This is a genomic window from Vibrio sp. 10N.286.49.C3 (assembly GCF_041469545.1).
Classification (GTDB): Bacteria; Pseudomonadota; Gammaproteobacteria; order Enterobacterales; family Vibrionaceae; genus Vibrio; species Vibrio tasmaniensis_A.
In genome coordinates this window covers 323,965-373,835 of sequence record NZ_JBFRKT010000008.1, presented here as the reverse complement: position 1 = coordinate 373,835, position 49,871 = coordinate 323,965, and the positions used below count along the sequence as shown (strand labels likewise).

Genomic DNA, 49,871 nt, shown 5'->3' with positions numbered 1-49,871 from the left:
TGAATTACGCAACAAAGCCCCTCAATCCATTAGAGAATTAATGGCGACAAAGTGGCGGTAGACACTGTAAACGACCGTTATTTAGCTGTTTTATTCGTAAAAAAGGCGACAATTTTCACTGTCGCCTTTTGCTATTTAGAGCCTAATTTTTCTATTCCCAATCAAGGAAAACCTTGCCAGAAAGCCCCCTACGTATAGCATCGAAGCCAGCTTGGAAATCATCAATTTTAAAGTGATGAGGTAATGATTGGTGATAGGTCTAACCCTGATTGAATCAAACTTGCCACTATATGCGAAATAAAAAATAACCAATAAATATCAATTAGTTAAATTATTTATAAATTAAATATGGCTACAGAGTGGCGATAAAAAAGGCAACAGTTTTACCTGTTGCCTTCTAACATTCAAAACTGGTAGTAACCTACTCCCAGTCTAAAATTACTTTACCTGACATACCAGAGCGCATCATGTCGAAGCCTTTCTGGAAGTCGTCCACTTTGTAGTGGTGAGTAATGATTGGTGTTAGATCTAGGCCTGATTGAATCAAAGAAGCCATCTTGTACCAAGTTTCGAACATCTCACGCCCATAGATACCTTTAATAACCAAACCTTTAAAGATTACTTGGTTCCAATCTACTGCCATGTCTGATGGTGGAATACCTAGTAGAGAGATCTTACCGCCGTGGTTCATGTTAGTCAGCATGCTGTTGAACGCAGATGGGTTACCAGACATTTCTAGGCCTACATCGAAGCCTTCAGTCATGCCAAGATCAGACATTACGTCTTCAAGCTTCTCTTCCATTACGTTTACTGCGCGAGTTACACCCATTTGACGAGCAAGGTCTAGGCGGTATTCGTTTACGTCAGTGATTACAACGTGACGAGCACCAACGTGCTTAGCAACAGCAGCAGCCATGATACCGATTGGACCAGCACCAGTGATTAGCACGTCTTCGCCTACTAGGTCGAAAGAAAGCGCTGTGTGTACTGCGTTACCAAACGGGTCAAAGATTGATGCTAGATCGTCAGAGATTTCTGCAGGGATCTTAAATGCGTTGAACGCAGGGATCACAAGGAACTCAGAGAACGCACCAGTGCGGTTTACACCAACACCTGTAGTGTTACGACAAAGGTGAGTACGGCCGCCACGACAGTTACGACAGTGACCACATGTGATGTGGCCTTCACCAGATACACGGTCGCCGATTTCAAAACCACGGACTTCTTGGCCAATGCCAACAACTTCACCCACGTATTCGTGACCTACTACCATAGGTACTGGGATTGTGTTTTGTGACCACTCATCCCAGTTGTAGATATGTACGTCAGTACCACAAATTGCGGTTTTCTTAATACGGATAAGAAGATCATTATGACCCATTTCAGGTTTTTCAACCTCGGTCATCCAGATGCCTTCTTCAGGCTTAAGCTTAGAAAGTGCTTTAATTTTCATAATGTTATCCAGTTCATCTCGCCTAACTGTAAGGCGAGAATCAAAAATCTATATGTTCTATTGGGTGTTATTCTATCTAATCAAAGGATGCACAAGGCACCCCTTTAAAATTAGATGATAGCCATGTCTTTACCAACTTGGATGAACGCATCGATTGCACGATCCAGTTGCTCACGAGAGTGTGCAGCAGACATTTGCGTACGGATTCGAGCTTGGCCTTTTGGTACAACTGGGAAAGAGAAACCTACCACGTAGATGCCTTTCTCTAGTGCGCGCTCTGCGAATTCAGCCGCTACTTTTGCATCACCCAGCATGATTGGGATGATTGCGTGGTCAGCACCGCCCATGGTGAAACCAGCTGCTTCCATGCGAGTACGGAAGTGAGCAGAGTTTTCCCATAGTTGAGTACGTAGGTCGCCAGATTCCGCTAGAAGATCTAGAACACGGATAGACGCAGATACGATTGCAGGTGCAACAGAGTTAGAGAATAGGTATGGACGAGAACGCTGACGTAGCCAGTCGATCACTTCTTTCTTACCAGAAGTGTAACCGCCTGAAGCACCACCCATTGCTTTACCAAGCGTACCTGTGATGATATCGATACGGTCAACAACATTGTGGAACTCGTGAGTACCCGCACCGTTTTCACCCATGAAGCCAACTGCGTGAGAGTCATCAACCATCACTAGTGCGCCATACTTGTCAGCAAGGTCACAGATAGCAGGAAGGTTAGCGACTACGCCGTCCATTGAGAACACACCGTCAGTTACGATAAGCGTGTGACGAGCACCCGCTTCTTTAGCTGCGATAAGTTGTTGCTCTAGCTCTTCCACGTTGTTGTTCGAGTAACGGAAGCGCATTGCTTTACATAGACGAACACCATCAATGATAGATGCGTGGTTTAGAGCATCAGAAATAATTGCGTCTTCTTTGCCTAGGATCGTTTCGAATAGGCCAGCGTTTGCATCAAAACAAGATGTGTAAAGGATAGTGTCTTCTTTACCAAGGAACGTAGATAACTTTTGCTCTAGTTCTTTGTGAGAGTCTTGAGTACCACAGATGAAACGAACAGAAGCCATACCAAAACCGTGTTGATCCATGCCGTCTTTAGCAGCTTCGATAAGGTCAGGGTGGTTAGCAAGGCCTAAGTAGTTGTTTGCACAGAAGTTTAGTACTTCTTCACCAGTCGAGATAGAAACCGCTGCTTTTTGAGCAGAAGTGATAATGCGCTCAGACTTGTAAAGACCTTCTTCTTTAACTTCTTCGATTTGAGTTTGAATCTGTTGGTAAAATGCAGAAGACATTGTCTATTCCTTCCTAATTATTATTCAGCAGCATCGCGCGCCGCATTATGTAGGGGATGTAAACGATTTCAATTCGATCATTTACACTGTAAAACTTATACCCCTATTCTAGTTGAACATCCCCTTCTCGATTATCCCTTTAGTTGGAAAAACATTAATGAATCGCAGGCACGAATAATGGTTCATCCCAGTGACACAGGGCACATAAACGCGTCTTACCTGCTCTTTTTAACGTCAAATCCCCTTCCGTTTGTGTCTAATTTCACTTTCATATCAGATCTCTATTTTTCATCTCAGAACGATATGGTGATGATTATCCGCTTCTCTTAGAATGTGCATCAGCAACTCCGCTATACAGATGAAAATCGATGAGATGAAAAGCAAAACACGCCAAGCAATCAGAGCAATCACGCCAAGTGATTGATGAAATTGATTCACAAATCAGAAGAGATCACTCACAATTGTCAATAAGCTCACCGTTGCAACTAGCCCTACTGGACACTTATGATTAACCCAAAACTCATCGCCCTACTTCCCGATCTCGCCTCGTTTATCTTAGTTGTGAATGAAGGTAGCTTTACCGCTGCAGCAAAGCAGTTAGGGGTGACACCCTCAGCGTTGAGTAAATTGATCACACGTCTAGAAAAAGCGCTCTCAGTAAAGCTGTTCGAGCGAACCACTCGTACATTGATCATCACACAAGCAGGCCAGTTGGTATACGATCAAAGCGTGGTCATGATTAATGCGGCACAACAAGCGGTTGAGCTGTCTACCTCTGACCATACTGAACCTGCAGGCTCTATAACAGTAGCGGCGCCAGAGGCGTTCTTGAACTCCGTGCTGCAGCCTTTCGTTGTTCCATTCTTAAATCAGTACCCTGAGATTCAACTCAAGTTAAGAGCCGCCGATGGCGACATCGACATATTGCGCCAAGGCATCGATATTGCCTTTCGCCTTACCGACAAACCTGACGAGAGTTTGGTATTGAAAGAACTCGGAAAAACAAACCTCGTGTTATGTGCGAGCCCCGACTATTTAGATGCAAAAGGAATCCCTCACCACCCTACCGAGCTTTCTGAGCACGACTGCTTATACCTTGCAGAAACAGATAAAGACCACATTTGGGACTTCCTTAAAGATGATGAGTTTTATACAGTCCCCGTCAGCGGACGTTACGCTGTGAACCACTCTCAGATGCGATTGAAAGGTGTTAAAGAAGGGCTTGGCGTGGGTATTTTCCATGACTTCGTGATTCAAGATGCATTGGCTGAAGGTTCTGTAGTGCAAGTACTGGAAGATTGGACCATCAAGAGTAATTACCATGGCGCTATCGCGATGCAGTTTGCTCAAACCAAGTACATGCCTGCTCGACTGCGTGTATTCATTGATTACGCGATGGAGCACTTGGGTGACAAGCTGGCAGGAGAAATAAACTGATGCTGAAAGGAATACACCACGCCGCCATTATTTGCTCAGACTACGAAGTCTCTAAGCGTTTTTATACGGAAGTTTTAAAGCTTGAAGTGATTGCGGAGAATTATCGTGAAGCACGTCAGTCGTATAAGCTCGACTTGGCACTGCCTAATGGCGCTCAAATAGAATTATTCAGCTTCCCTGACGCACCTGAAAGACCAAGCTTTCCGGAAGCTCAAGGGCTGAGACATTTGGCCTTTTGTGTTGATGACATTCAACATGTCAAAAGCTACTTGGAAGAACAAGGCATTGAAGTCGAACCGATTCGAGTTGATGAATTTACGGGGAAATCATTTACGTTTTTCGCAGACCCAGACGGCCTGCCGCTTGAGCTTTATCAGATCTAAAGCTGTATCAGATCTAAAGCTTTATCAGATCTAGAGCAGTATCTAGTCTAAAGTCTTCCTCACAGAAGAAGAGCTCATCTGATTAATAAAACGGACCTTCTCAAGTCGAGAAAGTCCGTTTGCATGTCAATTAACTCAACGCGGTCTTGAATTTCTCAACTCGTGAAAACAGTAACCAATCCAATAGCATTGCAGTCACAATCGTCGCACCCGCGAGTGGAAACAATATCGAAATAACAACCACAGTCACCAAGCCTGCTTTCCATAAGCCTGCATCACCAAACTTCGGTGGCGTTCCCAGCTTTCTTTGGCCTGAAGGTCTGCGCATCCACCACATGATTCCACCAGTCACCGACACCACAATGAATGACAAACAGAACGACGTGTTTATAAGCTTGTTGATGATGCTGATGTCACCTTGGTGTAGAGAAATACCAACAGCTAAAGTTTTGGCGAATAAATTGTAATCTTGCCACGTCACCTCTCCTAGAATGCGCCCTGAATATTGGTCGAGGTGAGTTGTGCGATCTTGGGTTGGGTCGATGATATCGCCTCCCATAGTATTGGCGGCCACGGTGTAAACACCCGTTTCTGAACGCGGGAAATTGACTTTATATTGCGTAAAACCAAGAGATTGAGCTTTTGCTATCACATCATCAATCGAGAAATCACTCGTAGATAATACATGCTGAGAATGATCCTCACCCATCTTAGAATGATCATGAGCTTCAGACGCTTCTTCTACTTGGTGGACGTGTTCGGCTGGCTTATCTTGAGACAAAGGCAGTGGAGTTTGCTCTAGGTTCCAAGGCATTTCTTCTTCAGACCCGTGATTTAAAGAAGCATGCGTTTCGTTAGACAGAGGAATGTCGTCCCACATTTGAGCAGGAAACGTACTCCATGCTTGCACTAGCTTACCGCCCCAAAAACCTGTCCATGATAATCCCGATAGAATAAATAACAGAAGAATGAATGACAGTGTTCCACCGATATTCGCATGCAGATCACGCATTAAAATACGCGTTCCTGAACCAAATCGAAGCTTAAGAAAACCAGCGCGGCTCGCGTTATCTCGAGGAAGCCATAAGTAAATGCCACTGATGAGTAACAGAATAGACAAGCTTATTGCGACTTCAATTAGGTAATCCCCCCAATCACCAATCAACAAAGTGCCGTGAATGTCATTCGCCAGTTGATACAGACTGTCGCTGCGGGGGATTTCTCCTACCACTTCGCCAGTATATTGATTCACCGTGGCGAAAACGGACGTGCCATCTTCAAGTGATACAGAAAATCGGTTCGCAAGATCAGGGACTTTACTCGGTACAAATTGTGTCACCGTACCTTGTGGGTATTGATTTTGTACCGCAGCTAATTGTTGTGACACCTTGATCGGTTCGCCCGATGCAACAATTTCAATCGCGTCTTGATGGAAAGCAAGTTCGATTTCATCGTCAAACAGCATCACCAAACCAGTCATACTCAACATCAACATAAATGGGATAACGAATAGCCCGGCATAGAAGTGCCAGCGCCAAGTGAGGAAGTAGAGAGTTTTATTGCGGTCTTTGTTTTTTATATTGGTTTTCGAACCGGTTGTTGCACTGCTTGTATACTGCGAAGTCGCTTGTGCTTTCGCGAAGCTTTGAGATTCATTTCTCAACATTATTATTTCCTTTGACACACGCAAACATACCTTCTGAAAAATCAGAAAGTAATCTGAGCATGTTTAACTTTACTTAATACTTTATTTTTTAATTATTTTAGAGGGTTAGGTTTAAGTAATATCAAAGGGAGGGCCGCGCGGGGCTTGCCTCGTGTAGCGTTCGCTTAGAGCCAAAAAAGCGTAGCTGTCTGAGACAATAGAACTCAATCGAGTTGTCAGTAGTGTTGTTGGAAGTTCGTCTTGGTGGAACGTGGAAAAATGGCTAAAGGGACACGGCTTTCCTTTATGAGTACTAGGTTCACCTTCTTCAATTTGAACCAGTTCAAAGCCATTGATCGTACATAACGACGCCCATACTCCCGCACTATTACCATGAGCATTGATAACAGGCATTAATGTCACTAGCGCCCAGCTTAATGCTGTAGCAAGTAACATGGAGAAGTTGAACGAGGTTCGGCGCATTATTCCAAATCTTTATAAATTTCCCTTATTATGAGGGACTTGGAATATAGGTAAACGTAAAGATTAACAGCAAGTTAAAAAATTGAAGCTAACGCACACTCTTTTTAGTTAAAAACTGGTTACAACCAAAGAGCCAAAAGAATGTTACGCGTCTATTAGCAGTAAAATGTCTAGAAAAATAGCAGTAAACTGTTTAGAGAAACGACAATAAAAAACGCCGCCTTACACCTTCCCCTAAAGAGGGTTATGTAAGACAGCGTTTTAGAAATCGAATCTTGAGGTTTTGCTCTTTGTTACGTATCTAGCAAACTCAATTGATTGGCAAATTAACCGAAGATCTTGCTCCAAATGCTTGGATTACGCTTCTCATGGTACTCTTCACGAAGGCCGTCAATAGTACGAAGTTCCTGCTGTGCCGACTCTAAGTCACCTTGGTCTAGCTTCTGCTCAATGCTATCCAATGATGCACTGATCTTTTTGAACCCTTCCATGAAGTTGTCTTCTTTCTCGACTGGGTAAACACCCGTTTTCAGCTCTGCCACTAGCGTATCTAAACGAACGATAGGCTTTTGCATCTCTTCAATGCTTTGAGCTTCTGCCGCTTGTTTGAACGCAAGCTTCATTTCTTGCATGTTTTTCTTAAGGTCTACATTAGCAAAAGCGTTGCCAGACAATAGTGAAGCAGCGATTAAGCCAGATAAAAGGATTGAGCGAGTTTTCATTGTTTCTCCAGGTGAAGCGATGTCTTTGAAGATAGCGCCATCGTTATTGTGGCACTTCGACTTTATTATTTTCGGCTAGTGTATACAAAAATCCGTCGGGCACAAAAATTGATTGTGTCGAAATGCAAACTAGCTAGCTAATTACTGACAAGTACCGGGCAAACCATCACTCAAATACCGAAAACTCGGTAATCGATTGACGACCACGTAATGCCAAAAAGGCTAAGAATTGCTGTGGTGAATGAGTGACCACTTTATTCGAATCCACACCTACTTTGTCTAACAATGCAGCGACTAAGTCCAAGCCACCGACATCTACGCAGAAATGCGCATCGCTACCTGTGGTAATAAACGCACCTTTCGCTTTCGCTATTCTTGCAATCTCATAACAGCGGTCAACACTGCCAACTCGGCTATTGCCTTTGAGTGTGGTGTTGTTGATTTCAATCGCTACGTTATGTTCCGCCGCACATTGAATCACAGCTTCAAAATCGAAATCAAAATTAGGGTTTCCTAAGTGACCAAGTGCATCAATTCGACCACCTTTAATCACATTCAACAATGCTTCTGTATGGGTAGTGACATCCGATGGGCGAAATACTGGCTCATGAAAACTCGCGATCACCCAATCCAAGTTCTTATCCACACTCGGATGAATGTCGATTTCACCCTGTGTGTTCATGATGTTTGACTCGACACCTCGAATAATTGCGACATCTTCAATAAAACGAGGGAGCACACGCTGATTGCTGAAGAACCAATAATGTGGCGCGCCCGGCATTGATTCTGAATGGTCAGTAGTACAAAACATGGCTAAACCGTTTTGCTTCGCCGATTTCGCGTTTTCGATCAGCGTGCTGTAAGCATGGCCACTTGCGTATGTGTGGGTGTGGGTATCTACTTTGAGTTCCATGAATCAATGCTCTCTTCGCTTGGTCAAAAAACGTTTTTCAGAAAGTAACTCTGAGCCTCTTTCTGGAAAGAAGTGCCTGCACCTTTTTCTGAAAAGGAGTGCTTCTGAAAAGGAATGCTTAATGGCAACAATTCGACCAGTTTATCAGCTGAAAGTGACAATTAGCACCTAAACATAAGGGTTTATTGTGAGTTCATTTACACAGCACGATAATACGTGGCTAACCAGACGACACTAACGCTTTTCTTATCTAAGTAAAATCGAACATACTCGGTAATTACGCCAATTTTTTGCAACCTACCCAAGTTCGTCAATACTTAAACCAGTCTACAAACTGGAGTGTTAGATGAGAAGAAGACGATATCCGCTGAGTATCCACATCACTAGCCTTTTCTTAATTTTGACCACTCTTGTCGGTACCGTACTGATTTCGATAAGTTATCGGCACTCTCAAGAACTGCTTTTAGGCACCGTGCGCGAAGTCAGTAATGAGCATCGCGATAAGCTGGAATCGGTATTTAAACAAGCTATTGCCCCAGTCATCACAACCTTAAACGTGATGGCAGTGAGCCCGTTTGTTGCTCATCAAACCTCCTCCGTCGAAAAAGAATCTTGGCTTGCTTCGGTCGATATCATCTTCAAACAAAATACCAATTTAGTCGCTCTGTTCTATGGCTCTGAAGATGGCGATTTCCGAATCTTTCGTCCTCTGAGTTCCATTAAACAGAGAGCCGATAACAACGCTCCCGCCAAAGCGACCATGATGGTCAGCAGCACCAATCTAGATGGTGAAAACTTTATTACCTTTCTCGATGGCGCACACCAAGTGATCAGTACCCGACAAGCCGAGAGTAAGTTCAACCCCACTACTCGACCTTGGTTTCGTAACGCAAAGCCTGACGGCTCAATACAACTCTCAGAGCCCTACCTGTTCTATTTCTTGCAAACCAATGGCATTACGCTTTCTAGACGTTCATTGGATGGCAAGCATGTCGTTGGTGCCGACTTCACGTTGAAATCTCTCTCTTCCCAGATCAGTGAATTGGCCTACTCTCCGCAAACCCGGCTCGCCTTGTTCGATCAACATTTCAATCTTCTCGGCCAACATCAACTTGATCTATCGATTCCCAAGCTTACCTCCCAGCCTAACAACACAAGTAAAACTGAGAAAACGAATAACCAAACGACGGGGAAACTCTCTGGCAGTGAGCAAGACCAAAGCTTCTTTAATGTGCCCAAACGTGAACAGTTGGAAGCATTGAAAGCATCCGTCATAGCACCACTTATCTCCGACGAGGAGAAATTAAACCTCAACCTAAAAAACGTTGAATACAACCTAAACACGTGGGCATTAACACTAACGCCTGTTGAGCTCACTCAGAATGTCACTTTATATTTGGCAGAGGCTACGCCACACAATGAGTTGCTCTCTGATCTTATCTCGATGCGTGACAAGCAAGTCGCCGTCGCGATTGGGATGTTGTTCATCTGCTTCGCTATCGTATGGTTTGTCGCCAATCGTTTGTCTCAGCCGCTTAATACGCTGATGCAACTCACCGACAACATCGCACGATTTGACTTCAGGCGAACTCATTATCCCAAAAGCATGATTCAAGAAGTGGCTAACCTCGCCCACTCAATTGAGCTGATGGAACACACACTTCATGATCTTATTACGCTACTTCGCGACACGGCAGGTAATCAGGAGTTTTCGATCTTAGCTAAGAATATTGCTCATCAAAGCTATTTAATTACCAAAGCAGAAACCATCGTCCTCTTCACTCAATCAAAAGAGAAAGATGTGTTTGATACGGCCGCGAACCTCGCTATTTTGCCCTTTAAGGCCGACATCAACGACTTCATCAAGCACACCCCTTGGTTGCTGTGCCAGCTTAAATCTGGAGAAACCATCCACTTAAACCGAGAAGACAATGTTCTCAACTATTACCAAGATTCGATCTTCAATTCAGATCTGTACCTGTTTCCACTATTAAACCGTGAGAAGTTGTTGGTGGGTATCGTCGCAATTGGCTATGAAAGACCGATTACCAAGATGCAGGCAGACAAGCACGCCTTCTTACGAGAACTGCTCAGTTTTGCGGAAATAGCCAAAGACAACATCGACCAAATGCAGCAACAGAAAGACATGCTTAATGCCTTTATCGAGTTGATTGCATCAGCGATTGATACCAAATCACCTTACACGGGCGGGCACTGCCAACGAGTACCTGAACTCACCAAATGGCTCACCCAAGCAACCATTGATGATGACCGTTATTACCCGCAATTCTCATTGGATAGTAAACAGTGGGAAGAGTTAATGCTCGCCGCTTGGCTTCATGACTGCGGCAAGGTAACCACACCTGAGTATGTCGTAGACAAAGCGACAAAACTTGAAACCATTTACGACCGAATCCACGAAGTGCGAATGCGTTTCGAACTGTTAAAACAACAGGCTGAAACCGACTACTGGAAAGCCATAGCGAACGGAGCGCTTCAAGAGGATCAGCTTAAGATCCTCGAACAAAGCTTGTCAGAGTTGGATGAAGAATTTACCTTCGTTGCTGAGTGCAACCTTGGTGGAGAGTCGATGACGGACGAACAACTAGAACGCTTAGACCGAATAGCCAAGCGCCAGTGGAAACGAACACTCGACGATCAGCTAGGGTTATCTTGGTCTGAAAAAGCGAGATTTAACACGCAGCAAGATCCGGCTGAAAAAGATGAAATTGAGCCAAGAATCAAAGACCAAACGCTGCCCGTGATGGAGCCACTACTTGCTGATAAACCCGAACATAAAATACCTTGGGATAATGGCTTTAACCCAGCCAACGTGTGGCAAGAAGCGTTTGTACTCAAACCTGGTGAAGTCAAGTACAACCAAGGTGAATTGCACAATTTGAAAGTACGTCGCGGTACCTTAAACGACGAAGAACGCTTCATGATAAACGACCATATCATTCAAACCTTCACCATGCTCAACAAGCTCCCTTACCCATCTTATCTCAAGAACATTCCTGACATTGCCAGCGGACACCACGAACGTATCGATGGCAAGGGTTACCCGAGAGGCTTAAACGAAGACCAGTTACCTTTACCGTCTAGAGCGATGGCAATAGCCGATGTATTCGAAGCGCTCACCTCCAGTGATCGCCCGTATAAGAAAGGAAAACTCCTAAGCGAATCACTCAACATCATGACCGACATGGCCACCAGCGGTCATATCGATCCAAAACTGTATTTGCTGTTTTTAGAAAACAAAATCTATGACAAATACGCTGAGCGATTCCTAGAGACTAAACAGCGTTGCGAGATTGAACCAAACGAACACATCGACCGAGTAAAAGAGTACATTCGTTCAATGTTCTAGGCTTTTGTCTGTAACCTTCAGCCACAATGTTTAGCTTTTAACGGCAGAGTCCAAAACCGCAGCATCTGCTGCAGTCGCAAAAGCCACAGCAGCTCGAGGTGTTTGCTTGGCTTTTGCTTTGCTGTGTCTTTTAGCCAATAGAGTATTGGTTATGCTCGCCACGACGATCAAATTGATGCCGATTAACTGCTGAGTTGAAAACACATCATCAAAGAACAAGCTCTGCCATAACGCGCTGAACAACATATTAGTAAAAATTAGCGGTGCCAACTGAGAACCGCTGTCTGCCAACTTGTACGCTTTCGAGCGGAAGATTTGCGTGTTAATAGTAAATAGAGCCAATCCAAAAGCGCCAAGCCCAATCCAGCGTAAGCCTTCAAAAGATAGCAGAGCCGAAAAGGTTCCATTGCCTGCAGCACTCTCAAGCATATCTGGATCCGCAGATACTGAAGTAAACACAACCATTGGTATCACAAAGATTGCCGCGACCAAGAACGTCCACGCGTTAAGCTCTGCGGGTGTCAGGCTAGTCTTGGATGCTCGATACAAACTCACTTGTGAACCTGAATTAAACACACCCGCCAATAACCCTAGCAATAGCGCAGGTCTAAAGAACTCCGAACCAAACTCAAACTGCGACCAATCCCCAGCCATCATCACTACGCCGACAAAGGTGACAACTAAACAAATCACTGTGGTTGTATGAATCTTGGTTCCAAACATTAATTTTTCTAACAAAGGAATAAACAGAGGGCCTGTACTAAACAACACCACACCTTCAACCAGCGTTAGCGTTTGCAAAGACGTAAGAAAACACCACTGGCATGCCACCATAAAAATCGCACGCATCACTAAAGGTTTCCACATATCGAGTGAAGGTTTCGTGATTTTGTAAAACATCAAAAATAAGAATAAAAACAGGCTGGGTAACAAAAATCGCACAAAACTCAAAAATGAAACGGGCATTGATACCGATAGATACTTGGCCATTAAGCCACTTAAAGACAAACTGAACGTCGACAACAACATGAAAGCCGTCGCCTTGGTAATATCAGACATAATTATCACCTCCTATGACACCTATTTTAGAGGCGTGACGTGATGAAAAATAGCGAGTATTATTAACCACAACTGTAAGGAAAGCTTACCAATGAAGAAACTCGTTCCACTTAAATCCGTTTATGCTTTCATTGCTGTCGCCGAAACAGGCAGCATGACCGAAGCCGCTCGCGTGTTGTACGTCAGTCATTCAGCGGTAAGCCAAGCGATAAAATCATTGGAGCAACTTGTCAACAAACCGCTGTTCCAACGTGTAGGCCGTCGTGTTGTGCTGAATGCCGCAGGTAAGCGATATTATCGAAAAGTCGCGCCCGCACTGGAGCAGGTAATAGAAGCCACCGAAGAACTCGCCAAAACGCCTAACGACCACCGCATCACTCTCAACATGGTGAACTCACTCGCCATGCACTGGTGGATCCCGCGAGTCTCGGAATTCCAAAGCTTTGCTCCCTCTCTTGATATTCGCATATCCACGTTAACGGGCACTTTCGACATAGAGCAGGAAGGTGTCGACATCGCGCTCGTGCACGGCAAACCGAGCGAGTGGGACCGATATTACAGCGAAAAACTCGGTGACGATGATCTGGTATTGGTGTGCAGCCCTGCACTATTGAAAAACCAAATGGGATTGAGCGTTGAACAACTGGTGAAACAAAATCCAACCATTGGTGTCTTCAACCCAAGAAGACAGCATGACTGGCAAGTGTGGTGCGATCATTACCAAATACCCATGCCGACGTTCCACAGTAACTTGACGTTCGATGTCTCGATTCAAGCCGTACAAGCTGCCATTCGTTCGCTTGGTGTATTAGTCACTCACCGCTTGTTTGTGAAAGATGACATCAGCCATGGCATGTTGGTCGAAATTAGTGAGCCAGTGGCTAACCCCCATCAAGATTTCTATTTCGTTTGTCCAAAAAACAAATTAAAACAAGAAAGTGTGCTAAAACTGAGAACATGGTTGAGGCATGAATTCACTCGCTCAGAGACAAAACTCAGCAAGTAACTAATCATCAAATAACTAATCAACTAGTAACAACTCATCTAGTAACAACTCATCTAGTAACCAATCATCTAGTAACAACTTATCTAACTTACAGAGGCCACTATGATTATTACCACCACACAATCTGTCGAAGGCAAACGCATTGTCGATTACAAAGGGGTTATCGCCGGAGAAGCCATTCTAGGGGTTAACGTATTCAAGGATATGTTTTCAGGTATTCGAGACTTCGTCGGTGGACGTTCTGGCACCTATGAAAAGGAACTGGAGAAAGCACGTAACTACGCATTCAAAGAGCTAGAGCAGAAAGCGATTGAAGCGGGTGCAAACGCAGTTGTTGGTGTCGATATCGATTATGAAGTCTTAGGAACAGGTAATGGCATGTTGATGGTATCAGCCAGCGGAACAGCGGTTGTCGTCGCTTAATCGAATCTGAAATCATGTGATTCAATAAATGCTTATTCCAACGTTCGGTTTGTTTATCACCAGAAGGTTGGAATAAGGATAAGCCGTGGCTGAAGTGAATTTAACTCGTTCTGCCTTCTTGCTCAGAGATGATCTCATCAAAAGAGGCAATTCGAGCGAGGAACGTCCCCTTGTCTTTCGGTAATATAGAGCTTGCCAAAGGCAGGTCAGCCTTCATCGCGTCGACCGCCCTTCCACGTACCAACACTTCAAAATGTAAGTGAGGCCCTGTTAAACGGCCTGTTGCACCCGACAACGCAATTTCCTGCCCACGCTTAATCTGTTGCCCTTTCTTAACCAAGAATCGACTCAAATGCAGATAACGAGTTTTGTAAACACTGTTATGTTCTATCACTATGTATTTCCCTGCGTATGGATGGTCACGAAGTGCCACAACCCTACCGTCTCCCGTTGAATAAACGGGTGAACCCACAGGTGTGGCGAAATCAGTACCATTATGCGGCGATACACGTCCAGTCACAGGATGCTTTCGGAATGGGTTGAATGATGAAGTGATTCTTCGGAATTGTTTGTCTATTGGGTATCGATTGAAAGCTTGCTCAAGGCTATTCCCTTCTCGGTCATAGAAACGTCCATCCGCAGCAAGAAAAGCCGCCACTTCCCTATTTCGTAGCTTGATAGAGACCCCTTGCACTTCAGTCTTACCCGTTAAGTGATCTTCCATGTATTGCTCTTTAACCAAAACATTAAAGCTGTCGCCAGCTCTGAGATCTTTGGAGAAGTTAATTTTATCTTTCAGCGTTCGAGTGATATTGGCTATCTGGGCACTGGTTAAACCGGCCTTGTAAGCTGACGTGGAAAAACTACCCTGCACCGCACCTGCGTACAGCTTTTCTTTCCATTCCCCAGGAGTCTCGATGAACTGATAACTAAAACTACCGTCATCATTTTCTGTGTAAACAGCCTGCTCAACCAAGCTCTCATGGTAAATCAATTCGACTAGCTGCTTAGAGTCACTATCCAACAACAACTCTAGATGATCACCAGGCTTGATCGTGTCCAGTTTCAGTGATTCTAGATCGGCCTCAAGTATCTTTTGAGCCGTTCCGTAAGGGAGTTTCCAAGAGGTAAATACATTACTGAGTGTATCCCCAACTTTGACAAAATAATGAACTCTTACCAGAGAACTTGACTCAACGTCTGAACTCGATGGCTTCTCATCAGCCGAAACCACACCTTGGTAAGGTGTAATTTTGATAGCGATGTCTTCTGGTGGTTCAGGAGAAAGAGAAAGATATAAAGCAAGTGAAAATGCGCTGATAGCAGTAACAATCAGGCCAGTGCGGAGGAACTTCATAAAAATACTTAACGGTTATCACAATGAACTTTTCAAATGTTATAACATAACAATTGATTCAGTGAAATAAGCGAAATGTAAGAAACCGTTCCGTAAAAGTTGCCAAAATATGGTGGGCGTGTGAAGCCCACCACCTTAAATGACATTACTCTTCACAAAGCGCTTCAAAACGATCTAAGCCGCGCAGCATCTCAAAGTCTGGCTCTTCAGCTAGCAACTCTCTCATTGAACCACTCGCTTCAATAGAACGCTCTAAGTCATCGATCGCTTGGCCTTCAGCACCTAACCTTGCGTAAGCACAAGCACGTTGGTACAAGGCGTGAGCGTTTTGATCGTCCACTTCCAACACGCGATTACATAAGCTCATCGCCCAGTGGTATTCCTGCATGTCCATTGCGGCATCAGCTTTGTAAGTTAGTGCTTCCAAATCACCTGGGCGGACTTTTAAGATCTCATCGTAGATTTCAATTTTTTGCTCGGCAGTTTGAACATTCTGAGCCCTCAACCACAAGTTGTGAATCTCATTGATGATTTCGATTTCTCGGTTGTTCTCTGAGATGATTCGAGTCTTGCGCTTAAGATCCCTTTCAAGAAGGTTAAACTTCTTCTCATAGTCTTGAGCAATCGAATTCAATCGCTGGTCAGCCATTTCCTTGGTGGTGTGTTTGAGATCTTTCAGTGATTGCCAACCCACCAGTGCAATTAGGGAGGCAACACCGGCAATAATGTAGAAGAAGTAGGTTACGGTTACATTGGCGTAATTCAGAGACTTGTCTGCCACAGTCAGTTCCCGGTCGGTCATCTGAATAGTCAAACGTCTTTCAAGATCTTGTTGGTCCATTCTTAGCTGCTTCAATTCATCCAAGATATAGCGTTCCATCAACGGTCGATCTAAATAGTCCAATTCTGAGTACTCAACCTCTTCGCTTGCAAAACTCATCGTGCTGAACACCGAGATAACTGCAATCAATAAGATTCGAAGCATTATACATTCCTTATATGTTTCATCTTTAGGCTAACTGTATCTTGTAATAGTCATACAAGCTAGGAAGTCGACAAGTTTGGCTTATTCGTATTAGTTAATAGTTATTTATAGCTCGATAGTCACTCACTTCTACAATCGACTCTTTCTACAATCGATTCCTCCAACCACCGACTCTTCCAACAATCCTGCATAAATTCCATTGTGTGCTATCAGCTGTCGATGGTTACCTTGTTCAACAATTTCACCCTTTTCCAACACAAGAATCGTGTCTGAGTGACGAACGGTACTCAAACGGTGTGCAATCGCAATCACGGTTTTTTCCTTAAACAGACGCTGCATTGCTTTTTGAATCAGGTCTTCGGTGATTGAATCCACCGAGCTAGTTGCTTCATCAAGCATCATCAGTTGTCCACCTTGTGCAACCGCTCTAGCGAACGAAATAAGCTGCGTTTGCCCCACAGACAAGTTGGAGCCGTTCTTTTCCAAATAGAAGTCATAGCTTTGTGGCAATTGTTCAATGAACTTATCGGCGTACACATAGCGTGCTGCTTGTTCAACCTCAGTTCTAGATAGATGCGTTTTGCCCAGCGCGATATTGAATTGGATTGTCTCTTCAAACAAGTGCACATCTTGCATCATCATTGAGAACAAGTGAGCAGAGTCTTCGCTTGAGATCTGAGACAGCTCTAATCCATTCAACAAAATGCTGCCTTCATAGTCTTGGTAGGTTTTAGAGATTAGACGCAGAATCGTCGACTTACCCGAACCCGTCGAACCCACAAGGGCGATTTGATGCCCTTTCTCCAATACAAACGAGACATTCTTTAGAACATATGGAGAGCCGTCTTTGTAACGGAAGCTCACGTTCTTGAACTCTAGACTCACAAATTGTTCGAGCTGTTTTTCAACCTTGTTAGATGGCAGCAGGTTGCGTCCTTCCTCTTCAGTCGGCTCAACAAACAGCTCTTCAATATGGTCAAACGCTGCAAATGAACTCTGAATCGAAGCGATCTGCGAAGTAAAGTCACGGATCGGAACAAACACTTTCTCTAAGGTGTTGATGAACGCAATCAGCACACCCAAGGTGAGAGCCCCTTCTATCACTTGCTCCGAGCCATACCAGATCATAATTGCGATGGTGATAGAGGTGATGCCGGAGATAAACGAGAACAAAATCGCATCGTATTTATTTATCTTTTTCTGCGCTCTTAAAAACTCATCGGTATAGCCTTGGTAACGCTGTTCTACTTGATCTTCCGCTCGGTACATCTGAACGGTTTTCATACCAAATAAGACTTCTTGTAAAAAGCCAATACCACGAGCGAGCGAAGAACGAGTCACCTTGTACAGTTCACGAAGTCGGTTTCTCACATACACCGTCAAATACATCACCGGTGGCATAATGATCAATACAATCATCGTTAACTGCCAATCAATGAAGAACATCATCACCAACAGAGCAATGGTATTGATACTGTCTTTAACTAGCCCCACAACCGACTGAACAAACGTCTCGCCAATGGTTTCCAAGTCACTGGTTAATCGTGAGAGCGTTACCCCAATCGGTGTGTTATCAAAATAGCTGCACGGCAGTTTAAGCACACGAGCAAACAACACTGAGCGCATGTCGGTTATCGTGTACTGCCCCGTTTTACGTAGGTTGTACGAATAGGTGGTATCCACCACATAGCTCGCCACCAGCACGGCAACGAGATAGAAGACATATTCGAGCAGTCCATCCATATCACCATGACCTAAATGAACATCGATCACTTGAATGATCAGCCAAGGAAACAATAGGCTTGTAATGACAGAGAGCGGAAGCATAGCAATGCCCAGAATCGCAGAGCGTTTGTATTTCTTAGCAAACTTAAAAAAGTGCTTGAGGTACTTGAGATCAACACCTTTTAACATGCTGCTGCCTCCGTTTCATTCTGCTGTAACTGCCATGTATCGTAATAGTAATCGCACGTTTTCAATAACGTCGCGTGGTCGCCCTTCGCAATCACCTTACCTTCGTTCAACACGATGATTTCATCCATATATTCAAGGGCATTAACACGGTGTGAAACCACAAGTACCGATTGATTTTCCAAGCGCTTAAACAAGCCCTCTAAAATCTTACGTTCTGTTTCATAGTCGACAGCCGATAGAACGTTGTCCATGATGATCAGGTCGGTGGGTTGCAATAAAGATCGAGCAATGCTCAAGCGCTGTTTCTGACCACCCGACAACATGATCCCTTTCTCACCGACTAAGGTTTGGTCGCCATGCTCAAAACGTGTAACGTCATTGGCTAACTGACTCAGTTCTAAAACCTCATCAACCTGACTCTTTGCCAAGTCAGTATCTAAGCTACCGAAGCGGATATTGTCTTCGACGGTTGCAGAAAACAGATAAGGGTCTTGCGTCACGGTTTTCACGTAACGGCGCAAATCACTGCGTGAGAAGCTAGTGACATCTCTTTCGCCTAGGAAAACTGAATCTTCTGGTACATCCAAGTGATGGTTCAAGCAATTCACTAATGTCGTTTTACCCGCTCCGATTCCGCCTAGCACACCCACTTTCTTACCTGCTGGAATGTCAAAGCTGATGTCATCGAGAATCAGACGCTCTTCACCTGAATAGCTGAAGCTGAGGTTGCGAATAGAAAACGTTTTTCCCTTCAACGATTCAACATCTAACTCAGTGAGCTTATCTTCATCAAGGTCTGGAATTTTTGCATTAAGAATGGTTTGTACACTTTGAATGCCGACCATGCCACGCTGATAAATGGTCGCGATTCTGCCAAGCTGCATCAATGGCATTGCGAGCAAAACCGAGTAAGTCAGAAAGGCAGTAATCTCACCAAGTGTGAGTTCCTGTCTCATTAACATGTAGCCACCGAGCCCAAGAATGATGATTTTCATCAGGTCATTGGCGTAGTCGAGTACTGGCATAAAGAAGACTTGAATACGTGTAATTTTAAGGCGGCATTCAAGTAATAACTGATTCAGCTTTTCAGTTTCAGCTTTCACCCAAGGTGACATCTGCTGGCTCTTAATCAAATCAATCCCAGACAGGTAACTCATTAGCTGAGCAGACAAGTTTTGCAGACGTTTCATGTGCTCTAAATGCAGCGTTTTCATACGCTTGAAGCCCACCCGAAAAATCACAAAAGCGATTGAGATAGGAATAATCGAATACAGTGTGAGTTCTGGCGATATACGCCACATATAAAGAGGTGTCAGCGATAGCGCGAGTAACGCGTTGAAGAACTGAAGAAACCCCACACCAAACATCAGTCGGATGCCGCTAAGGTCATTATTCATGATTGAAATGAGCCGACCAGATGCAAAGCGTTCATGAAAGCTGCTCGGTAAGCGATTCAGCTTTTGTAGAAGTGTACTCTTTAGTGCTGCTTCTGTAATTCGCCCCGGATTAAGCGCATAGATACGAGACAGAATTCTCACCACCACCATGGCAACCGACATGCCGACCACGATCCAAACATAGGTTTGAAGCTGCTGATGGCCCGTTGTTGAAGCATCCTCAATAAGATCGATGGCAAGTTGGATATAACGAGGGATCTCTACCTGTAACCAGTTAACGAGAAAAATGAACACAATCGCCAGTAAGTACGAGGTGCGATTCATGCGCAAATAGTGGGCAACAAACTGTCTTTTATTCATAGTCTTCTTTATTTAGGGCAGGCTCACCGAGTTTTGGTGATTTCGTAAAGCTAGAAACGAGCGTCACTTAAGTAAAGATACACCTAAAACACCAGATTGATAATATCACTCCATTCATTTTATACAGGTTATCTCAGGTCTCGATGTTAGAAAAATTCACAACAAAAGCACCTAAAACAACGTTACCGCCGAAATAGCGGTAACGTTGTTTGGTAGAAGATAAAGATTAAAGAATCACGTCTACATTATCGTCCTCAATGTTTACAAGGAGTTTCACTTCGCTTCCCATTGCCGACGGATACCAGACTTCAACCCACACTTTATCAACATGATTGGGCAAAAGGAGAGTTGTAGAGAACTCAATATCTTGATTGATTGGGCTCCTCAGCACTTGTGAGGTGTAATCGACAACATCACCATTGAATTCTGTATAAATACTCATAAAACCTCGAGAACTTTGCGAGCTTGCTACGTCAACGTTTACAGACACTTCTCTCTCCGTAGAAAAATCAAAACCTTCCGGTATAGATAACTCAGATGATTTAATAGACTGCGGTATCACTACTGGAGCAGGTGTCACCACGTTATTGCTACCAACGGTCGAATTACTCGGAGGAGTGACGGGGACCGGAGCCGTAGTATTGCTCGGAGGAGCGACAGCACTTGGAGATGAAGCGGTACTATCACCTCCACCTCCGCCGCCACAAGCTGAAAGGAATACAAAGCCTACACCACTCAAAATTAGTTTGATTGTTTTCATAAATCCTCCTGATTAATCTTCCGTTGACCAAGTTTTGTTGGCGTTAGGGTTTTGGTACCACGTTGGTTTTGAAGCACCGCCTGATGTAGCCCACTCAGCAAATTCGGGGTACACCTCACTAACATCAATGTATTCTGATGGATGATTCCAAGGTGATGAAATTAAGATACCCCAAGGCATGTTTTGTGTCGTTCGGTAATATTTATCACTAGACGGGTCTGAATCATCTTGTGCAATACCATAGAAATCACTCACTAACGTGCCACGCGACGTTGGTGGGAAGTCCGCAGTATGGATTTCTAAGTCTTTCCCTGGCGATGTAGAGAAACTGTCACCATGGTAATAACCCGCTCCCGCACCAAAGATGAATGGGTCGAAGCCACTTAATGGCATCAGTGAACTCGCTGTGGGCTCGTTTCCAGAAGCAAACGGCAGAGAAATACTGAACGTCATTTGGTCAGCTTCTAAAGTCGGACTACAAGAAGGGTTAGTGCGGTGGAACATACACTCACCGTTAATCGGCAGATCATTTTTTAGGTTCAACGACGCGACAACAACGAGGTCTCCTCCTGGCGATGCAACACTTTTGTCTTCACCCGTAAACGGCGAAATATTTACCCGAGTCGCGCCATTCTTTTGCACTCGAGCCGTTTGAAGATCGACATCTGACTCATCGAAGCCATCAAGCTTCCATCCCAGTCCATTACCATAAGAAGCACCGTAGGCCATTATGGTTCCCGTAATATCCATTCGAAGCACTGCGTCCTCTTTACTTAAAATGGTGGTGCGGTAGTAAACCACAACGTCATTTAAGTCGAAGTCACCAACTTCTGGCCAATTATCTTCGAAGGCCGCTGTATAGTAATTCGAATGTTGAACCGTTGTGCCAGGATCCGTAACGTTAAACACGTAGTCCTCAACTTCACCATCACCAACATAACCGTCACTCGGAATGTTAGGGCTACTCGCTAAACGGAATCGAGTTTGTACGCTCCCAACGACAGCATCATCACCCACTCGAATAGGGACGACTTGGCTTCCATCTACAACAGAATGATTTTTTAATATCTGCTCGTCATCCTCAAAAGATCCATTCATATCCCAGTCAGCCCAAGCTTGCAGATAACCACTCCCCACAACGTTGACATTAATTAAACTGTCTAAGCCGACTTCAAGATTCGTCAACAGTGCAATTCCGTCATCATCATTTCCGCCAACATCCAAATCATCGCCGTTGGATGATGCACCAGGTTGGCCATCTGTATCGGCATCAACACTAGCACCTAAGTACAGTGTGGAAGATATCGCATGCTCAGCACCGTTACTCGCCTGCAACGTTCCATAACTATCAGGAGCGTCACCAAAATCAGATTCATCTGAACTTTCTATTGGCGTAGTAAATCCAGATAAGTCCCAGTTACCGTCAAATGCCGAGAAAATCGGGTTGGGGAAACTACTGCTACTGCTCGTAACCGTTTCAAATTGTAGAGTTACAATCGAGGTATTCTTGTAGGTGAATTTTACAGCACCGGAAGTGTCGGTTTCCGAATAGTTCGTACCTGGCCCGGTGAATAGAACCGACGTTCCATCGGCACTCTCTTCCGCCGTCAAACTCGCGCTAGCACTACCAAGTTGATAACTGTAGAAACCTTCACTTTTAAACACTCTTACTTGCTCCGACTGCACGGGTTCGCCATCAATGTCATAGCCAATCATGTCAAATTCGGGAAGTGTATAAGGCACTGAGAACGTACCTGAGAGTCCATCCGTACCATCATAAAATTCAAAGGTATAGGTTAGACCTGCAGAGCCCGCAGAGTTAGTTTGATAGAGAAAACCAATATCTCCTGAGGGTTGTGTTGCACCAACTTTGTAGTTAGGAGCATGAAACAAAAATGTCGCATCACCGAACACACTACTAGACACTTTGGCATCTATTGTTTTTCCATCATGTGTACCAACGTTGAGGAAGTGCATCGAAGATCCATCATAGGTTGGCCCAGCCCAGGAACTGCTGCCGTTCGTCGCCTCTACATGATTTGAAAAGTCCAAATCTACCGTCGTTGCATAGACAGGGGCACTGGCAACGGCCGTCATAAGATAAATAACTTGCTTGTATTTCATAGTAAACCTCGACTTCTTCTTCGCATGAGCGATTTCCTTGAAAAGTGTGTGAACTCTGAACGGCAAGTTAAAGAAGCGTCTCAGTTAACTCTGAAACAAACTATTCGCATCTTTGTTTATTATGTTGGTGCCGATAAAGCGAGCTGCTTAATACAAATAAGCAAAAGAGAAGCCAAGTTTCCGATCGTTTCAAAATCACCGTATAACATTGAAAAATAATACTTATTTTTCCACATTGAAATTACAGTCAGAATGAAACGGTCTTTTCTTCAAAATAAGAATCAATTTGATGAGAGGTTAGTCAACTTGAAAGTCTGTTAGATAAAGAAACGTTCTATGCTGGTTGGAAACGGATAGGTTGTTTACGGACTGGAGGCGTTTTGCTTAAAACTCAAATTACGATGGGTTAGCTCAACTAAAGGAGGGAGGAATTATTGTTGGTTCATGGTGAACAAAACTGTTTAAAACATTCTACTTTTAAACAGTTTTGATTTATCAAAAGGGTTACAGCATTTCCTTTGCGATTAGATGCAGCAAAAAGGTTTCACGTTCAATGCTCATGCCTTTTTTAGGGCTCTCAGCCATGGTCTTTTCGTTGTGAGCGATCGCTTCATGGATATTCATCCACACCGGTTTCATCCCGTTTTTCACTTCGTAGTCTTCGTAAGCTGTTTCGCCAAGCTCACGATCAATCTTGCATGAGTAGCAGTAAGAAATCATGTGCATTATATCTGCATCATCTTTATACCAAGGACGAAACTCTTCAAAAATACCGAACGGTTTAATACTGTGAATGTTCTTCGCACCCGTTTCTTCTTCAAGCTCACGGACCATACCTGCGATCACATCTTCACCGTCATCCAAACCACCACCAGGAATGGTGTAGTCGTGATAACGCTCTGTATAAAGCATCAAAATGTCTTCGCCATCTAACACAATCGCACGTGCAGCATTGCGCTTATATACCGTCTTATTGTCTAGGTGATCGATATCAGGGTGAATAGTGGTTTTTAGGTGTCTCATGATTCTGACTGCTCTACTGAATTTGGCGGCATCATATCATAATCATCAATAGATTCGACGTTCTCCGTCCCCTGAAAGAACACATAACCTCTGCTTTTGATCGCTGTTCCCCCACTGCTATCTAGTAGAAATAACCATCAAGTAGCACTTTATTGACAGAGACCGTTCCTGTTAGAGCACCAGCTATGCCAGCATGATCAAACACTCAAAAAGCAGTTAAAAATAGCGAAATATCAACCTATTTCAATATCTTGACCAAATTAGAACAACCTTTTCTGAAATCTAAAATATACTAGTTTCATAGAGCTTCTAATCTGGTTCTGTAGAACTTAACGCATTCGATTATAGAGTTATCACGTAGGAGATAAACATGAAGAAAATTGGTTTGATGGCTGTATTTGCCGTTGTGTTGGGCGGTTGTGCAAACGACTATGCAGAATATAGCGAAGGCCAACGTGTTTCAGTGGCTAACCCAGCTGCGGTTTATTGTGTTCAACAAGATGGTGAATTAGACACCGTAACTGAAAACAATCAACGCACTACTTATTGTGTATTTGATGACGGTGAACGTATCGAACAGTGGGAATACTACCGCAACAACCATGAGCAAAAAGAAGAAAGCTAAGCTGCGACATCGTGAACTGTTGACGTCACACCTATACACGACGTTGACCCTTCACTAATGCCACCCTGTCAAATGACATGACATTAGGTAAACTGTTCGCTATCGAGCGGTCGGTTTACCTTACTATACACATCAACTTTGTACACACATCACCCTCATACACAAAGCACCTTTTGGCTACCTACCTGTATTACTAATATTGGTGTTTTCGCTATCTCCACCAGCGATGTGTGTGATCTGATTCTGGATCTAAATAACGATTCAATAAAGTCAGGTTAGTATCGAGCAATGCTAGGTACTCCTTAACTATTTCTATGTCGATTCCGACTGGGGTATTTTGGATGCAGGTCTCCAACACTGGAAGCAAGCTTTCTACGATATCAAAATGAGATGAACGCCCGACTAACTCCTTTGCCGCTAACAAGGCTTCCAAAGACAACCTTTCTGGCTCTCGTCTTACTGAATCCAAATCCCTCTTAAATGCACCCACAGAGACACCTTCAAGATAGACTCGGTAGGTCGTCAGAGCATCCATTAACAGAAACAATTGCCCTTGCTCTGTTTGATGAGGGTATGGCACTGCGACATGAGCCTCTCGCTGAGGATCTATTTGTAGTTCCACCCCAAGTGCAGAGCACTTCTCGACCAAAACCTTAAGCAAACCTTGCTCGTCCATCAGCGATTGAATCTCGAAGATACGTTGTAAGTGGTAGTCATTAGAAACGAACGTCACCGTCACACTCTGCCCGCGTGTAAACAGCCCACTTTCAATCATCTCTGAGGCCAAGTTTTGAATGTTCTCAACCGTATTTGTCGAATGCTGCTCAAGTAAAACCGCCCCTATGGGAAACGGATACTCACGTTGATTTTCAAGCTCTCGAAAATACTCGTGCATCATATCGGCTTCAGAAACGGTTTGGCCTTGTGTCACCCCACCACAGAACGCCACAGCCGTTTGCTGGTTCGACTCTTCAGCCAAAGGCCCAGCCAGATACTCAACTAAAGCATCAACTCGACTGATTCCTTCATTAGTCAATTTATTCTCATTAAGTCGCTTACCTAGCACAATAAGGAGGTGAATAATGCTCATTTTATGTTCAAGTCTCGTTTTAGTGATTAGATGGAGTGAATTATGTATACAATACTTATTAACAAAAGTATTTTGAAATTCTTACATGTTGCTCTCAATAATGCTCACTATTGATAGCAACATCTCGGGTCATACAAGAATAGACGTGTCGCTTTAAAGCAAACATAGCACGCTCTTGTATTTCATCGCTCTATGCTTGTTAACACGAGTTTCAATAAAAGAGACCTTTAAAGCAAAGAACCAGCTCAATCGAAGTACTGTTTCAGCCAAAGAGCTGTTTCAGCCAAAGAACTGCTTCACCCAAAGAAGTGGAACTAACGAAATACAAATTTTACACAGAGTTCGTTCATCGAACCGTCTTCACAGGAAGTTACTATGCTGTCTATTTTTGATATCTACAAAATTGGGGTTGGACCGTCCAGCTCCCACACAAATGGACCAATGATCGCTGGGTTTAACTTTACCCAAAAAATTGATGCTCAGCTTACACAAGTAGAGCGTATTCAAATCGACTTATACGGCTCGTTGTCATTAACGGGTATTGGTCACCATACAGACAGAGCGACCTTATTAGGTTTACTCGGCAACCGCCCCGACACCATTAAAATTACCAGTGCTAACAAAGCAATGCGTAAAGCAATTGAAGATAAGTCTCTACTGGTTAGCGGTAACCATGAAATTCACTTCGACGTAGAAAGCGACTTGCTGTTCCATAAAACCAACCTTCCGCTGCATGAAAATGGCATGACCATCTCTGCTTTTGACGCAAGCGGTAGTCTTTTAGAGATGGAAACATATTACTCAATTGGTGGTGGCTTTATTGCAACCGCTGATGAGCTACAAAACGGCAAGCAAGAAGCAGAAACACAAGTTGAGTTCCCTTTTTCTTCTGCCGACCAACTACTTGAATTGTCAGAGCAGCAAGGGCTTAGCCTTGGTGGCTTAATCCTGCGCAATGAAGTGTCTTTTCAAGGCATGGACGTGATTGACCAAAAAGCTGACCAAATTTGGAAGGTGATGTCTCTGTGCATGCAGCGTGGCTTTGACACCGAAGGTATTCTTGATGGCGGTTTAGAAGTGACACGTCGAGCGCCAGCTCTTTTGAAAAAGCTTGAGGCGAATGCTTCGATTGAAAACGATCCAATGGAGATCATGGATTGGATTAACCTATTTGCCTTTGCTGTGAGTGAAGAAAACGCAGCGGGTGGCCAAGTGGTAACATCTCCAACCAATGGTGCGGCTGGCGTTATTCCTGCGGTATTAATGTACTACCATCGTTTCATTAAAGAACTAGACACCAAGCAGCTGAAAGACTTTTTAGCAGTCTCTGGCGCTATTGGCATCTTGTACAAAACCAACGCTTCGATTTCTGGTGCAGAAGTGGGTTGTCAGGGCGAAGTTGGCGTATCTTCATCAATGGCGGCAGCAGGCTTAACCGCCCTACGCGGTGGTAGCAACGAACAAATCTGCATAGCAGCTGAAATCGCTATGGAACACTCACTAGGCATGACATGTGATCCAATCGGTGGTCTTGTTCAGGTGCCATGTATCGAGCGTAATGCAATGGGCGCAATGAAAGCCATCAACGCATCACGTATGGCGCTGAAACGTACCAGCAAGTGTCTTATCTCGTTAGACAAAGTTATCGCAACCATGTACCAAACAGGTAAAGACATGAACAAGAAGTACCGTGAAACGTCCTTAGGTGGCTTGGCCGTGATCCACATGGCTCCTCCTTGTGAATAACCGCTAAGAACACGAGTCGAGAAAGCCGCTGTAGAGACGGCATTCTCGTAAACGTCGTTTTCGATACCCAAACATAGCCAGCCACCAAGCTGGCTTTTTTATTGGCTAAAATCCAACAGCTAATTGAAAGTGATACTCACTTGAATATTTTACAAGATTACCACCTGTAACTTTCCGTTCTTGGCTCGCGAATTAGCAACAAATAAATCTGACCGACATTTACATAACCATCCACTAGCAAAATCTAATATTGCACATTTAATGCATGAGAAAAATGAATCGCCCGATAAGAAAAGATATAGAGAGCAAAGTAACGAACACAGCAAATGTTTCATTTTATGTATTGCTATTAATGATATTATAATTGGGTAATTACACTACATATCAACACAAATGTGAGAATAAAATAACGTGGAATAGATTAAACAAATCAATGATGTTCTGCCAAATGATGTTCGGACTTTCGTTCTATGGCGTCATGGTGATCTTGACTCGCTTCTTCCTTGAAGATCTGAACTACAACGAAGCCGACACCATGATGGTTGTTGGTGCTTTCTCTGCAATCGGACCGCTATTTGCTATCGCAGGCGGTTTCATCGCCGACAAATTTTTAGGCGCATACCGATCATTGACCATTGCCTTTCTCGGATTCGCAAGTGGTTATGGTCTACTGGTACTCGGTGCCGCAGCGACTAATGTTCCAATGGCTTTATGTGGTATTGCTTTAGCGAGTTATGCGCGTGGTTTGATGTCCCCTTCTTACCCAAGTCTTTACAAACGCACGTTCAAAACTCAAGAAGATTTCGAAAATTGCTACCCAATCAACTACTCAGTAAACAATATTGGTGCTCTATTAGGTCAATACCTGTTCCCAATGCTAGTGCTAGTTGTCGGTTTCCACGGTGGCTTCCTTCTCTCAGGTGTTCTAGCCGGTGCTGCACTTCTGATGATGCTCTTTGTTCGCAAAGGCCTTGTTGAAGCAAGTGCTGAAATCGACCAAAAACCAGTTAGCACGAAAAACTGGGCTGCGTTCCTCGGTCTTTCTGCTGCAATGATTGGCTTGGTATTTTTCATGTTCTCTAACATGGATATCGGCCAGAACATTGTGTACGCAATTGGTGGTGCAGCGATCATCTACTTTGTCTCTTTGATGATGAAATCGAAGAAATCAGACATGCTGAAAATGGGTACTATCTTAATCATCACATTCCTGACGACATGCTTCTTCGTGTACTACGGCCAAATGATGACGTCGATGACAATGGTAGCGATCAACACAATGCGTGGCGATCTACTCGGCTTCATCCCTGTAGCCCCAGAAGCTTCAATGGCAATGAACCCACTTTGGTGTATGGTTGCAGGCCCTATTATTACGGGTATCTTCTCTAAGCTAGAAAAGAAAAACATTCACTTCTCTACCGCAACCAAAGTAGGTTTCTCTTTCATTCTGACGGCGATCGCTTTCGGTATCTTAACGATGGCAGTAACGACCGTAGGTGAGGATATTCTGATTCGCCCTGAAGTGTTCTTAGCAATCCACTTCTTCCTGGCATTTGGTGAAGTTATTGTTGGTTCTATGGTTGTAGCCTTCATTCTGTCTGTTGCACCTAAGCACATCGAGAACTTCTCAGTAAGCTTATTCTCTGTAGCAATCGCAATGGCAGCATCGTTCATTATTCGTAAGATGCTAGACGCAGCGAAAGCCGCAGATGAGACGATTGAACTAGAGCAAGCAAACAGCTAATTCTGCTCACGTTAAATAGCGCTAACGCTTCAAGCCCTTTAGTTTTCTAAAGGGCTTTTTTGTCGGTATGGATGCCAGGGTAAATAGATAGGTGATTCAAATTACGTTGCTCTGTGTAAATCAAAGTAAATGATAACTATTAGTATTGAGTGTTTTTTAGTTCAGGATTATGATGTCGGAATCAAAATCTAAGAGAGCCTTATATGAGCAAGCCTAGCCCTATCACATTAACTGTTACTCAAACCTCAACCATTACACCGAACATGCAGCGTATAACGCTTAGCGGTGAAGGATTAAGTAAGTATCCAACCGAATGTGCCGGCGGCTACATCAAGCTTTTATTCTCGCCATTGGGCACAACCGATTTAAGCCAACTGAATGATGGTGAGCGCCCAACCATGCGCACTTACACCATTCGTCAGTACAACCCTGTAGAAAACTGGATTGAGGTTGATTTCGTTCGCCACATCACCACAGATTTACAGTGTGGTTTTGCAGCAAGGTGGGCAATGAACGCGAAAGTGGGTGACACAGTTTCAGTGGCTGGCCCAGGTTTAATTCAAGGACTTAACCTAGAGTCAGACTGGTTCTTCTTAGTTGCAGATATGACATCCCTACCTGCGCTTTCTGCAAAAGTAAAATCGCTTCCAGAGCACGCCGTAGGGCACGCCGTCATCCAGATCAATTCAGCAACAGATAAACAAACGCTTGAAGCACCTCAAGGTATAAAAGTCACTTGGTTAATTGAAGATGAAACTGAAGAAACACTTTCACAAACGGTTCGCAATTTAGAATGGTTAGACGGTCAGGTTTCGATTTGGACAGCGTGTGAATTTGAAAGCATGCGCGAGCTGAGACAATACTTCCGAAACGAAAAAGAAGTCGCGAAAGAGAACATCTACATTAGCAGTTATTGGAAGCGTGGCGTCACTGAAGATGGCCACAAAGTGTTGAAGCAACAAGATGCTCAAGCTTTAGCGGGTTAAGTCTGTTACTACATACATCTTTTGCCAGATAAATAAAAAACGCCCTTAGCGAAGTTCGTCTCGTTAAGGGCGTTTTAGTTTGAATCCAATGAAGAGCAAAGCCGAAGTGTAAGATTAAATACTCTCTCCCACTTCAATCTCGTAACCGAGATCCAGCTTCGCCACCCATTCTTTGTTGCCTTGTAGACGCGCTACAACTTGCTGTGCAGCGACTTTACCGATCTGCTCCCTTGGTGTTACTACAGTCGCTAAACGCGGCGTCATCGCCACTGTGATGTCGTGTCCGTGGAAACCCGCAATCGCCATCTTCTCGGGTACTTGAATACCACGTCGTACGCATTCGTAAAAAGCACCAATGGCCAAATCATCGTTAGTACAGAAAATACCATTCACTTCAGGATGCTTATCAAGTAACTCACCAATCAGTTTTGCGCCTAAAGTAAACGAGGACGCGTCTTCCGTTTGCAGCGTTACTGGCGTTTTGTCGGCTTCTTGCATCGCATGCTCATATCCCGCCATTTTCAAGCGAGTACGTTCATCCATTCGAGCAGCCAAATAAGCGATATTGGTACGCCCTCGATCGAGCATGGTTTTAGTCATCGCTCTAGCCGCTTCAAAGTTATCAAAGCCCACTGCTTGTTCAATACGGGGAGACACCGAATCCATAATTTCAATCACAGGGATAGAAACAGTCTGCAGCATTTTACGCGCTCTATCAGTGTGCACATTTTCTGAAAGGATAATCGCATCAACGTTGTAAGAAAGCAGTGAAGCGATGCTCTGCTCTTCCAGTTCAGCGCTATAGCCATAGTGGGCAATCATGGTTTGGTAGCCTGCGGGCGCTGTGACTTGTTCAATGCCACGGATAACTTCAGCAAAAACTTGGTTGGTTAACGAGGGAACCAAAACACCAATCGCATTGCTTTTTGCATTGGAAAGAATGTCTGGCGCACGATTAGGAATATAACCTAGCTCGTCTACTGCAGCGCTGATCTTATCGCGCAGAGCTTCTGATACCTGTGAAGAGTCTCTTAGGCAGCGACTGACGGTCATTTTGGTGACACCAACTAGGTTGGCAACATCTTGTAATGTGGGACGTTTTTTCTTACTTAGCATACTGACAGCATCATGGTTACGATTAATGTTACTGGTAACATAGTAACGAATTTCGACTACTTTAGAAGAACTAAACACCTAAAACTTGATATCAGATCATAAACACACACGTCGCTTTGCCACCAATAAAACTAACAATTCTTATTTTCGAAGACGATGGTCAATAAGTTCTCAACTTACACTTGATGTGTATATTACGTATTAAAAACCCCAACCTTGGATGATCAAGATTGGGGTTTCGTATAACCCATTGCAATTGCGTACATAGCCAACCCCTATTAAGAGGCAGTAGCCTGTCTCTATTCGTTACCTAGCAACCGATGTCCATCAAGAATGCAAGATCGCTGTCCGCCGTGAACGTTTCAGCAAGTTGACCATGCTTAAAGAGCTTCATTGGCTTGCCTGTCGCGGTGTGGTACGTTAATTTTCCTTCACACACTTGCAGCATCGTCCCTTCAGGGATACCAACAACGACTTCACTTGGGTTCATGCACAAGAACTCTTCAATACGTTCATCACGTGTTTCGCCCATATGCCCAGAAATGGATGCTTCTATATAGTGAGGGTTAATCTGAAATGGCACAAAATTAAGCGCAGGCAAGATAGCAGCACTGACAATTGGCATATCATTAGTAGTACGGATCGTTGGGGTTGCGACATTTGTTCCCGCACTCCAACCAATAAACAGCTTACCTTTGTTGATCACAGCATCACGCATCGGTGTTACCAAGCCTAGGTCGTGAAGCATACGGTTAAGTACCCACGTATTACCGCCACTAATGATGATACCATCAACCTCTTTCAAGGCTTGCACTGGGTCTTCGGCTTCATGAATACTCACCACTTCGCAATCATATTCATCGAACACTTGCTGTAATTGCTGCGTGCGATCCGAGTATTGCCCTCGAATCATTGCGAATGGAATAAACAACATTTTTTTAGGCTGAGTCTTTTCCATCATTGGACGAATCCACTCTTTACCATACTCCAAAAGTGATGTGTCACCTGGTAACTTACCGTTACTAAATAGCATTACATTCATTACAACCTCACTACAATTTGCAAATTTACTATATATTATTTTGATATTCTCTTGAACTACAGCACTTGCCGCTTTCAAAGACTCTACGGGTAAGTATTCATAAATTGAGGGGAAGTAATGTGCGCCAGTAAACAAGTTCGGAAAAGGAATGACCTTTTGAGATAAAACAGTTCCGTCATAACCATAACGCGAAGGAAGTGTACGCATTTCTATTCCAGTATTATTGGAATAATCGAAATCATTAAACATCTTTTCAATTTGGGGAAAACTTTTCTAAAACAGCCATGAAGTAATCAAGGGAATCTATTATCCCCACAACCAAAGGTGCGCAACCTATGATAGTCATGTTGAGATGATGGTCATACGTTATGGTGGCGTCAGTAGTTAATAGATTTATTCAACACTGTTGACATGTTTGTTTTGGTTTAAAATGAATAAAAATAACGCCCTCTTATTTGAGGGCGTTATTGATTGTTTAAGCGTTCACTTTTACTTCAGTTCTTGGAGACTGACTCCAAGTCACGTGAAACTTTTCAGCTTCATCTCTATCGACTCGCGAATAAGTATGAGAACCAAAATAGTCACGTTGCGCTTGCAGCAGATTTGCAGGCAACACCTCACAACGTAATGAGTCGAAGTAACTCAGAGCAGAGCTGATTCCCGGCATCGGCACACCATACAGAGCTGAGTTCGCTACCGCGATGCGCCAAGCAAGCTCGCGCTCTTTCACTTGTTTGATGAAAGCCTCATCAAACAACAGGTTCGCTAGCTCACTATTTTGTTGGTAAGCCGATGTGATACTTTGCAAGAAAGCGGCACGAATAATACAACCAGCTCGCCAAATCTTAGCTATTTGAGTGAAATCGAGATTCCATCCCTCTTTGTCTGACGCTGTTTTCAGTAAATCAAAACCTTGCGCGTAAACAGACAACTTGGCGCAATATAGAGCATCGTGAAGCTCAGAAATAGCCTCTGTTTTATCCAGCTGACTGGCATCAGCAATACTGCCTTTTAGAAGCTGACTACCTTGAATACGTTGTGATTTTTGACCGCTCATCGCACGTGCATAAACCGCCTGTGCAATGGTTGGCGTTGGACAACCTTCTTGCAGGCTGTTAACTGCTGTCCACAAACCCGTGCCTTTCTGCCCTGCTTTATCAAGCACAACCTCAACGAACGGCTTACCCGTTACAACATCTTCTTGTTGAAGAATATCGGCACTGATTTCCATCAGGTAACTATTAAGTACACCGTTGTTCCATTGTTCAAAGACTTGTCCAATCTCTTGAGCTGGCATTTCAAGCACATCACGCATGAACTGGTACACTTCGCAAATAAGCTGCATGTCGGCATATTCAATACCATTATGTACCATTTTCACATAGTGCCCTGTACCAGAAGGACCAACATACGCAGCGCATGCTTCACCCGCTTCAAACTGACCAACCGGTAGCCCATTAGCATCCACTTTTGCAGCAATCGCTTCCCACATCGGTTTCACATATTGCCAAGCCGACTGGTCACCACTCGCCATTAGTGCAGGGCCAACACGAGCCCCTTCTTCTCCACCAGAAACAGCGGTGCTAAAGAAACGAAGCTTGCCTTTGTAGCTCACTTCGCGTGCTTCGGTATCTGTCCAAAGGCTGTTACCCGTATCGATAACAATGTCATCCTTTTCTAAGCCAGCATCAAGCAAGCTATTGACGACGATATCGACAGGTTTTCCAGCAGGAACCGACAAAGCGATTACACGCGGCTTAGCTAGCCCTTGCAACACATGCTCAAGGCTAGTGCCTTTAGTGAACTGACCTTTGCCGTCAAAGGATTCATTAAGCTGCTTCGCTTCTGAATTTGCACGTTCAATGTTGTCAGCGTTTAAATCAAAACCCGCGACGTTGAATCCATTGTCGAGTAGGTTCAACGCTAAGCTTTTGCCCATCACACCCAAACCAATCATCGCGATGTCGTTTTTTAACTGAGTCATGGTTTAGCCTATCTGCTTAATTTGTTTGAGTGCACTTTCTACTACCTGTTCGACATCTTGTGAGATATCAACAAACAACGCATCGGCTTCATTCGGTTCAACCAAGGTTGCGAATTGGCTTTTCAACATTTCTTGACCATTGAAGTAATGGTTCTCGCGCGCTTTATGGCGGTTCCAAATGGTGTCGAAGCTACCTTGTAGGTACACGATAACTAAGCCTTCATTGTTCTTTCGTAGAATGTCTCGATATTGAGGTTTCAATGCAGAACAAGCAATCACAGCACTTGGCTGCTCAATGTATTGCTTGTTGAGTGTTTCTAGCCACCCTTGACGATCTTCGTCAGTCAGCGGAATACCTTTACGCATTTTTTCTACGTTACTTTGCGGATGGAAGTCATCGCCATCAAAGAATTGAAGCTCTAAAGCCTGTGCGATACGGCTACCAATTAGGCTTTTCCCGCATCCAGATACGCCCATCACGAGTATTTTTTCGCTTTTCATAAGGCAAGCCTTCCCTAAGCCCCAACCAAAACAGGGGCTGACAATCGAATCTAATAGTTAAACTTGTGTTGCTGTTGATAGGTTCCTGAACGTTAAACTCGCTCTGGAACCTTTGCTGTTATTGCCACCAAAGCGCGAGCTGAGGAAAGATAATAACCAGTGCCAGCACCAATACTTGAAGTGCAATGAACGGCAGTAGTGAAGAGAAAATCTCACCTAAGCTGATGTCTTTTGGTGCTACCGATTTCAGGTAGAAAGCCGCTGGACCAAATGGTGGTGACAAGAACGACACCTGCATGTTTAGACAAAACACAACACCAAACCAAACTGGGTCGAACCCAAGGCCAGTGATGATCGGAACGAAGATTGGCATTGTTAGAAGTGCCACACCTACCCAGTCAAGGAACATGCCTAGAACCAGTAAGATAGCCATCATGATTAATAGCGTTACTGTCGCGTTACCGCCACTGAGCGCAAGGATGGTTTCTTCAACAAAATCAATGCCGCCCATCAGGTTGTAGATACCAACCAATGCGCTTGCACCGATACCAATCCACATGATCATGCCACAGGTACGCATGGTTGCGATGGCACTCTCTTTCAACATGCTGAAATTCAACTCACCACGGATAAGCGCACTGATCATGATACCAACCACACCCAATGCAGACGCTTCTGTTACTGAAGCGATACCCGTGTAGATACTACCTAGAACTGTTGCTACAGAAAGCAGTGGGAAGAACAGAGCCTTGAAGTAGCTTGGCTGATTTGCGATATCTTCTTCTGTCTCATCATCACTCGGAAGAGGAGCCAGAGAAGGATTCAGCTTACAGCGAATCAATACGTAGCCAATGTAACAGCCCGCAAGGATAAACGCTGGCAAGAAAGACGCTTTGAACAGGTCGCCAATCGATACGCTGGCTGTCATACCGTAGATGATCAGTACGATACTTGGCGGAAGCATGGTACCAAGTGCGCCACCTGCACAGGTTGTACCAATAGCAAGCTTACGGTCATAACCTAAACGAAGCATTTGTGGCAGTGCCAGAATACCCAGTAGTACCGTTTCACCACCGATAACGCCCGACATCGAAGCCAATAGAACCGCGACTAATAAGGTTTGTACTGCCACACCACCACGAACTTTACGGCCGACAGATTTCATTGCATCAAACAAATCGCGAGCAATGCCCGAACGGTCTAATAAAGCCGCCATCAAAACGAACATCGGTACTGCTAAGAACACATAACCAGAAGCAAAACTGTAGGTACGGCTTGCGATCAAAGGTAAGGCATCAGGGCCAAACCAGCATAGAGTGAAGAAAATCGCGACAAAGCCTGTTACGAACGCTAGCTGCATACCGGTCAGTAGCAAGCCAATCATCATAACCAGCATGAGCAAGCTGCCCCATGCGATACCAATAGAAGATAAATCAAACATCGTCATTCTTCCTTAGACCCATCAACTCTTGGATTAGGTGCAATACAAACTGGACAACAAGAACACACAAAACGACAAAGATCAGGCCTTTCAGCAGCGCAGGATAAGGCGCGTTTAACACTGAACCTGATGTTTCAAGGCGGAATTCACCCCAAGGTGCAAACCATGCTTCCTCTGCGGTGAAGTAAGCCGCATAAGCGAGCATGCCGGCAAAGGCCAAACCTACAATGTGGTGAACAAGATTAAGATATTTGCGTGCTTGGTTAGAGACTGAGTCGTAAATAAGAACCACACGTACATGCTTATTCGCAGCCAACGCGTAGATGCCACCAATAATGAATAATGAACCACCGATGAAAGAAGCTGTTTCATGTACCCATGTGGTCGGGGCATCGAATGCGTAACGCATCACAACTTCATAAAATGAAATCAATACAGTAAAAATAAACAACCAGCTAACGAGATTACTGAACTTTATAACAAAACGATCAAGCGCATTTCTTGGTTGCTCGTCGTTTTCAGCTGGGGCGTGGGGGATTTTATCGGTCATGAGCCAAATTTCCTGGGAGAATACGGGAGAGCAATGCCCTCCCCCGTCAGTAAACTAAGTTTAAATTACAGTAAGCCGTTTTCTTCTAGGAACACAGTCACTGAGGTGTAAACTTTTCCTGCGTTATCAGAACGCTCTGCAAATACTTTCCATTGACCTTTCGCGATTTCACGGAACTTTTTACGTTCTTCTTGAGACCAATCATGGATAGTGATTTCTGGGTTCGCTTGAGCTTCTTTCAATGCCGCTTGGTCAGCCATTTTCAGCTGAGTTGTCATGTCGTAAGAGAAGTCACGCACTGATGTTTGCAGCATTGTTTGTAGATCAGCTGGCATCTTGTCCCATTTCTTCTGAGAGATAGAGATATCGATAAGCGGTAGTGAATGGAAACCCGGTTGAACTGGATGTGTTGCAATGTCGTTCATGCCCGCTTTTTGGTTGGTAGAGAATACCGTGTAGTCCGCAGCATCAATTACGCCTTTGCTTAGGCCAGTAAATACTTCAGAACCCGGCAGGTTTACCGGAGTCGCACCCGCAGCTGCAAACACTTGTTGTACTAGGCCTTCAGGTGCACGCAGTTTAAGACCTTTAAGATCCGCGACACCATCAATTGGTTTTTTAGAAATGAAAGACTCAACACCCGTAGTAGAAGCACCAACAAACTGAACACCGTAAGGCTTATACAGTTCAGTCATTAGCTCGTTACCGCCGCCGTAGTTCATGTACTGAAGCAGTTGCGTTGTGTCTGACCATGCACCAACCATGTTACCAATTAGGCCGAATGCTGGATCTTTACCAGAGAAGTAACCTGTTGCTGTAATGTGGCCATCTAAGATACCCATTTTGATCGCGCCTAGCGTTTCTGTGTGCTTAACCACAGCACCAACTGGAAGTAGATCGATATCGATACGTCCATTAGACATCGTTTCTACGCGCTCGGCCCACTTCTGCTGAACCTTGAAGTTCAAATCACCAGATGGATCTGAAGATTGAATCTTAAGTTTAAAGTCTGCAGCCATTGCTGAAGTAGCAAATAGACCAGTGAGGGAAGCGGCAATCAGCGTTTTAGTCAGAGCTTTCATTTGGGTATCCTTATGAGTTTCACAGAGTCCGGTTTGTAATTATATGTTACCGGTAACGTTGAGGTGAATGTTACCGGTAACTTTACAACCTTGTCTATGAGAAGGATCACATCTTTAACATTAGTAAAACGTTTGCTATCAATAAGAAAAATACGACTGAAAAGTCACATTATAGGTTGGAAGTAGGATTTAATTTCTTTTTAAGTCAGTGAGATAACCAAGCCTGCAATGATAAAAACGACGCCTACACCGCGAGTGGCGTGCCACTTTTCCTTTAAAAAGTAGATCCCCATCACTACGCCGAAGATGATGCTTACTTGCCTTAGAGCGACAACCAAGCTGACGTTCTCAGTCATGGTCATCGCAAACAGCACCAAGCCATAAGTCGAAGCCATCATGATGCCGGCCACTGTGGCTTTCTTACGTAGTATCCACGCATTAGTAAACTCGATTCTTTGGTTGGTTACGAATAACCAAACACTCAGCGGAATCACAATCGCCCAAAACTGAATGCCTAGGTAGAAAATCGCGGTGTGCTTGTTAGCTATAACTGGTGTGCTCAAAGGATCGAGTAACAGAAGCGCTTCTTTATCAATGATGGAATAGCCCGTGGTACCAATGGCCGCGATTAACGCCCACAGTACGCCAAGGTTGAGATACGCTTTTAACCTAAGATCTGAAAACTGCTTAAGTGGTACAAACAAACAACCCAAGGTAATCAAGGTGAAGCCAAACCATTGATTAGGTGACAGCTCATAGCCTATCAACACCGTGCCTAAACCCACCATCAACACAGGCAGTGCTCGTGCCATTGGGTAAATCACGCCGATATCAGCCTGTTTATAGGCTGCCCCCAAGCCGATCAAATAGATGATTTGGCAAATCCCGCTCAAGAAAACCAGTTGCCAAAATGGAAGTAAGATATTTGACAGTCCAACACTGTGAACATACCAGATCAAGTAAGGCGTCAATATCGCGGCAGCGGCAAAGCCAGAGGCTAAGAAGAAAGACGAGCCCGAGCCTTGATTAGATTTACCTAGAACGTTCCAACCCGCGTGAAGCAAAGCCGAAATGATCACGATGATGATGGCAGAGAATTCCATTTCATTCCTAAATTGATAACTGATAAGAACAGTCGCTGAAAACAGCTGATAAAAAAGGCCTCCGAATAAGAGACCTTGGATCGTTTCATTTCGACAGCCCTACAGAATTGCAGGTGCCAGTACGATGCGTGTTCTAGCTGTAACTAACGTTCAAATTGACAGACTAACGCTCTAGCTGCGCGATTGACTCGATACTGATCGCGTCATGACGCCAATATTCAATATCGCAATCAATCAAATCACCGTCTTGATTGTAATTAACACGCTCAACCACCATAGCCGGAGAACCAGAAGTCGCACGCAGGGCTTGCGCGGTTTCGCCAAGCAAAGACGTTGTGCTCACTCGGTAACGGATCTTCTGATACACCACGCCAAAGTGCTCACGGTAAATGTCCGTCAACGATTTAGACAAGTCATAATCAAGCAAATTAGGGAACAGCTCAGGTCGAATGTAGTTGGTCACATACACAACGGGTCTGTCTTCAAGATAACGAACTCTGTCTACTCGATAAACATCCGAAAAAGGTTGCAGCTCAAGAAGCCTAGTTGCTTCCTTGGTTGCTAACATGCCTTTCGCCGCCACTAATTCTGTTTTTGGCTTACGATTCTGCGACAAAGCCATATTAGTGAAGTTCAGCGTTTGTGTTGGATCGTAGCGCAGTGGCGCAGGAGAGATAAACCAACCACGTCGGTCTTCTCGATAAATTCGTCCTTCCGCTTCAAGTGAAGACAAGGCTTCACGTAACGTAACTCGTGTTGTATCAAACGATTCAGCCAGTTTGCGCTCCGCAGGCAGCTTCTGTCGTGGTGTTAACATCCCCGACTCTATCTGCTCTACGATGACATCTTTGATTTTTACGTACTGCACTTCATTTCCTTTTATTCTTGTTCTTGTCGTCAGCCACTCCTTGGCCAACTGCAATATAAAATAGTTCGCTAGCGTTTACGCCAAGCCTGGGTGCGCTTCTCGAATAACTTGTTGATTAACATATGAATCAACTTCGCGCTCGCTGCCGATATCATGATCATCACCGCCATGGCTGCTGCTGCACCCGTTTGTCCCGCATCATCCATATTCAGTACTGAAACTGACGCAGGTATCGTATCGGTAGAATACAAGAATACTACCGCAGATGTCGTGGTAAGTGCATTAATAAACAGGTATGTCGCAATATCTAAAATCGCAGGCAAACAAACCGGCACTGTCACTTTAAAGAACAGCTTGTATTGCGGTAGGTTAACCGAAGCCGCCGTCGCTTCTATTTCCTCAGGCAGCTGTTTTAATGCGGTTAACGCTGTCATGTGGCCGACTGTGTAGTAGTGAACCACCGTATTAATCACCAAGAACGCCATCGTGCCATATAAGAAGTTTAGTGGGTTACTCAAATCATTAAAGTAGAAGATATACCCCAAACCCAACACCATACCCGGAACGGCCATCGGTACCACACTGAGCATCTGCATTGCTTGACGAACAGGACCAAATGCTCTGCCCTTCTCAATGCAGTACGCGCCTAAGAAAATCAATACGGTACCGATAATCGCAGTCCAAGAGCCGAGGGTTAAAGAGTTGAAAAATGGCGTCCAACCATAAGTACTCATCTCTGCGAAGTTATAGTTATTTAGCGTTAGCGTTTTATTCCAAGGCCAGAAAGTGACCATAGATCCGTATATCGCCATGCCTAGCACGATAACAACAGCCACTGAAATTACGGTGCAATAGAGTAAACACACGCCATCACGTAGAGTGTTTGGCTCTGGTTGGTAAGCGACGGAGCGAGTATCAAACAAGCTCTTTTGTTTCTTTTGAACCCAGCGGTCAACGGTAAACGCAAGCAACGCAGGCAATAGCAATAGGATGCTAGTCACCGCGCCCATAGAGAAATTCTGTTGCCCTACTACCTGCTTAAAGATATCGGTAGACAGAACGTTGTAGCTACCACCGATCACTTTTGGCACACCAAAATCACAAACCACCAGCGTAAACACAACGATCAAGGTACTTATCAAACCGTATTTTGCCGCAGGTAACGTCACCATGAAGAAGGTTTTTAGCGATGAAGTATTGAGTGCACGTGCCGCCTCATAAAGGCGAGCGTCAGAGGTTCTCAATGAAGTAGTTAAAATCATTAAGGCGTGTGGAAACGTCCAGAATATCAGGCCCAGTGAGATACCAATCAAGCCGTACACCGAGTTACCACCTAAGACTTCTTTAGCGATACCTTGATTACCAAATAAGAAGATCAAACTGATCGCTGGAAGCAATGAAGGAGCCAGAATAGGCGCTGAACCTAGCACTTGAAAAAGCCCCTTAAAAGGCATGCATGAACGAGTCAAAGCATAGGCATAACCAAACGCTAGTACCCCCACGACAACGGTCACTAACAACCCAAGCGTGAACGTATTGCCTACCGACTGCCACAGGCTTTGAGAAGCAAAATACGTTGCGAAATTCTGTAATCCTACAAATTCTCCGTCTGCATTCTGAACGCTTTTTTTCAACATTGCCCACAGTGGCATCAGGATAAACAGCGTCATGAACACAGACAAAAAGGCCAACAGCCCAAATAGGATTACGTTGTCTTTACTTAATCGAGCAAGAAAAGGCTGTACTCGTCGTTGAATTAGCAGCTTAGATTGCATCATTTGAGTCGATTCCATGATTATTTACGCCGCCTCGTCTTTCATCACTTGCAGGCTTTTCGATGGGTAAGCTCTAAGGCCTTCTTGGTCAAACGCCACATAACGAATATCACTGCGACGCAGCTTCAATCGATTGAACTCTTTGACTGATACATCAACGATGATCTCTTTCGCCGTGGAGTCATGTTGCAATTGACACTCAACACGATAAAACGCCCCTAAGAATTCGCTTGATACGATTCTCACGGGTAATGACTCACTAAAACGATCCACAAACTGGATTTGCTCTGGACGAACGGCAATATCGAAAACATCACCAAGTTTTGGCGTGAGGTTATCTAAACCCGGCAACGGTAACATCGACTCAGCAATACGTATCTTGCCTTGCGCTGCGACAGAAGCTTGAATGAAGTTCATGCTGCCAACAAACTCAGCCACAAAACGACTGACGGGTTTTTGGTAGATCTCTTGTGGGGCACCTACTTGCTCAATGACACCATGGTTCATCACCACAATTCGGTCTGCCATCGTTAAGGCTTCATCTTGGTCGTGCGTCACCATGATAGTGGTGATACCCAACTTGCGTTGCAGTTGGCAGATCTCGTCACGCAGATGTGTTCTTACCTTCGCATCCAACGCAGACAGCGGTTCATCTAGTAGCAACAAGCCTGGAGACAACGCTAATGCGCGAGCCAGAGCAACACGCTGCTGTTGTCCACCAGATAGCTGATTTGGGTATTTCTGACCAGACGTTGGTAAGCCGATGGTCTCTAACCAAGACTCAACCGTCTCAAGGGCTTCTTTGGTCGACATGCCTTGGTTTTTTAGACCAATCGCTATGTTTTCTTCCACAGTGAGATTTGGAAACAAAGCGTAAGATTGGAACACGATACCAAAGTCGCGCTTTTCTGGTGGCAAGAAAGTCGTATCATTACCGTTCTGCTCAATAGAACCTGAAGTTGGCAAGTCTAGACCTGCAATCGCACGTAATAAGGTGGTTTTTCCACAGCCGGACGGGCCAAGAAAGCAGACGAACTCGCCTTTATCTATCGATAGGGAGATGTCTTTTAACGCTGTAAATTGGCCAAATTGCTTTACAACGTTTTCAATATTCAAATAAGTTTGGTTGCTCATACTACAGCACTCTCCATATGGTATATACCAAATTTAAACTGAGAATATTGCAGTTGAGTGACAAATTTATAGAAGCTAAATGACAGTTATATTGCAGAAATAATAAGCGTTAAAGATTGCTATTTAATCGGCATTAAAAGTTAGTTCAGAAAGCCCTCAATGACTAGCCCATTAGTCACTGAGAGCCTTAGTGTGTACCTCTAATTTAAATCTTATTTATGATTCAACCTTGTCGGCTTTACCTGCCGCACCCGCGAGCTTTGCCAATTGCTTATCCAGCCACAATGGCGTGTTACCAGAATCTTCCGCGTTCTCTTTTCTTCGAACAGCATCTCTAACCATCATTGCCCCAACCCAACGGAATGGCTCTGGCGGGAAATAGCCTCGTGGACCGCTAGTTAAACCACTACGTGTCCATTCGTTATCATCTCCTAACACCATTGAAGACAAAATTTTGCCTCCCATGCGAGTTTGAGCCACACCATTACCTGAGTAACCGAGCCCATAATAAATGTTGCTTTGGCCTTTTAGATTACCGAAAAATGGCAATCCAGTGACCGAACGATCTGAGCCGCCAGACCAGTTGTAATCGAATTCACTTTGTTCCAATTTAGGGAACAGTTTTTGAAACGATTGATTGAGAATCGGCAGGTAGTTAGTGGTTTGGTTAAACATGCTTTCAACTTGATTGGCAAACGAGAACTTATTACCGCCTTTACCCAACATGAGTCGTCCGTCCTGGGTATCTCGGTAATAGTGGACAAAGATACGCGAATCTACCACCGCTGCCCCTTTCTCTGGACCAAACTGCTTGAGCTTTTCAGGAATAGGCTTGGTCACCACCATATCTGAAGAAACAACCACTATGCTGCGTTTGAACTCTTTAAAGTGATCGAGCATCCATGCATTGAGCGCTAAGATCACTTTATCGGAAGTTATCGTCCCACCCTCAGTTTGGACGCGAACTGGTGAGCCGTAATCAAGAGAAGTCATCTCTGTATTTTCGTAAATTTCGACACCCAATTCGATCGCAACTCGGCGTAAGTCTCTCGCCAATAACGCTGGCTGCACACTGCCCGCAGCTTCTGAGTAGTAACCCTCAATGTGGCGATCAGATCCCGCTTTATCAGCCAAAGAATTGTCGCACTTCTTCCAGCTATTGATACCCTGCTTAACCAGCTCATTAACAACAGGCTCCATTCCACCCTTTTGAGCTTCATTGGTCGCCGTGTAGTAAGTTCCGCTGCGATATAGATGCGCGTCAATGTTGTGTTCGTTACAGAAGGCTTCGATCTCGTATATAACCTTTTCCGACTCCTTAACCAACCATTTCGCTTGTTCTTTTCCGTAGAGCTTTTTCAGCGTTGGATACTTAGTTGACCACGTCAACATGCAACCGCCGTTCGCACCAGAAGCACCGCTACCACATAGGCCTTTTTCAATCACGACAACATGCTTTTCGGGTTGCTGTTGTTTGATTAAAATCGCCGTCCATAAACCCGTATAGCCACCGCCAACAATGGCGATATCACAGTTGACGTCTTTTTGGAGCGACTTCGCCGAATCTAGCCCCTCATTGATGTTGCCAAACTCTTGTTCTAACGCTTGCTTGAACCAATATGAGTAGTGCTTTGTCATTTGTTGTACCTTACTTAAAACCTAAAGGCGTAAAACTAAAAAAGGAAGACCGAAGCCTTCCTTTACTGATTTCTAACTTCTAATGAGCTGCATACCTAATGGACTACGTGTCTAATAAACCATGTGTCGAATAAACTCTGTAATCTAATAAGCTCAGTAGATAATTAACTAAGTAGCCAATAACTAACTAGCTCAGCAGATTAAGATTTTGGCTCTGATTTAGCGTCAAACTTCTCAGACCATGTTTTAAGAACATCTGCACGTTCACTGCCCATACGAGCGAAGTCCATTTTTGCCATGTTCTTCTCTACGTTCGGGAAGTTCTCTGCTTTACCTGTTACATCTTGGTGACCAACAACTGGGTACATTTCGATGTAAAGTTCATTTGCTGCTTTAGAGATAGACCAATCGATAACACGTTGTGCTGCATCAGAAGGCTTAACAAGGCCTACCGCTTCAGATTCCCAGCCGATGCCTTCAGGCGTAATCACTGAAAGTGGAGCGCCTTGAGTTTTCAGCTTCGCACCGCGGCTCGCCATAGAAATACCGATCGCCACTTCACCCATACCCGCTTGAACACATGGCTTCGAACCTGAGTGCGTGTAGTGAGCAATGTTTTGGTCTAGCTTCTGCATGTAGTTCCAACCTTGGTCTTCACCCATGTTTTGTAACCAAGCTGAAACCTGCATGTAGCCCGTACCAGAAGACGCTGGGTTTGGCATCGCAATGTGACCTTTATAGATAGGCTTCGTTAGGTCATCCCAAGATTTAGGTGCAGGCAAATTAAGTTGCTTAGCCACCACTTCGTTGAAACAAACCGCATTGAAGAATGCGTCATTGCCGTACCAAGCTTGAGTAGATTGCGGATCGTTGAGGTTTGAACGCAGAGCTTCTACACCTTGAGGCGTATAAGGTTTCAGGATGCCCTCTTCTTTAAGCAGTGCCATTGAAGAACCAGCAAGTCCCCAAACTACCTCTGCGCGCGGGTTGTTTTTCTCGGCCAATAATTTTGCCGTCATGATCCCAGTTGAATCACGTACCCACTTGATGTTGATGTCTGGGTTTTCACTTTCAAATGCGTTCTTGTATTTCGCCAAAATGTCAGTTTCAAAAGCGGTGTAAACCGTCACTTCCTGTGCTGCATAAGCGTTACCAGCTAATAGAGTTACTAAAGCTGCAAGTGATCCTTTCATAAAACGGTTTTTCATCATTTTCTCCAGTCAGGCTCAACTCTAAAGTGAGAAGTTGCCAAAATTAAAAGTTATCAAGGGTTAAAGCTGCCTAGGTTTGGAAGCAACCAAGGTTTAACGTTTCTAAAATTAGAAGCCTCATCAAGAGGCGCCTATATCCATAAATTCATTTAGGTTGTTAGTACGCACCCTCTCATTGGTATGTACCAGATGACGAGTATTAACCTAATCGACTTTTATGACGGTTAAATGAACAAAAAATGGCAATTTAAAGATCGGAAAATTTCTCAACACAAGTGACAAATTTGAATATGAAGCTTTTGTTAAAATAACGTTTGGGCTATTTACGACCGTTTAAATTGGTTGTTAAAGTAACTGCAAATATTGGTATAGTCCAAAATACAAATCACGAGAATTGAACATGAGAAACGAATACCTACTACTGACACCGGGTCCTCTATCTACTTCTGAAACCGTTCGCCAAGCGATGCTAAAAGATTGGTGTACTTGGGATGATGAATACAACAAAGACGTTGTTGAAGTGATTCGTAGCAAGCTAGTGACTTTGGCGACTAAGCAAACGGGTTATACGAGCGTACTAATGCAAGGTAGCGGCACCGCTTCAGTTGAAGCAACAATCGGTAGCGTTATCTCTAAAAGCGGCAAGCTTCTTGTTGTTGACAACGGTGCGTATGGTGCTCGTATTGCTCAAATCTCAGAATACTTAAACATTCCATGCCATGTCGTTTCCCCAGGTGAAACATCACAACCTGACTTGAACGAAATGGAAACGGCATTGGCCATGGATTCAGACATTACTCACGTAGCGATTGTGCACTGTGAGACCACTACGGGTATGCTGAATCCAATCGAAGACATCGCCAAATTGGCAAAGCAGCACAACAAAACCGTCATTCTAGATGCAATGTCGAGTTTTGGTGGCATCCCTATGGATATAGCCGACTTAGGTATCGATTACATGATCAGCTCGGCAAACAAGTGTATTCAAGGTGTACCTGGATTCGGCTTTGTTATTGCGAAGCAATCGGAACTGGAAAAATGCAAAGGCCAAGCTCGTTCATTAAGCCTTGACCTGTTTGACCAATGGCACTGCATGGAAAGCAACCATGGTAAATGGCGCTTCACCTCTCCAACTCATACAGTGCGTGCTTTCTACCAAGCTCTACTTGAATTGGAGCAAGAAGGTGGCATCGAAGCTCGTCATAGTCGCTACCAAACCAACCAAACCACATTGGTTGCAGGTATGCGTTCTCTTGGCTTTGAACCACTGCTTAATGATGGTCTTCATTCACCTATCATCACCTCTTTCTATTCTCCAACTCATAGCGATTACCAATTCAAGGAATTCTATGACCGTTTGAAAGAGCAAAGATTTGTGATTTACCCGGGCAAGGTTTCAAACGCAGACTGCTTCCGTATCGGTAACATCGGTGAAGTTTACCCGTCAGACATTGAAGCTCTCATTGGCGCGGTGAAAAACGCTATGTACTGGGACATCAAATAATGACGACGACCAATCAAGAGCCGATTCTAAAGGCCACACACTTTCGAAGCGAAGGCGATGTGAACACCACGCCTGCACGCGAAAAATGGAACGAATCGCTAAACGATGATGCGACTCAAGCAATGTTAAAGCGTGACTCTGACGTGTTTCTTCATCAAGCCATGTCAACACCTTGCCTAGACACACTTGAAGCAGCCGAAGGCATCTACATTCAAGATGCGACTTGCAAGAAGTACATGGACTTTCACGGCAACAATGTTCATCAACTAGGCTATGGTCATCCCCACATCATCAATAAAGTGACTCAGCAAATGGCGTCATTGCCGTTTTCACCACGTCGCTTCACCAATGAGACTGCCGTTCAGTGCGCTGAAAAACTCACACAGATCTGCGGTGGTGATTTGAATCGCGTGTTGTTTGCTCCGGGTGGTACATCGGTGATCGGCATGGCACTCAAACTGGCTCGACATGTCACCAACAACTTCAAAGTAGTGTCGCTATGGGATTCATTCCATGGCGCGTCACTGGATGCAATCTCTGTCGGCGGTGAAGCCTGTTTTCGCGAGGGTATGGGGCCGTTAATGGCTGGCGTAGAACGTATCCCACCAGCAGTCTCTTATCGTGGTGCTTTCCCGCTTAATGACTCTTTATCGTTTCGCGGGCAAAACTCCGGCGATGCGAACGATACCGCATGTGATGTACATTATGCGGATTACCTAGAGTACGTGATTGAAAAAGAAGGCGGTATTGGCGCCTTCATCGCAGAAGCGGTTCGTAACACCGACGTTCAAGTGCCAAGTAAGGCTTATTGGAAGCGTATCCGTGAGATCTGTGACAAACACAACGTCATGTTGATCATCGACGACATCCCAAATGGCATGGGTCGTAGTGGCGAATGGTTTACTCACCAAGCGTTTGATCTCGAACCTGACATTCTATGTATCGGTAAAGGTTTTGGCGGCGGCTTAGTACCAATCGCAGCCATGATCACTAAAGACAAATACAACACGGCAGCGCAAGTATCTCTTGGTCACTACACCCACGAAAAAAGCCCAATTGGTTGCGCGGCAGCACTCGCCACCATGGAAGTGATTGAGCAAGAAAACCTACTTGAAAAAGTACAAGCGGACAGCGCATTCGTGCGCGAACAGTTGCTTCAAATGAAAGAGAAGTACCCAATCATTGGTGACGTTCGCGGCATCGGCCTGCTCTGGGGGGTGGAATTGGTCACCGATCATATCACCAAAACCCGAGCTTTCGATGAAGCTGAAGCCGTACTTTACCAATGTCTAAACGATGGCCTGAGTTTCAAGGTGTCACAAGGTAATGTGATTCAGTTGAGCCCACCATTGATCATCAGCCGCAGCGAACTAGAAGTCGCTCTGTCTGTATTCGAAAAAGCGATAGCAAAAGTCTGCAAAGACTTTGAATACCTTTAAACCATCATTTAACCAATAACTTAAAACAATCATTCATCTCCCAGAACAACCTGAGCCGGGAGAGAACAGAAATAGGACACGACTATGAACACAACATCACCTATCCAAGCGGTTATCTTTGACTGGGCCGGCACTATCGTTGATTTTGGGTCATTTGCTCCAACCAGTATTTTCGTTGAAGCATTCAGACAAGGTTTCGACTTTGATATCGACTTAGCAGAAGCGCGTGAACCTATGGGGATCGGCAAATGGGACCACATCCAAGCAGTTGGTCGAATTCCAGCCGTTGACGCTCGTTGGAAGGCTCAATTCGGACGCTCCATGACAAGTGAAGATGTTGACGCGATCTACGCGGCATTCATGCCTCTTCAAAAAGCGAAAGTAGCCGATCACGCAGCTCCAATTTTAAACGCGATAGAAGTGGTCAATAACTTAAAAGAGAAGAACGTGAAGATCGGGTCTTGTTCAGGTTACCCACGTGAAGTGATGGATGTGCTAATCCCTGCGGCTGCAGATTACGGTTACCACCCTGACAACATCGTAGCAACCGATGACCTACCTCAAGGCGGTCGCCCTGCTCCATTTATGGCACTTAAAAACGTAATCGACCTTGGCGTAACCAGCGTTTCAGCGTGTGTGAAAGTAGATGATGCAGCACCTGGTATCGATGAAGGTCACAACGCAGGCATGTGGACAGTTGGACTTGTATTATCGGGTAACGAAGCAGGCTTAACATACCAAGAATATTTAGATGCAGACGAGACAACACTTACCGCTGCACGTGAAAAAGCAAGCGTTAAGCTAAAAAAATCAAACCCGCACTACCTGATCGATACCATTGCAGACCTACCTGGAGTGATTGCAGATATCGAAAAGCGTTTGTTAGCCGGTGAGCGCCCGTAACAGCTAAAGCTCCGCTCCACCCTACAACTCAGACTATGTAGCCATATAATCCGTTCACACAAAAAGATGAAACCTCGTACCGCCTTAAAATGATACGAGGTTTCATTGTTTCCAACATTTAAGACAACAATTGATCAACAAAAAAGCTATAAATAGCGCTTTGAAAACTATGAATACCAACAATCTGATTGACTATCATACGCAATCAGACTAACAATATATTAGTAGTACTTTAAAAGCTCTACCTGAATCAACGCCTTGATTTACTTAC

General features: G+C 44.4%; 40 protein-coding genes and 2 pseudogenes. 12 read left to right on the top strand and 30 right to left on the bottom strand.

Annotated elements, in window-relative coordinates; genetic code table 11:
• Positions 1–151: 151 nt before the first annotated feature.
• From AB4180_RS04575 to AB4180_RS04565, 3 genes and pseudogenes are all read right to left on the bottom strand, one after another.
• Positions 152–287: pseudogene (locus tag AB4180_RS04575) on the bottom strand (L-threonine 3-dehydrogenase); the annotation flags it as partial.
• A 134-nt stretch (positions 288–421) separates the two neighbouring features.
• Positions 422–1,453 carry an L-threonine 3-dehydrogenase gene (tdh, locus tag AB4180_RS04570; protein ID WP_009845596.1) on the bottom strand — a complete coding sequence of 344 codons (1,032 nt, stop codon included), beginning with the start codon at positions 1,451–1,453 and terminating at the stop codon, positions 422–424.
• 110 nt (positions 1,454–1,563) lie between these two features.
• Entirely contained in the window at positions 1,564–2,757 is a 1,194-nt protein-coding gene (locus AB4180_RS04565) for a glycine C-acetyltransferase (protein WP_102249335.1), read from the bottom strand.
• Positions 2,758–3,261: 504 nt separating this feature from the next.
• On the opposite strand from AB4180_RS04565, the gene AB4180_RS04560 reads away from it, so the two are divergent.
• Together AB4180_RS04560 and AB4180_RS04555 are read left to right on the top strand one after the other, a co-directional pair.
• Entirely contained in the window at positions 3,262–4,194 is a 933-nt protein-coding gene (locus tag AB4180_RS04560) for a LysR family transcriptional regulator (protein WP_004730200.1), read from the top strand.
• On the top strand, positions 4,194–4,577 hold the full coding sequence (locus AB4180_RS04555) for a VOC family protein (RefSeq protein ID WP_009845599.1): 384 nt from the start codon (positions 4,194–4,196) through the stop codon (positions 4,575–4,577). The genes AB4180_RS04560 and AB4180_RS04555 overlap by 1 nt, the downstream gene beginning before the upstream one ends.
• Before the next feature lie 130 nt (positions 4,578–4,707).
• Here the strand turns inward: AB4180_RS04555 and AB4180_RS04550 are convergent, their stop codons facing one another.
• The 4 genes from AB4180_RS04550 to AB4180_RS04535 all read right to left on the bottom strand — a co-directional run bounded on the left by AB4180_RS04550 (position 4,708) and on the right by AB4180_RS04535 (position 8,340).
• Positions 4,708–6,243 (bottom strand): PepSY domain-containing protein, encoded by a 1,536-nt coding sequence (locus tag AB4180_RS04550; protein ID WP_102249336.1) that lies wholly within the window; start codon positions 6,241–6,243, stop codon positions 4,708–4,710.
• Positions 6,244–6,354: 111 nt separating this feature from the next.
• The gene (locus AB4180_RS04545; RefSeq protein ID WP_102249337.1) at positions 6,355–6,705 is read right to left on the bottom strand and encodes a hypothetical protein; all 351 of its coding nucleotides are present in this window, start codon (positions 6,703–6,705) and stop codon (positions 6,355–6,357) included.
• A gap of 326 nt (positions 6,706–7,031) precedes the next feature.
• Complete coding sequence (locus AB4180_RS04540; protein ID WP_065678204.1) at positions 7,032–7,427, bottom strand: cytochrome b562; 396 nt, start codon at positions 7,425–7,427, stop codon at positions 7,032–7,034.
• Positions 7,428–7,593: 166 nt separating this feature from the next.
• On the bottom strand, positions 7,594–8,340 hold the full coding sequence (locus tag AB4180_RS04535) for a phosphatase (RefSeq protein WP_102249338.1): 747 nt from the start codon (positions 8,338–8,340) through the stop codon (positions 7,594–7,596).
• 346 nt (positions 8,341–8,686) lie between these two features.
• Here AB4180_RS04535 and AB4180_RS04530 point away from each other — a divergent pair, with 346 nt between their 5' ends.
• Positions 8,687–11,710, top strand: coding sequence for an HD domain-containing phosphohydrolase (locus tag AB4180_RS04530; protein WP_102249339.1), 3,024 nt, complete (start codon positions 8,687–8,689; stop codon positions 11,708–11,710).
• A gap of 30 nt (positions 11,711–11,740) precedes the next feature.
• Here AB4180_RS04530 and AB4180_RS04525 read toward each other — a convergent pair whose 3' ends face one another.
• A complete protein-coding gene (locus tag AB4180_RS04525) occupies positions 11,741–12,769 on the bottom strand; it encodes a DMT family transporter (RefSeq protein WP_102249340.1) in 1,029 nt (342 codons plus the stop codon).
• 91 nt (positions 12,770–12,860) lie between these two features.
• Between AB4180_RS04525 and AB4180_RS04520 the strand changes: the two genes are divergently transcribed.
• A complete protein-coding gene (locus tag AB4180_RS04520) occupies positions 12,861–13,775 on the top strand; it encodes a LysR substrate-binding domain-containing protein (RefSeq protein ID WP_017100645.1) in 915 nt (304 codons plus the stop codon).
• Between the two features lie 102 nt (positions 13,776–13,877).
• Entirely contained in the window at positions 13,878–14,198 is a 321-nt protein-coding gene (locus AB4180_RS04515) for a heavy metal-binding domain-containing protein (protein WP_004730185.1), read from the top strand.
• Between the two features lie 100 nt (positions 14,199–14,298).
• Here the strand turns inward: AB4180_RS04515 and AB4180_RS04510 are convergent, their stop codons facing one another.
• From AB4180_RS04510 to AB4180_RS04480, 7 genes are all read right to left on the bottom strand, one after another.
• Positions 14,299–15,555 (bottom strand): peptidoglycan DD-metalloendopeptidase family protein, encoded by a 1,257-nt coding sequence (locus AB4180_RS04510; protein ID WP_009845607.1) that lies wholly within the window; start codon positions 15,553–15,555, stop codon positions 14,299–14,301.
• 145 nt (positions 15,556–15,700) lie between these two features.
• A complete protein-coding gene (locus tag AB4180_RS04505) occupies positions 15,701–16,540 on the bottom strand; it encodes a tetratricopeptide repeat protein (protein WP_102249341.1) in 840 nt (279 codons plus the stop codon).
• Between the two features lie 129 nt (positions 16,541–16,669).
• On the bottom strand, positions 16,670–18,454 hold the full coding sequence (locus tag AB4180_RS04500) for an ABC transporter ATP-binding protein (RefSeq protein WP_102249342.1): 1,785 nt from the start codon (positions 18,452–18,454) through the stop codon (positions 16,670–16,672).
• Positions 18,448–20,211 (bottom strand): ABC transporter ATP-binding protein, encoded by a 1,764-nt coding sequence (locus AB4180_RS04495; protein WP_102249343.1) that lies wholly within the window; start codon positions 20,209–20,211, stop codon positions 18,448–18,450. Before AB4180_RS04495 ends, AB4180_RS04500 begins: the two co-directional genes overlap by 7 nt.
• A 226-nt stretch (positions 20,212–20,437) precedes the next feature.
• The gene (locus AB4180_RS04490) at positions 20,438–20,971 is read right to left on the bottom strand and encodes a hypothetical protein (protein ID WP_017098380.1); all 534 of its coding nucleotides are present in this window, start codon (positions 20,969–20,971) and stop codon (positions 20,438–20,440) included.
• Between the two features lie 12 nt (positions 20,972–20,983).
• Positions 20,984–23,095, bottom strand: coding sequence for an LruC domain-containing protein (locus tag AB4180_RS04485; RefSeq protein WP_017098381.1), 2,112 nt, complete (start codon positions 23,093–23,095; stop codon positions 20,984–20,986).
• Between the two features lie 504 nt (positions 23,096–23,599).
• Positions 23,600–24,118, bottom strand: coding sequence for an NUDIX hydrolase (locus AB4180_RS04480; protein ID WP_009845614.1), 519 nt, complete (start codon positions 24,116–24,118; stop codon positions 23,600–23,602).
• Between the two features lie 370 nt (positions 24,119–24,488).
• On the opposite strand from AB4180_RS04480, the gene AB4180_RS04475 reads away from it, so the two are divergent.
• Positions 24,489–24,743 (top strand): DUF333 domain-containing protein, encoded by a 255-nt coding sequence (locus tag AB4180_RS04475; RefSeq protein ID WP_009845615.1) that lies wholly within the window; start codon positions 24,489–24,491, stop codon positions 24,741–24,743.
• A gap of 211 nt (positions 24,744–24,954) precedes the next feature.
• On the opposite strand, the gene AB4180_RS04470 is transcribed toward AB4180_RS04475, so the two are convergent.
• Entirely contained in the window at positions 24,955–25,833 is an 879-nt protein-coding gene (locus tag AB4180_RS04470; protein WP_017098383.1) for a YdcF family protein, read from the bottom strand.
• Positions 25,834–26,208: 375 nt separating this feature from the next.
• Between AB4180_RS04470 and AB4180_RS04465 the strand changes: the two genes are divergently transcribed.
• From AB4180_RS04465 to AB4180_RS04455, 3 genes are all read left to right on the top strand, one after another.
• Complete coding sequence (locus tag AB4180_RS04465; RefSeq protein ID WP_017098384.1) at positions 26,209–27,579, top strand: L-serine ammonia-lyase; 1,371 nt, start codon at positions 26,209–26,211, stop codon at positions 27,577–27,579.
• A 433-nt stretch (positions 27,580–28,012) separates the two neighbouring features.
• On the top strand, positions 28,013–29,323 hold the full coding sequence (locus AB4180_RS04460; RefSeq protein ID WP_347231284.1) for an MFS transporter: 1,311 nt from the start codon (positions 28,013–28,015) through the stop codon (positions 29,321–29,323).
• A 203-nt stretch (positions 29,324–29,526) separates the two neighbouring features.
• A complete protein-coding gene (locus tag AB4180_RS04455; RefSeq protein ID WP_102249346.1) occupies positions 29,527–30,309 on the top strand; it encodes a siderophore-interacting protein in 783 nt (260 codons plus the stop codon).
• 114 nt (positions 30,310–30,423) lie between these two features.
• Here AB4180_RS04455 and gntR read toward each other — a convergent pair whose 3' ends face one another.
• The 14 genes and pseudogenes from gntR to AB4180_RS04385 all read right to left on the bottom strand — a co-directional run bounded on the left by gntR (position 30,424) and on the right by AB4180_RS04385 (position 45,754).
• The gene (gene gntR, locus AB4180_RS04450; RefSeq protein ID WP_029222988.1) at positions 30,424–31,425 is read right to left on the bottom strand and encodes a gluconate operon transcriptional repressor GntR; all 1,002 of its coding nucleotides are present in this window, start codon (positions 31,423–31,425) and stop codon (positions 30,424–30,426) included.
• A 310-nt stretch (positions 31,426–31,735) separates the two neighbouring features.
• Entirely contained in the window at positions 31,736–32,467 is a 732-nt protein-coding gene (gene pepE / locus AB4180_RS04445) for a dipeptidase PepE (protein WP_012600367.1), read from the bottom strand.
• A gap of 24 nt (positions 32,468–32,491) precedes the next feature.
• Positions 32,492–32,698: pseudogene (locus AB4180_RS04440) on the bottom strand (peptidase T); the annotation flags it as partial.
• 244 nt (positions 32,699–32,942) lie between these two features.
• A complete protein-coding gene (gene gndA / locus AB4180_RS04435) occupies positions 32,943–34,451 on the bottom strand; it encodes an NADP-dependent phosphogluconate dehydrogenase (RefSeq protein ID WP_102249348.1) in 1,509 nt (502 codons plus the stop codon).
• 3 nt (positions 34,452–34,454) lie between these two features.
• Positions 34,455–34,952: a gluconokinase gene (locus AB4180_RS04430; protein ID WP_102249349.1), complete on the bottom strand. Its 498-nt coding sequence runs from the start codon at positions 34,950–34,952 to the stop codon at positions 34,455–34,457.
• Between the two features lie 118 nt (positions 34,953–35,070).
• Positions 35,071–36,393 (bottom strand): TRAP transporter large permease subunit, encoded by a 1,323-nt coding sequence (locus tag AB4180_RS04425; protein ID WP_017059512.1) that lies wholly within the window; start codon positions 36,391–36,393, stop codon positions 35,071–35,073.
• Positions 36,386–36,943 (bottom strand): TRAP transporter small permease subunit, encoded by a 558-nt coding sequence (locus AB4180_RS04420; RefSeq protein WP_102249350.1) that lies wholly within the window; start codon positions 36,941–36,943, stop codon positions 36,386–36,388. The genes AB4180_RS04425 and AB4180_RS04420 overlap by 8 nt, the downstream gene beginning before the upstream one ends.
• A gap of 65 nt (positions 36,944–37,008) precedes the next feature.
• The gene (locus AB4180_RS04415; protein WP_009845626.1) at positions 37,009–38,025 is read right to left on the bottom strand and encodes a TRAP transporter substrate-binding protein; all 1,017 of its coding nucleotides are present in this window, start codon (positions 38,023–38,025) and stop codon (positions 37,009–37,011) included.
• A gap of 200 nt (positions 38,026–38,225) precedes the next feature.
• Complete coding sequence (locus AB4180_RS04410) at positions 38,226–39,128, bottom strand: multidrug transporter (protein ID WP_102249351.1); 903 nt, start codon at positions 39,126–39,128, stop codon at positions 38,226–38,228.
• A 163-nt stretch (positions 39,129–39,291) separates the two neighbouring features.
• Positions 39,292–39,996: a phosphonate utilization transcriptional regulator PhnR gene (gene phnR / locus AB4180_RS04405; RefSeq protein WP_010428770.1), complete on the bottom strand. Its 705-nt coding sequence runs from the start codon at positions 39,994–39,996 to the stop codon at positions 39,292–39,294.
• A 68-nt stretch (positions 39,997–40,064) separates the two neighbouring features.
• Complete coding sequence (locus AB4180_RS04400) at positions 40,065–41,774, bottom strand: putative 2-aminoethylphosphonate ABC transporter permease subunit (protein ID WP_372081769.1); 1,710 nt, start codon at positions 41,772–41,774, stop codon at positions 40,065–40,067.
• 21 nt (positions 41,775–41,795) lie between these two features.
• Positions 41,796–42,905: a putative 2-aminoethylphosphonate ABC transporter ATP-binding protein gene (locus AB4180_RS04395; RefSeq protein WP_004730144.1), complete on the bottom strand. Its 1,110-nt coding sequence runs from the start codon at positions 42,903–42,905 to the stop codon at positions 41,796–41,798.
• A gap of 216 nt (positions 42,906–43,121) precedes the next feature.
• A complete protein-coding gene (locus AB4180_RS04390; RefSeq protein ID WP_102249353.1) occupies positions 43,122–44,543 on the bottom strand; it encodes an FAD-dependent oxidoreductase in 1,422 nt (473 codons plus the stop codon).
• A 200-nt stretch (positions 44,544–44,743) separates the two neighbouring features.
• Positions 44,744–45,754 carry a putative 2-aminoethylphosphonate ABC transporter substrate-binding protein gene (locus AB4180_RS04385; RefSeq protein WP_017094998.1) on the bottom strand — a complete coding sequence of 337 codons (1,011 nt, stop codon included), beginning with the start codon at positions 45,752–45,754 and terminating at the stop codon, positions 44,744–44,746.
• Positions 45,755–46,154: 400 nt separating this feature from the next.
• On the opposite strand from AB4180_RS04385, the gene phnW reads away from it, so the two are divergent.
• The 3 genes from phnW to phnX all read left to right on the top strand — a co-directional run bounded on the left by phnW (position 46,155) and on the right by phnX (position 49,600).
• The gene (gene phnW, locus AB4180_RS04380; RefSeq protein WP_102249354.1) at positions 46,155–47,258 is read left to right on the top strand and encodes a 2-aminoethylphosphonate--pyruvate transaminase; all 1,104 of its coding nucleotides are present in this window, start codon (positions 46,155–46,157) and stop codon (positions 47,256–47,258) included.
• Positions 47,258–48,697, top strand: a complete 1,440-nt coding sequence (locus AB4180_RS04375) for an aspartate aminotransferase family protein (RefSeq protein ID WP_102249355.1) — start codon at positions 47,258–47,260, stop codon at positions 48,695–48,697. Before phnW ends, AB4180_RS04375 begins: the two co-directional genes overlap by 1 nt.
• 84 nt (positions 48,698–48,781) lie before the next feature.
• Positions 48,782–49,600 carry a phosphonoacetaldehyde hydrolase gene (phnX, locus tag AB4180_RS04370; RefSeq protein WP_102249356.1) on the top strand — a complete coding sequence of 273 codons (819 nt, stop codon included), beginning with the start codon at positions 48,782–48,784 and terminating at the stop codon, positions 49,598–49,600.
• Positions 49,601–49,871 lie beyond the last annotated feature (271 nt).

Bases quoted from the DNA above. Each gene is read 5' to 3' on its own strand.
- AB4180_RS04390 (WP_102249353.1), bottom strand. From the start codon at position 44,543: ATGACAAAGCACTACTCATATTGGTTCAAGCAAGCGTTAGAACAAGAG.
- AB4180_RS04550 (WP_102249336.1), bottom strand. From the start codon at position 6,243: ATGTTGAGAAATGAATCTCAAAGCTTCGCGAAAGCACAAGCGACTTCG.
- AB4180_RS04385 (WP_017094998.1), bottom strand. From the start codon at position 45,754: ATGATGAAAAACCGTTTTATGAAAGGATCACTTGCAGCTTTAGTAACT.
- AB4180_RS04515 (WP_004730185.1), top strand. From the start codon at position 13,878: ATGATTATTACCACCACACAATCTGTCGAAGGCAAACGCATTGTCGAT.
- gndA (WP_102249348.1), bottom strand. From the start codon at position 34,451: ATGACTCAGTTAAAAAACGACATCGCGATGATTGGTTTGGGTGTGATG.
- AB4180_RS04540 (WP_065678204.1), bottom strand. From the start codon at position 7,427: ATGAAAACTCGCTCAATCCTTTTATCTGGCTTAATCGCTGCTTCACTA.
- AB4180_RS04475 (WP_009845615.1), top strand. From the start codon at position 24,489: ATGAAGAAAATTGGTTTGATGGCTGTATTTGCCGTTGTGTTGGGCGGT.
- AB4180_RS04525 (WP_102249340.1), bottom strand. From the start codon at position 12,769: ATGTCTGATATTACCAAGGCGACGGCTTTCATGTTGTTGTCGACGTTC.
- AB4180_RS04460 (WP_347231284.1), top strand. From the start codon at position 28,013: ATGATGTTCTGCCAAATGATGTTCGGACTTTCGTTCTATGGCGTCATG.
- AB4180_RS04565 (WP_102249335.1), bottom strand. From the start codon at position 2,757: ATGTCTTCTGCATTTTACCAACAGATTCAAACTCAAATCGAAGAAGTT.
- AB4180_RS04520 (WP_017100645.1), top strand. From the start codon at position 12,861: ATGAAGAAACTCGTTCCACTTAAATCCGTTTATGCTTTCATTGCTGTC.
- AB4180_RS04545 (WP_102249337.1), bottom strand. From the start codon at position 6,705: ATGCGCCGAACCTCGTTCAACTTCTCCATGTTACTTGCTACAGCATTA.
- AB4180_RS04555 (WP_009845599.1), top strand. From the start codon at position 4,194: ATGCTGAAAGGAATACACCACGCCGCCATTATTTGCTCAGACTACGAA.
- AB4180_RS04505 (WP_102249341.1), bottom strand. From the start codon at position 16,540: ATGCTTCGAATCTTATTGATTGCAGTTATCTCGGTGTTCAGCACGATG.
- AB4180_RS04500 (WP_102249342.1), bottom strand. From the start codon at position 18,454: ATGTTAAAAGGTGTTGATCTCAAGTACCTCAAGCACTTTTTTAAGTTT.
- pepE (WP_012600367.1), bottom strand. From the start codon at position 32,467: ATGAATGTAATGCTATTTAGTAACGGTAAGTTACCAGGTGACACATCA.
- AB4180_RS04485 (WP_017098381.1), bottom strand. From the start codon at position 23,095: ATGAAATACAAGCAAGTTATTTATCTTATGACGGCCGTTGCCAGTGCC.
- AB4180_RS04480 (WP_009845614.1), bottom strand. From the start codon at position 24,118: ATGAGACACCTAAAAACCACTATTCACCCTGATATCGATCACCTAGAC.
- AB4180_RS04375 (WP_102249355.1), top strand. From the start codon at position 47,258: ATGACGACGACCAATCAAGAGCCGATTCTAAAGGCCACACACTTTCGA.
- AB4180_RS04535 (WP_102249338.1), bottom strand. From the start codon at position 8,340: ATGGAACTCAAAGTAGATACCCACACCCACACATACGCAAGTGGCCAT.
- AB4180_RS04415 (WP_009845626.1), bottom strand. From the start codon at position 38,025: ATGAAAGCTCTGACTAAAACGCTGATTGCCGCTTCCCTCACTGGTCTA.
- AB4180_RS04560 (WP_004730200.1), top strand. From the start codon at position 3,262: ATGATTAACCCAAAACTCATCGCCCTACTTCCCGATCTCGCCTCGTTT.
- gntR (WP_029222988.1), bottom strand. From the start codon at position 31,425: ATGCTAAGTAAGAAAAAACGTCCCACATTACAAGATGTTGCCAACCTA.
- AB4180_RS04495 (WP_102249343.1), bottom strand. From the start codon at position 20,211: ATGAATAAAAGACAGTTTGTTGCCCACTATTTGCGCATGAATCGCACC.
- AB4180_RS04470 (WP_017098383.1), bottom strand. From the start codon at position 25,833: ATGAGCATTATTCACCTCCTTATTGTGCTAGGTAAGCGACTTAATGAG.
- phnX (WP_102249356.1), top strand. From the start codon at position 48,782: ATGAACACAACATCACCTATCCAAGCGGTTATCTTTGACTGGGCCGGC.
- AB4180_RS04490 (WP_017098380.1), bottom strand. From the start codon at position 20,971: ATGAAAACAATCAAACTAATTTTGAGTGGTGTAGGCTTTGTATTCCTT.
- AB4180_RS04425 (WP_017059512.1), bottom strand. From the start codon at position 36,393: ATGTTTGATTTATCTTCTATTGGTATCGCATGGGGCAGCTTGCTCATG.
- AB4180_RS04465 (WP_017098384.1), top strand. From the start codon at position 26,209: ATGCTGTCTATTTTTGATATCTACAAAATTGGGGTTGGACCGTCCAGC.
- AB4180_RS04455 (WP_102249346.1), top strand. From the start codon at position 29,527: ATGAGCAAGCCTAGCCCTATCACATTAACTGTTACTCAAACCTCAACC.
- AB4180_RS04410 (WP_102249351.1), bottom strand. From the start codon at position 39,128: ATGGAATTCTCTGCCATCATCATCGTGATCATTTCGGCTTTGCTTCAC.
- AB4180_RS04530 (WP_102249339.1), top strand. From the start codon at position 8,687: ATGAGAAGAAGACGATATCCGCTGAGTATCCACATCACTAGCCTTTTC.
- AB4180_RS04400 (WP_372081769.1), bottom strand. From the start codon at position 41,774: ATGATGCAATCTAAGCTGCTAATTCAACGACGAGTACAGCCTTTTCTT.
- AB4180_RS04430 (WP_102249349.1), bottom strand. From the start codon at position 34,952: ATGAAAAGCGAAAAAATACTCGTGATGGGCGTATCTGGATGCGGGAAA.
- AB4180_RS04395 (WP_004730144.1), bottom strand. From the start codon at position 42,905: ATGAGCAACCAAACTTATTTGAATATTGAAAACGTTGTAAAGCAATTT.
- AB4180_RS04510 (WP_009845607.1), bottom strand. From the start codon at position 15,555: ATGAAGTTCCTCCGCACTGGCCTGATTGTTACTGCTATCAGCGCATTT.
- phnW (WP_102249354.1), top strand. From the start codon at position 46,155: ATGAGAAACGAATACCTACTACTGACACCGGGTCCTCTATCTACTTCT.
- tdh (WP_009845596.1), bottom strand. From the start codon at position 1,453: ATGAAAATTAAAGCACTTTCTAAGCTTAAGCCTGAAGAAGGCATCTGG.
- AB4180_RS04420 (WP_102249350.1), bottom strand. From the start codon at position 36,943: ATGACCGATAAAATCCCCCACGCCCCAGCTGAAAACGACGAGCAACCA.